This is a genomic window from Dyadobacter sp. CY326 (genome assembly GCF_021390515.1).
Taxonomy (GTDB): Bacteria; Bacteroidota; Bacteroidia; order Cytophagales; family Spirosomataceae; genus Dyadobacter.
Window position 1 is genome coordinate 172,830 of the sequence record NZ_JAJUXI010000013.1, and the last position, 56,958, is coordinate 229,787.

The following is a 56,958-nucleotide window of genomic DNA, read 5'->3' on the forward strand; positions in this document are numbered from 1 at the left end:
TTGTCCGTTGCCGTCACCGCCTGGTTAATGAGCGTTCCCGCCTCCACGCATATGTCCGGGATCGGTTGAGCGAGCGGCCTGTCATTGCGTGCATCCTCGACAATGATCTGCATATCACGCACAATTTCACCGATAAGCACGCCATCACGCCATTCTTCCACCACAAACGCAACATTATAATAGCCTTTTGTCACCGGCGCATCCCAGGTCAAATCGCCCGTGAGCCTGTTCATGCCGAATGTCGCAGGAGATCCGCCCGTTTCCGTGCGTCCCGGTGCGCCAATTTGGTTTGGGTTAACATATTGTAAATTAACTCCTCCGCCATTTGAAGTTCCTCTTTGCGGCGTATACAAGCGATAAGCAAGGCTGTCGCCGTCCGCGTCAAATGCATTGGGATTGTGAATGTAACGCTGACCAACGGCCGCCAGATCAATGGGGGCATTCAAGAGGACAGGAGTTTGGTTCAAGCCGAAATTGGCATTGATTTCCAGCGTGGTGCTTACGTAAAAGTTTAGGTTTTGCGTTGGGGGAGGGCCAATGTTCAAAATGCCGTTATTCCGGTTGTCTTCCTCAAACGAGATCCTGAATTTACCTGCCGAAGGGAATGTGTAACGGACAATGTAAATGTTCTGAGTCGTGTTGTTGCCGATGTTAATGATCGGCAAAATTCTGGGCGCTTCGATAGGGCCATTGTTCCCGACAAAAAACTGCACAAAGTTCTGCGCATTCGCAGCACCCTCGCCGTTTTGCATATCAAAGTAGGCGGTAAGCTTGATTTCGTAAGTCAGAGAAGTTGCAGAAACACGCTTGGCTGTAATCTCACCCGCGCGAATGTGCGTGGCCATCGCCTCAGAGCCGAGCAAAGTCAGGAAAAGTGAAAACAATAAAAGTCGTAAAGCAGATCGCATAAATATATAAAAGTCGAGCTTTTTAGATAGAGGTTCGGGCAGAAAGAAGAATCTGTCAAACTACATAAATCAACGAAAAACTGCACAAAAATGTGTGCCCTATTAATGAATATAATAGGTGTTCTTGTAAACTTACAAAACAAGTTTATAATTAATGAATGTATTGCCAGATTGCTTTTTCTTATCTGATGATCTGCACCCAGCCTTTGAGCGTTGTGGGCGTGCTTTCTCTTTTTGAGGACTCGAAATAGATGGTTACTTCGTAATAATACTGCCCTGCCGCCAAGTCTTTTCCACCGTTTGTCTTGCCGTTCCAGTTGATGTTGACGTCGTTGGTTTTAAACACCTGCGCGCCCCACCTGTTGAATGCTTTGAATTCAAGTGACTGAACAAATGCCGGGCATTCAAATGGCTCAAAAACATCGTTTTTTGCATCGCCGTTGGGTGTAAAAACATTGGGCAAAACATACATCGGGCAGTTGTCTTTACAAACTAAGTTGCTAGGCGCACTTTCTGCACCAAAACGGTTCACGGCCGTCACATAATAACAGCCTGCAAAAGAAGTAAGGCCTTCGTGGTCAAATGTGGTTGCCAGCGGCGATGGCGGCGTTGTCACGGTTGCGATCAAAACAGGTGTTTCGCCTTCATAACGCGCATAATAAATCCGGTAAGCCGACACATTCGGGTCACAATCTTTGCCGCCAACGGACTGCGGATAAGTCCATGAAAGATGATTGGTCAAGCCTGTGGGTCCGCAGAATGCTTCCGGGTGCGCTTGCAAGGAATCGCAATTCAGCAAATCAATGGCCAGAACAGGCGGGCAAGGCTTGGTTGTATCCGAGGAGGAAACGCACAGGATCTGCGAGAAGTTATAAAGGATCGATGGCTTGATCTGGCTGTTGTTGTAAGAGCCTAGGGTTTCTACTTTGTAACAATAAGTCGAGTCGCTGACAATGGTTGTGTTGACCGTTCCATCGGCAGCATATTTATCAGATCCATCATCAACAAAGTTGAATGTCTGCGGTCCCTGAACGGCCACCTCTGCAATGCGGTTGAATGTGCCTGGCCGTGTTTTATCTTCGCGGTAAACCCGGTGCGTGCGGTTACCATTGTCCCAGGGCACGAGTGCCGACCAGTTCAAGCGAATACGGTTTGGTTCAGCAGCGCCTTGTTCCAATCTGACTGAGCTGGCCGTTTTAATGTCATCCATTTTCACCAATGTTCCGCCCTGCGTCGCGTAATATTCTAGCTTGTAGTTGTAAGGATTGGCCAATGTGTTCAGACCGCGATCCACAAATATTGTGTCCGCAGCGCCTGGGACAAGGTTTGTGTTAATGGTCGCAATCTGCGTGAAAGCTGTTCCATTCTGCCCCACAGCCCTGAAAAGCCGATATTGAGCAGGCAAGCCCGATGAAGCAGCAGGTCTGGTCCATTTAACGGTGATAACGCCTCTTGTTTCGCTTGTAGAATCAACGGTAACATTGGTAATGACAGGCGCAAGCGTAGGCAGGTTCAAGCAAAACTCATCCGACGCAATGCTTTCGCTCCCACCGATCAAACTTCCGGGCTCATTGACATTGGTGCCTGGACGAGGGAATTCAACAACGATCCTATAACTGTAAGAGATGCCGGCACGCAGTCCATCGCCAGCATTGTTGTCCAGAAATGTGGTTTGATTCACAGCAACCCTTCCAATCTCTTCATAACCAGAACCCGCTGGAATGCCTGTCAAACAAACATCCTCAGGAATGTTGGCACAACCTTCTCTGCGGTAAACGACAATCTGGGCACCACCAACCTGACACTTGTAAGCAGTCCAGTTGAGCCGGTAGGCTACGCCCGCAGGATCAGTTGCTTCCACTGCACGCAAGCCAAGCGGTTTGGGTCCATACACTTTAATGCTCAATGTGGTCATATCGACCAGTTTTCTAAATAAATTGGGATTCGTGCCCGGCGAAGGCGCGTCCTCAACCTTGAAAAGCACATCATAGGGCTCCAAACGAATGTGCTCACAGCCCGTTTGCCATACAAATTGTCCGGTTGCCTGGCCTTGCTGACTTTGAGAAGGAACCGTAAAAACGGCCAATGCGGGTTTGATTAGCGAGCCCTGGTAAACACCGCCCGTGCTGGTCAATATGAGTGGATTGCCATCTTTGTCCACCGCTTTGATCTGTTGGTTGATGCGCGTTCCGGCTTCGACGCAGATCTGAGGCAGCGGCTCAATCGTTGGTCTGTCATTGCGGGCATCTTCCACCAAGATTTGCATATCCCGCACAATTTGGCCTATAAGCACGCCATCACGCCATTCTTCGACGACGAATGCAACATTATACTGTCCCTTCCGGGCAGGTGCATCCCAGATAAGGTCGCCGGTTACGGCATCCATCCGAAACGTCGCGGGCGAGGCGCCCGCTTCTGTATTTCCCGGTCCACCGATCAGGTTCGGATCTTTGTAAGGAATATTGATCCCATTGCCTTTGCCGTCACTGCTTTGCGGGGTAAAAAGTTTGAAGGACAAGCTGTCTCCATCCGCATCAAATGCATTGGGATTGTGAATGTAGCGCTGGCCCACAGCCGCGAGATCGATTGGGGCATTTAAAAGCACGGGCGTTTGATTGGGCCCAATGGCTGTATTTATTTCTAATATCGTGTGGACGAAAAAGTTGATGCGATCTGTTTGAAGTCCGTCATTCAGGTTAAGCGTGTTTGCATTCCGGTTCTCCATTTCCACAGATATTTCATAAGTGCCTGCGGCTGGAAAGGTAAATGTTGTCACATATTCATTGAATGTGGTGTTGTTACCAATGTCGCGAACAGTGGATTCTATTCTTTTGACATTCCTCGGACCTTCGCTTCCAAAGTAGAAATTGATGGAACTGGCTGCCTTTGCGGCTTCAATGCCGTTTGGACCAACATCAAAATAGGCCGATAAACGAACTTCGTAGGTCAGGGAAGAGATTCTTCTCGCAGTAATTTCCCCTGCCCGAAAGTGCGTCGCATGGGCCTCAAACGCGGAAAACAGAACAAAAAGTAATGAGAATATTAGAGGAAGTCGTAAAGAAGGACGCATACGAATAAATTAATTGATCGCCGATGTAAAACTTCAACGAAAAATTTTGTTAAAAGTGTGTATGTTTTTGACATAGAACCGCCGGTTTGGGGCTAAATATTTTTAGGCATATCGGCTTGTTATAGGTCTGATGTAGTTAACACTAACCATTTCTTCATAATGATTATAAATAAAAGACGCCACTACAAAAATGGAAGCGTTTCTTTGCCTTGCACGGGTTTGTGATATACCTTTGAAACGTTCTAAATATACCTAATTTTTTTGCACTATAACGATTCGTTTTTGATATGTCGTGGTTTTCACAAACGTTAACGAGCTCCATTGGTAAGAAACTTCTGATGGCTCTTACCGGATTATTTTTGATAAGTTTCCTGGTGATTCATGCTTCCATCAATGCCATGATTTTTTACAATGACGGCGGAGAAACATTCACGCATTGGGGCCATTTCATGGGTACAAATCCCATCGTGCGAACGCTTGAAATTGGACTGATCGCCGGGTTCCTGCTGCACATTGCCGATGGACTGATTTTATGGAAAAACAACACGGAAGCGAGACCGGTGAACTATGCGGTGAATAATCCTTCTGCAAACAGCACCTGGTATTCGCGCAGCATGGGGTTGCTGGGGACTTTGTTGTTGATCTTTTTGGTCATTCATACAGCACATTTCTGGATTCCTAACCGTTCCAATCAGTTCTCAACAGGGGAAGAGCTCAATTTATATCAAATGATGCTGGACATTTTCCAGAATCCTTGGGTTGTGCTGATTTACATTGCGGGATGCATTTCACTTTTCTGGCACTTGCTGCACGGGTTTAAGAGTGCTTTCCAAACATTGGGATGGAACCACGTGAAATACAATGGTTTTATCAATTTTATTGGAACGGCTTTTTCTATCGTCGTGCCGCTTCTTTTTGCTTTAATGCCCATTTCAATCTATTTGGGTTGGGTAGACTAAGCGCTGCAATCAGCGCTAAATTTCAATTAACTTTTTGATTTAAATAACATTCAATATATGGCAACTTCATCTCGTCTGGATGCCAAAGTACCGCAAGGACCGCTTGAAACTAAATGGAGTAAATACCGTTCTTCTGTTCCACTTGTAAACCCTGCCAACAAACGTAATCTTGAAATCATCGTAATTGGCACTGGACTTGCGGGAGCTTCGGCTGCTGCCACGCTTGCAGAGCTTGGTTATAAAGTGAAAGCGTTTTGTTTTCAGGATTCCCCTCGTCGCGCGCACTCCATTGCTGCACAAGGAGGAATTAATGCTGCTAAAAATTACCAGAATGACGGTGACTCTATTTACCGTCTTTTTTATGATACAATTAAAGGAGGCGATTATCGCGCGAGAGAAGGCAATGTGCACCGTCTCGCCGAAGTTTCCGGAAGCATTATAGATCAATGCGTTGCCGCTGGTGTGCCGTTTGCACGTGAATATGGCGGTTTGCTTTCCAACAGATCTTTTGGCGGAACGCAGGTTCAGCGGACGTTTTATGCAGCTGGACAAACGGGTCAACAATTGCTTTTAGGCGCTTATTCAGGTTTGCAGCGTCAGGTTGGTATGGGTACGGTAAAAATGTACAACCGCCACGAAATGCTTGACATTGTGAACATTGACGGCAAATGCCGTGGAATCATTGCGAGAGACCTGGTTACAGGGCAATTGGAAAGACACGCTGCTCATGCTGTTTTGCTTTGCTCGGGAGGATACGGAAACGTATTTTACTTGTCTACCAATGCAATGGGAAGCAATGTGACTGCGGCCTGGAAAGCCCACAAACGCGGCGCATTCTTTGGCAACCCTTGTTTTACACAAATTCACCCAACCTGTATTCCGGTTTCAGGCGAACATCAATCCAAGTTGACGCTGATGTCAGAGTCGCTTCGTAATGATGGTCGTATCTGGGTGCCAAAAGCGAAAAACGATACGCGTCCTGGAAATGAAATTCCTGAGGAAGAGCGTGATTATTACCTGGAACGCCGCTATCCAGCATTTGGTAACCTTGTTCCGCGTGACATTGCATCCCGTGCCGCCAAGGAGCGTTGCGATGCAGGTTATGGTGTGGGAGCTTCTAAATTGGCTGTCTTCCTTGATTTTGCAGCAGCAGTTGAGCGTTACGGACGCGGAGAAGCCAATAAAAACAACATTCATAATCCGTCTGACGCCGATATTATCATTTGGGGAAAGGCAGTTGTGAAAGAAAAATATGGTAACCTGTTTGACATGTACAAGCAGATTACGGGTGAAGATCCATATGAAGTTCCAATGCGGATTTACCCCGCAGTTCACTACACAATGGGCGGACTTTGGGTTGATTACAATTTGATGACAACCGTTCCTGGTTTGTATGCCTTGGGAGAAGCTAACTTCTCAGACCACGGAGCAAACCGTTTGGGAGCTTCGGCATTAATGCAGGGATTGGCTGATGGATATTTTGTCATTCCTTACACAATCGGAGCATATCTTGCCAATGAGATCAGAACTGGAAAGATCTCTACTGATCATGAAGCCTTTGTAAGCACTGAAAAAGAAGTAAAAGATAGAATTGAAAAGCTGATAACCATTCAGGGCAAAACATCTCCCGAAGTGTATCACCGCCGCTTGGGCAAGATCATGTGGGATAAATGTGGAATGGCGCGCAACGAGCAGGGATTGAAAGAGGCCATTACAGAAATTCGCGCGTTGCGGAAGGATTTTTGGAGTGATGTCAAAGTTATGGGCAAGATCAACGAATTTAACCCTGAACTTGACAAAGCCAACCGCGTTGCTGACTTTATCGAATTGGGTGAATTAATGTGTCTGGATGCATTGGATCGCAATGAATCGTGCGGCGGCCATTTCCGTGAGGAATTCCAAACGGAAGAAGGCGAAGCAATGCGTGATGATGAAAATTATATGTATGTCTCGGCCTGGGAACACAAGGGTCCCGAGGAGTGGGAGTTGCACAAAGAAGATTTAGTGTACGAAAACATCAAAATTGCTCAGAGAAGTTATAAGTAATTGTAATACAAGAAGTAAGCTTAGTTACACACACCTTAAATAATCGTTATGTTAATCTCTGGTTCTAATCAGACAAGGATCTCTTGGTTTGTTTTTGCGCTTGGCGCAGTGTCGGCGTTATTTTTTGCCATCTATACGGACCATCGATGGGAAGACTGGTACATAACTTTCAGAGCTTCCAAAAATTTGTCAGAGGGCCTGGGATTTACATTTAATCTGAATGAAAGAGTGCATTCGTTTACGTCTCCGATCGGGACGTTAATTCCTGCATTTTTGAACGCGATCTTTCATGACGATGAGGCGGTAATTTGGTCGTTTCGATTCATAAATATTGGATTGGTTGGGCTGATTGTCAAACTGGTCTTTGATTTTTTCTCAAAGACGATTAAAGCTCCGCTCTGGCTTGCATTGCTGGTTGCATTCGTTCTTGTTTTTGATGAAAAGAGCATTGATTACAGCATAAATGGCATGGAAACGGCCTTTATGCTTTTGGGAATTGTGCTACTGATCAGAGAGTTGTTCAGATCGGAAGTTCCTGACCCGCTCAGATTAGGATTAATTTTCGCCTATTTGATGTGGAGCCGTCCGGATGCATTCATTCACATCGGATCGCTGTTATTGAGTTATTTGATATTTAAAGGACGATCCTGGAAGCACATTAATGTGTTTTTTAGGGGCGGATTAATAGGAATCTTGTTTTACGCACCTTGGATTTTATTTGCATGGTGGTATTACGGAAGTCCAGTCCCGAATACGATCCTCGCGAAAGGATTTACATTAACGCTGGAAAGCATTCTTAATCGGGGAGTGCATTACTTTCAGTCGATTTTTATGGGTCTGGTGTCTTCTGAGGCGCCGTATCTATGGATATTCGCTCCGGCATATTACTATTTTGAAAGTTGGCCGGTCGTGTTATTGTTTGTGTTGAAAGTTGTTACTTATGCTTCGGTTTTTCTTTGGGCCATACCAAAGATCAATTCGAGTGCCAGATTTCTGTCATTTGCGGCATTTTTGGTGGCATCTTATCTGAACATATTTTCACCAACCATTTATCCGTGGTATATCCCGGCAGTGATGGTGATTTGTTTGACAAGCATTGGTTGCGCTTTGGCTCAACCTGACAGGATCATGACTGCAAGTAGAAACTGGATTCCAGCAGGCGTGTTGAGTGTAATTTTGATAGCGCAGATTTGGGTTTACGCCGGAGGCTTGGTCCAAATGCGCTCGCAGCAGGATTTGATCGAGAATGGATTGAGAAAACAAATAGGACTTTGGCTGAAAGATGAGTCTAAGACGCCGGATGAAACTGTTTTTCTTGAACCGTTGGGTTACATTGGATTTTATTCAGGATTGACAATGTATGATTATCCCGGACTTTGCAATAAGAAAGTGATTGAGGCCAGGAAACAATTGAAGACGGAGTCGTATGTACAATTGATCAATTATCTCCAGCCGAACTGGGTTGTTTTTCGACCTTGGGATTTAGGTCACGCATCAAAAGAGGAAGTAAAGGTTTTCGACGATAAATATTTGCTAGCAAGGACTTTTAGTCAAAAGGATATTGTTAAAAGTTTGAGTGTGTACGGCAGAAACTATCTTGATTACGACAGTGAATTTTTAGTTTATAAGAAAAAGTAATTTCAGGAAATAAAGAATATATCGGTATGGAAGGAAATATGAGTTTGTCACTGAAAGTTTGGAGACAAAGTGATAAAAATACAGCAGGAGCTTTTGAGAACTATAAACTGGATGGCGTTTCTCCGGACATGTCCTTCCTTGAAATGTTCGATGTGCTGAATGAGCAGTTGATCGAAGAGGGGAAAGTGCCGATTGCATTTGACCATGATTGTCGTGAAGGGATTTGCGGGTCGTGTGCAATGTTCATCAATGGCCGTCCGCACGGACCGTTGAAAGGCGTTACGACTTGCCAGCTGCACATGCGATCATTCAATGATGGCGATACGATTGTGGTAGAGCCTTGGCGTGCAAAAGCATTTCCTGTAATTAAGGACTTGGTTGTTGACCGCGATGCATTTGACAGGATTATGTCTGCGGGTGGTTTTGTTTCTGTTAACACGGGGAATGCACAGGATGCGAACAGTCTGCCAATTCCTAAGGAAGCGGCTGACGAAGCATTTTCAGCAGCGGCTTGTATCGCTTGCGGTGCTTGTGTAGCAGCTTGTAAAAATGCATCAGCGATGCTTTTTGTTTCTGCAAAAGTATCACAACTGGCTTTGTTGCCACAAGGACAGGCAGAACGCAACATTCGCGCTGAAAAAATGGTTGCTCAAATGGATTCCGAAGGATTTGGGGCCTGCACAAATACAGGAGCATGCTCAGCAGAGTGTCCTAAGGAAATCAGCATGGTGAACATCGCCCGCCTCAACCGCGAATACATTGGCGCTAAGTTTTCGTCGACAGCTGTTTAAGTAAATCTAATTTGCACGAATACAAAAAAAAAGCAGGCCGCTAATCATTAGCGGCCTGCTTTCGTTATATCAAGTAAGTTTAGTTTTTTTTGGTCGAGTCAGCTTTTGCTGGGGTCTTGCTTTTGTATTCTTTGTTCAAACCGTCAAGAATCTTTTGCGTTACGTCCAAAGATGGATTGGCAAATAAAATGCCGCCTCCGAGCGAGTAACCTAAAACATATTCGAAACCGTTTTCCTTGTTGTATTTCTCAATGTAGGCGCGGATATTTTTGTAAAGCTCTTCGTTTTTCTTAGCCTCTTCCTGTCCCAATGCCTGCGCCGATTGATCACGGTAAGCAACCAGATCCTGTTGTTTTTTCATCAATTGAGCCTCCGTCGAGCGAGCCTGATCGGGCGTCATTGTTTGTGCTCTTTGTTGGAAAAACTGGACTTCATTTTGCAATGAGCGGCCTTTTGTAGTCAATTCATTTTCAAGTTGGAAGTTTTTATTTTCCAACTCTTTTCTTGTATCCTTAAAGAATTCGTAGTTTTTCAACAAAGAATCAACCTGAACATAAACGGTTTTTCGGCCTGCCACCACACCACCATCTGTTGCTGCACCCGCATCTGCCGAAGGCTTGCCTGAAAAATGTAAAAAGAATAACACCGCCACAGCCAGCGAAAGCACGATGTTCCAAATTAACGAAGTATTGTTATTCACGTTTTTTGAGTTTTGTTTTTTGAACGAGCCGCAAAGATAATAATTTGTGTTTAAGTACAATGAATATCGATGCCTCTCTGAAAATTACGTTAGCGGGACAAACTCCCCGCCGGCTCACTCACGAAGATCCTGCGGGTAAGGCATCCCGAAAGTGCAGCCAATCCGCCCGTTAACCCGCCGACAATTGCAGCAACCACAAGCAAAAGCAGCCCATCAGGCAGTGAGAATATGCCGGCAATGCGATCCGACATGGCGCCGTCTGATGTAAAATGCAGATAAAATCCATAAGCAAGCCAAACTATGGCAATGGAAGCAAAGCCAGTCCAGAAAGCCGCTGAGGCAGTCGCGGGACGAGCCAGAAAAACTATAAAAGGAACGACTGCCACAATCCACCACGGGAGCAAAATTTGCAGCAAGGCTGACGCAATGATAATGATGATCACATTCATTCTGTTCGTGTTAAGGCTTTTGTAGCAAAATTGTTGAAGTCATTCGCGCGTTTTGCTGATCGGGACTCAATAGATAAACGAGCTCATTCAACTCGCCGTTTTCCCACTTTTTCAACAAGTTGAGATAATAAGGACTGCCCGGATTTCCCGACTGGCCGCCCGGATAAATGCCATATGCTCTCGGGACGGGCCCAAGTTCTACAACCATCCGCCACGATGGGCCATTACGCTTCGTAATTGCATTCACAATGCTGCGACCTCCGCCTACGTGCAACGCGGGCGCATTGAATGGTTTCAGGCTTCTGCTCAAATGTCTAATTTCGGTGCCTTTTACATTCGACCATTGCCACGATTTGCTCATAGCGCCATGCCGCGCATGCAATGTGTCCAATGAGGCTTTGAAACTATTCTCTGCCAGACTTTGCAACGTTTCTTTTTCGGGCGTCTTAATGTTGTCAAACCATTTTGCATTTGGCTGTTTCAAAATCATAAACAATGTCCTGTCGCGGGTCGGATATTCCAGGTTTTCGCCAAATTCATCATTCCAAATCTGCCCCATCAGCATGGGAGCCCATTCTTCAAAAATGGAAGTTGCAATGGATTCGGGTGAGTTTTGATAATTCCAGTTCGCAAGTGTGATCGCGGCTGCTTTTTGGGCCGGGGTTAGCGTTGCAGATTTGAGTGTGCTCAGTAATTTGGGTAAAATGTTTCTTGCCAAAACACTGAAATTATCATTTTGTAACATTCTCAAACTGTCTGCATTGGCTTGCGACATTGCATTAAGCCGCTCGTTGATGCGTACGCCGCGTTCCGTGGGAGCGAAAACCCAGTTGATATAATATGGATAAGAAGGGTCGGTGGACGACTGGTTTGCACTGCTGACAAAGCCTCTTTTCGGATTTTTTACAAATGGATTTTGCTCTGCGGGAATCCAGCCTTGCCAATCGTCCGCAGCATTTGAGCCGTCAAGCAGGAATTTTCCTTGCTCCTTATATTTCAAAGGCAGTTTTCCATTAACCGTAATAGCGATATTTTTACTGTTATCGGCAAAGACAAAATTCTGAGCAGGCCCGACGTAGAATGTCAGCGCTTTGCGATAATCATCGTAATTTTTGGCTTTGTTTAATTCATAAAAAGTCAGAAAGCTATTCCCCGCTTCGTGCCCAATCCATTTAATAGCCAGCTCCGGATATTTCCCTGAGCTGCTGTCCGTTTCAGTAACGGGTCCGTGGTGCGTGTAAATGATCTCTTCTCGTAAAGGTTCTTTTTGTCCTTTTATATAAATGTTTTCAATGCGCTTTTTGGTCGGTTTCCATTGGTTATTATGCCAATATTCGTTGCGGGAATCGTCTTTGAATTTAATTTTATATAAATCATAAACATCTGCATCCGTGTTGGTTACGCCCCATGCGACCTGCTGATTGAACCCGATGATGACACTTGGAATGCCCGGTAAAGAAACGCCGTAAACATTCATGGACGGCGAATGCAGCTGGACTTGATACCAAATCGATGGAAGTGTGAGTTCAAGATGCGGATCATTGGCCAGGATCGGATAGCCGGTGATCGACTTTTCGGCGCTTACGGCCCAGTTGTTGCTGCCAACGCCTTCCTCCTTTGGTGTCCTTTTCGAAAGCGCCGCGATTGTTTGTTTCGCAGGACTAATGCTGTCGTTATACTGAAAAATCTTGTTGCTTTTTTGAACTTTCAGCGGCTTAAAATCCCATTTCGTTCCCGCTGGAATGATCGGACTTTCCTGGAACATTGGATAATCCGGGAAAAGATCATCCACGACGGCTTTCCCATATTTTTTAAGCAAATTGCTCATATTGAGCTCATTAGACCGACCAGCCAATGTCAGCGTCATCTGTTCCAACATATACATGGTGTTGATCGGCTTCCATGCTTCTGGTTGATAACCAAGCAGTTTGAACTCAATAGGATAATTTTTCGGGGCGAGTTGATTGATGTATGCATTGACGCCCGCTGTGTAACCGAGCAACGCTTCGCGCGAATGCGGGTTCTGCATCGCAATTTTCAGGTTCGCTTCTGCACCATAGCCCATTCCCAACCTCCGACTTTGCTGATCGAGCTGCAATGTGGCCTTGCCCAGCACTTCCGAAAGTCGCCCAGAGGCAGCCCTAATCTGCAAATCCATTTGCCATAACCGGTCTTTGGCCGTTACAAATCCCTGCGCGTAAAAAAGGTCAAAATCATTTTTTGCAAAAATGTGGGCGACGCCGGCATCATCGTATCGGATCATCACCTCATCCTTTAATCCATTGAGTTTTAGAAGCGTTTCATTATCGCTTGTAACAAGCCCTTCGCCATTTTGGGAAAAACCAGTGAAAGGACTAAGAAATGGCCCTAATGCGGGGGCGGGGCCGAGGGGTCTGCTCAGGACATAAACCAGGCCTAATGTTGCAGCAAGTGAAACAAAAGCTTTTAAATACTTCATGGAGGAGGGGGGGAACGGCGCTAATTTTAAAAGCCGGCATTCACTAGGAAACTACTTGCACGATGGCTTCCACGAGCGCCAAATCGCTATACATGACGGAACGCTCGTCGGGCGATTCTCCCGCCATGGAAATGTCTGCGGGGAAATATTTTTGTCTGCCCGGGCGAAATGATTTAGCTGTCAAATGCAATGAATGGACGCCAGCTGCTGCCAGTTGTGCTGCGTTGTTGTGGTTAACTCCTCCGCCCGCCATGATTTCAATAGAATTTCCGGCCTCTTTCGCAAGTTGTTCCAGCAAGCCAATTCCTTCAATCGCAGCAGGTTTTTGTCCCGAAGTCAGTATGCGTTCAGCGCCTGTTTCTATCACGGCCTTAAGAGCTTTCATGGGTTCGGGCGTAAGGTCAAATGCGCGGTGAAATGTCACTTTCATGGGTTTGGCATATTCCACGAGGGCTTTTGTTCGTGCAATGTCCACTTGGCCATCCGCTAAAAGGACCCCGAGCACGACGCCATTTGCACCCAGCTTTTTCGCAAGATCTATATCTTTTCGCATGATTTCTTCCTCGAAAACATCATACACGAAGTCACCACCTCTCGGACGGATCATTACAAAAACGTCGATATCTATATGTTGTCTCACAACCTCGATCAATCCCGCGCTGGGAGTCGTTCCGCCTTCGCCCAATCCGCCGCATAATTCAATCCGTCCAGCGCCGCCGGCCTGCGCGTTAATACAAGATTCAAGAGAATAGGCACAAACCTCAATGGTCATACTAATTGTTTTTAATGATCGGGAAAATTACAAAAAGGTTTTCAGGATTGGAGAGGGTGTTGGGGATTTGTATTGTACAGTAAAAATTACCATTTTTGTATACTTTTTACCATTATGGGAATATTTGTTGTCTGTCTGTGAGAATTATTACAAAAGGAACATTGAGGGAGTTTTGGGAAAAATATCCGGATGCGGAGCAGGAGCTGAAATATTGGCACGATAAGATGAAAAATGCCACTTATGCATCACCGAATGAAGTAATTGCTGACAATCCCAGAACTGACACTGTGGGGAATAATCGAGTTGTGTTCAACATATGCCGAAATAAATACAGACTGATCGTTGTGTTTAGATATAATTTACAGCGCGTATATGTCCGGTTTTTGGGCACACATAAGGAATATGACCAAATTAAAGACATCAAAAATACTTAACGTTATGAAAACAGTGCAGCAGATCAAGTCTGAGTTGAAAGCAATCCATTCGGATTCTGATTATAAGCAATATCTAGGAGTGATTGACTCGCTCATTGATTGTAAAGAGAACAGTCCAGAGGAAGAATTGCTGGAATTGATCTCCATTATTGTGGAAGATTATGAAGCGGTTCATTTCACAATTGAGCCACCAGACCCGGTTGAAGCCATTAAATTGAAGATGGAAGAGAATGGATTGAAGCGAAAAGATTTGGTTGACTATTTTGGAAGTCCGAGTCGCGTCTCGGAAGTGCTGAACCGGAAAAGACCGCTGACGCTTGAAATGATTCGCAAAATACACAAAGGTTTGGGGATATCGGCTGCGACTTTATTGGCTTCTTAAATATTGTAAAAAGCTGGGTTTTAGTTGGTTGAATATTCTGTTGAAATTTAAATTTGCTGTTAGCAATTATTTTTCTTTTTTTTCGCTTTAAGCTTTTAAAAGATGTCAAATTTTTTACTTTTGCAGAAAAGTAAGTAACTATTAATAGGCGAAAATATTATGTACTGGACTCTCGAACTCGCGTCATATCTTGAAGATGCTCCTTGGCCAGCTACCAAAGACGAGCTAATTGACTTTGCAATCAGAACAGGCGCTCCGTTAGAAGTAGTTGAGAATTTACAGGAGCTCGAAGATGATGGCCAGCCTTATGAAAGCATTGAAGAGATTTGGCCTGATTACCCCACCAAAGACGATTTCTTTTTCAACGAAGATGAATACTAAATAAAGAAGACGGCACCTCATCAGTGCCGTTTTTTTTTGTTATAATAAGTGAAATACGGCGCTCAATATTTTTTTAATCTGGTAAAAGGAATGTAAATTGTTAGCGTTATAAAGTGGAATGACAAGGAAGTTACCGAAAGTGATTTTGTCATAATTCAGATATTATCCATTCCAAAAGATGGAGCTTCGATTGTTGAGAGAGTTGGTAAAGAAGGGTGAGGGTGAACATGTGGAATTCAAACTGAAATCCAATCACCCCGAAAAAATTGTCCGTGAAGTTGTCGCTTTTGCCAACTCCGGTGGTGGAAAGCTCTTCGTTGGTGTTGGTGACGACAAAACGATAAAGGGCCTCAAAGATGCCGAAGAAGATGAGTACACACTCACAAAGGCCATCGACAAATACATTTATCCCAAAATAAGCTACAAAAAAGAACGGATTCCTGTTAGTTCAGACAGGGACGTGCTGGTGCTAACCATTCACCGAAGCATTGATAAGCCACATTATGTTGTGGATGACACCGGAAATCGCCAGGCATACATTCGTGTAGAGGACAAATCCATCCAAGCGAGCAGGGAAATGAAGGAAATTATGCGCCGCGGACGCGGTGAGCGCGATATCCGTTTTCAATATGGCGACAAGGAGGAAAAGCTGATGAAACTTTTGGACGAAAAGGAATCGGTGACAGTTGACTTGTTTGCAGCTTTTGCCGGGATTCCGCGAAAAATCGCTTCCAATACGCTTGTAGTTATGGTGCTTGCACGAATCCTGGAAGTGCACCCCCATGAAATGATCGACAAGTTTACAATGTCGATCGCTTATCAATCCAATTAACAGCAATTCATACAAATTCCCGGCTCGGCGCTTCAATGAAGCAATGCTAAGCCGGGAATTTATATTTTTTATCAGAATGGAAGATCGTCCGATTCGTCTTCGCTGAATGTGGTAACCGGAGGCAATGGGTTGCTGCCGGAATTTGAAGCAGAACCTCCGCCGCTTCCGGCTTTGTCTACTTTCCATGCCTTCACTTCTGTGTACCAGCGCGAGTTGTATTCGCGGCTTTCCACGTCGATAGAAGCCGTTACTGAATCATTTATCTGCAAATTAGCCTGGTCGATTTTATCTCCCCAAAGCGAAATGCATACTTTTTTAGGATATTGAGAAGGTATTTCAAGAATAAATTCCTGCTTGCGCCAAGCTCCGTTTTTTCCCTGCCCTGTAACCTCTGGGAGCAAAGCGATAACCGTTCCTGTTAATTCCATTACAATGTATTTTTAGTGCCTGAAAAAATGTAGTTTCAAAAGTAAGGTTTTTGAACTTTGATTGCAATGCTCGTCTCAAACCTAACCGATTGCTTGTTCCAGATCTGCGATCAGATCTTCTACATCTTCAATTCCGACGCTTAACCTGATCAATGTGTCTTTCAGACCGGTTTTGAGGCGTTCTTCCTTGGGAATGCTCGCGTGCGTCATGCTTGCCGGATGCGTACAAAGCGATTCAACGCCACCCAAAGACTCTCCTAGTGAAAAAACTTTCAGGTTTTCCATCGTCTTCACGGCTTCATCATAAACGTCTCCTTTCAACTCAAACGACAGCATTCCGCCATATCCGCGCATTTGGCGGCTGGCCAGTTCATGACCTGGATGCGCGGGCAGTCCGGGGTAATAAACTTTGCTCACTTTTGGATGCGCTTCGAGCCATTTCGCGACCTCCATCGCGTTTTCACAATGTCGCTGCATGCGGATATGCAAAGTTTTTAATCCTCTCAAAACCAGAAAACAATCCTGCGGACCTGGAACCGCGCCGCTTGCATTCTGGATAAATGCCAGCTCTTTGGCCAATGCGTCATCATTCGTGACAAGTGCACCCATCACCGTGTCGGAGTGTCCTCCAAGATATTTGGTGACCGAATGCATGACAATGTCTGCCTCCATATCCAATGGATTTTGCAAGTAAGGCGATGCAAATGTGTTATCAACGACACTATGAATCCCTCTTTTTCGGCAAATGCTTGTAATGGCCTTAATATCAACGATTTTCAGCAAAGGATTGGTCGGCGTTTCAATCCAGATCATTTTCGTTTTTTCTGAAACTGCGGCTTCAATGTTAGCCATGTTGCTCATATCCACAAATTTGAATGTGAGGCAGAATGGCTCGTAAATCCGCTTCATAATGCGATAAGTGCCGCCGTAAATGTCATTGGTCGCAATGATTTCGTCGCCGGGGCGATACAGTTTCAAAACGGCGTCTGTCGCAGCGAGGCCGGAAGCATAGCAAATTCCGTGTTTGCCGTTTTCCAATGCTGCCAGTGCGTTTTGAAGCGCAGTCCGTGTCGGATTGTGGGTCCGTGAATATTCGTAACCCTTGTGCTTGCCGGGGCTTTCCTGCACGTAAGTGGAAGTTTGATAAATGGGCGTCATAATGGCGCCGGTGGTCGGGTCCGGCTCCACGCCGGCGTGTATGGCTTTTGTTGCGAATTTCATGTTTGGGATTTTATGTAATGCCACGGATGCACCAATGTTCACTAATAGCAATACTATTCGTGAACATTTACGGTCCGCCGCGCGGGGCATCCGTGGCAAGAAGAACAAGGCATAAAGTCAAGATTAGAAAAAACCTTTTAACCAAACAAGTGGTTATCACTATACGGGAACAAAGTAAGTTATTTAAACAAAAAGCTGTGGAGACTTCCTCCCCCAAAAAGTTATCATTACCCGTAGTCGTAAGCATTTTACTGACTATTGTTCCGCTTGTCACCACCTCCATTGTAACGGCCTGGGCGGTGGGTCATGAAAGTCAGCTACGCAGCTGGCCTTTTGAATGGTGGATTATTGCGACACTGATTTTGACGCTTGCTTCGTCCGTTGCACTTACTCCGCCTACTTTTCTGGCATTGGTTTATGGCTATTTTCTCGGCTGGACAGCCGTTCCGCTTCTTTTTGGACTTAATTTGGGTGCGATTGCAATCATTTATGCTTCTGCCAATTTCCTGCACGCGTCGTCTATCAGAGGTTATCTTGTTCAGGTTTACCCGCAAATCAATGGGCTCTTGCGGCGTTTTTATCAAAATGAATTGCGGCTCATTTTCTTTGCCAAACTTTCGCCCGTTTTGCCATTTGCCATTACAAACTTATTTTTTGCCATGGCAGGCGCGCGTTTCAAGCAAGTGCTGGCAGGTGGCACATTGGGAATGATTCCGCGCACGTTGCTCGCAGTCTGGGCTGGACGCGAAGCCCGGGACATTCGTTATCTTCTGGAACACCCGAATGAAGGCTTGGCAACCAAAATAGTCCTGATTCTGCTGATTGTCGTTTCAACCGTCGGAATCGGATATTTCTTCAAAGACAAAAAGATAGTAGAATAATTACAGGATATTTTTTGAGGCAAAGCTTTCTTTGCTAATATCGTACAATAAAAGGATACGAAACCATACAAATTAGGCAATTGTATCCTGTTTATTTGTGGTAAAGTTATACTTATCCAACTAGTTTAGTGAAATCCTTGCCGCTCATCGATCTGGTTATTGTGATTGCCTATCTGGTGGGGATGGTTGGCGTTGGCGTTTATTTTTCCAGAAAAAATACCAATGCCGAGCAGTTCACAAAAGCATCCGGAACCATTCCGGGCTGGGCCATTGGAATTTCAATTTATGCCACTTTTCTGAGCAGCAACACATTTCTCGGCGTTCCCGGAAAAGCATATGGAAGCAACTGGAATTCATTTGTTTTCAGCCTTTCAATGCCATTCGCAGCATGGGTCGCGACGCGGTTTTTCATTCCATTTTATAGAAATACAGGCGCAGTTTCAGCTTACACGCATCTGGAAGAGCGATTCGGTCCCTGGGCCAGAACATATGCGGTCGTTTGCTTCCTGCTTACCCAACTCGCCCGAATGGGCTCCATATTTTTTGGCATTGCATTAAGTCTGCAAGCGCTGACTGGTTATCCCATGTCGACCATCATGATCGTTGTCGGCATTTGCATTGTCCTTTACACTGTGATGGGCGGAATGGAGGCCGTTATCTGGACAGAAGTTGTGCAAGGCGTGATCAAAACCATTGGCGCGCTGGTCATTCTTTATCTGGTTGTAACCGGAATGGATGGCGGTTTTTCGCGGATTATGGACATTGGTGAGGCGGATAACAAGTTCAGTCTCGGCACTTTCGCTCCCGATTTTACGCAGTCATCGTTCTGGGTCGTTCTTTTGTATGGGTTTTTTATGAACCTGAATAATTTTGGGATGGATCAAAATTATGTGCAGCGTTATCACACAACGTCGTCCATTAAGGAAGCCGCCAGCTCGGTTTGGCTTTGCGTTTATTTGTATTTGCCCGTCTCCCTGATATTTTTCCTGCTAGGCTCTTGTCTTTACGCATATTACCAAAGCAATCCGGAATTGCTTAATATCATCCGCATGCAAGTGGCCACCGAAAGAATGCCTAACGGAACCGCAGAATCGATCGCTCAACTTGCTTCAACATTGACTCCCGCTGATTATGGCGATAAAGTAATGCCACATTTCATGGTTACCAAGGTTCCGGTTGGTTTGCTGGGGCTGATCATAGCCGCGATCATGTCAGCGGCGATGAGCACGATCAGCTCCGGAATGAATGCTTCTGCGACCGTTTTTTCAGTGGACATTTACCAAAAATATATCAAGTCAAATCTCGCTCCGAAAGAGTCTTTGAGGCTTTTATACATTGCTACAACGGTTTTTGGACTGCTTGGAATGGTTACTGGGATTGCAATGATCGGTGTGAAAAGTGTGCTGGATGTCTGGTGGATGCTTTCAGGGATCTTTGCAGGCGGCATGCTCGGATTGTTTCTGCTGGGAATTATTTCAAGAGCAACAAAAAACGCAGAGGCGCTTACGGCAACGCTTATTGGGATTGTGGTGATTATTTGGATGACATTCTCTGCGCAGCTTCCGGATGAATACGCCTATCTGCGCAATCCGCTGCATCAGAATATGATTATGGTCGTGGGCACGCTTTCCATTTTTTTAAGCGGTGTGTTATTGACCCGGCTTAAAAGAAAAGTGCAGCCCAGGCAGGAAGTGCTGATTAACGAAGAATAGACACAATACACAATCTGACAAGCGATATGATGCATGCATTCAAACCCTCCTCTACAACATTGCCGCAAGGATTCATTCCCGTTATGCTCACTCCGTTTCTGGATTCCGGAGCGGTGGACTATGCCGGCCTAAGCGCGCTGACAGAACTTTATCTGGAAGCGGGCGCCACCGGCCTTTTTGCCAATTGCTTGTCGAGTGAAATGTATGAATTGTCGGAGCAAGAGCGGCTGGATGTCACGCAAACCGTTGTGGATCAGGTTGCAGGAAGGGTGCCAGTTGTTGCCACAGGAACATTTCCGGGGACTGTTACAGAGCAAGCGGATTTTGTAAAACGTATATACGAAACCGGTGTGCAGGCTGTCATCGTCATTACTAGCTTAATTGCCGCAGAATCAGAATCAGACGAGGTTTTTATGGATAGAATGCTCCAACTGATTGCGCTTACTGATGATGTTCCGCTCGGTTTGTACGAATGTCCTGTTCCTTATAAGCGCCTCATTAACAGCGATATATTAGAAAATCTTGTTGCAACGGGCCGAATCATTTATCACAAAGACACTTGCCTGGACCTCGATGAAGTAAAACGCCGCATTGCGGTCGGGAAAGGCCACAAATTCGGACTTTATGATGCTTATATGGTCAATGCGGTGCCTTCGTTGCAGGCAGGCGCAGCTGGACTTTCCTGCATTCAGGGCAACATTTTTCCTGAACTGGTTGTCTGGATTTGTGATCATTTCAATGATCCTGAACAGCACGCGGCCATTTCAAAAGTGCAGCGATTTTTAGAGGATTCGATGGATCTCGTTCACGCAGCTTATCCGATTATTGCCAAATATAGTTTGCAGCGACGAGGCTTTCCCATCTCCTTATACACGCGGAGAGAAGTGGAAGAATTGACGCCGGGTTTACAGCAACAGATGGATCATTTACTGGAAGAGATTGACGAAATCCAGTCGGAATTAGGCATTACGAGCGTTTTTAAAAGGAATCTGGTAAAGTAAGAACCATTTCTACCCTATATTCTTAAAGCTATGAATTTTCCAAATCAACAAATTCTTTATCAAATCAAGGAAGGGGACGAGGCTGCTTTCACACAACTTTGCTCATACTTTTATTTTCCTGCTGTGAAATTTTGCACCGTGATCTTGAAAGATGAGAAAGAGGCGAAAAGCATCACAGAACGCGTTTTCGAAAAGATATGGGATGAGCGCTGTAACATTGAAACCGAACGGAGTTTTCAAACCTATCTTTTTCTCAACTTAAAAAATCAGATTTTTGGTCAGATGAATGGCTATAACGATCCGGTTTTCAAAGAGCGGTTTTTACACAAAATTCAAACGTTTCAAGAAAGTCAGCTGCATTGAATGACAAGTTTGCGCTTATAGTAACCCTCGGAGACTTAGACGATTACTGGAATTCATATAACTATTTCAAACTTTTAAAGAAAATAGTGAATAGAATTTGAAAGAAGTTTCTTTTGAATAAAGTGTTGGCGGCAAATGTGTCGCCAGGAAAGAGATTAAAAATGAAACCGCATTTCCATAAGGTCCCGATCGCGTCCCGGACATCCTTTAGCATCCGCCATGATAAAGGTTCAGGATTCGGCACAGTGTGGCACTATCACCCGGAACTGGAACTGCATTACTTAATTAAGGGCACCGGAGTGCGGTTTATTGGCGATAATATCAGCAATTTTTCGGACGGCGAGCTCATTCTTTTAGGTGAAAATCTGCCCCACACCTGGCGCGTGGAAGAGGGAACCAGCAACTCGTCTGTGGAAGTAATTATCATTCATTTCTTGCCCAATTGCCTTGGGAGCGAATTGCTGCTTTTGCCAGAAGCTTACCAAATTCCCAAACTTTACGAAAAGGCAAAAAGAGGACTTTTGATCAAAGGAAAGGCCAGGGAAGGAATTATTCCCTTGATGCAGGCCGCCGTTAACGCACAAAATCTGGACCGACTTATTGCATTGCTTTCGATTTTGAAGATCCTGGCTGAGGCCAGCGATATGGAGACGATTGCGTCCGCACATGCGTTTTATAAATCAAATGACTCGGAAACGCTGCGACTCAATAAAATTTACGCCTACACGCTCTCAAATTACCGAAGCGACATTTCACTGCATGACGTGGCCTCCATTGCCAATCTGGGCATAACTTCCTTTTGTCGCTATTTCAAGCTGATGACCAAGAAAACATACAATGACTTCCTGGTGGAAATCCGGATTAGTCAGGCTTGTCGTTTTTTGATTGAAGATAAGCTGGCAACGGAAGTGATTTGCTTTGAGTGCGGCTTCAACAATGTTTCCAATTTTTACCGGCATTTCAAGAAAGTGACCGATATGACGCCATTGGAATACAAAAGAAAATATTTGTATAAAACCGCACCTGAGCTGATCTGAGCATTAGCGGTCGTGATTCTTCATCCATTCATCCATAGAATATCGCCCAGAACCCACAATGGCGAATGCGATGACGAGAATCAGGATTATCATGGATAACCAAAGTTCGGAATTGAGATACGAAAATCCCTGGCTGATATTAACAAAGAAAACGGCGGTAAGCAGGATTGGAATCTGAATGATTGCCATGATGCGCGTAAGTAATCCCATCGCGATTAGTAAACCACCAAAAATGTGCGCAAAAGCGACATAATGGACTGCAGTGACGGTGTAAAGATGGAAATCCAACCCGGTAACCAGTCTGGACAAATGGGTGGTGTCGCTGATAAAGCTGATCCCTTTCGCAAACAAAAAAACTCCCAATGCAATACGAACCATATCCAGCCATGCCGGATGATGTGTATCGCCCCAATGCTCGATTTTATCCATCATGTTCATAACTTTTGAAACGTTTGGTTTCCAGAAAGTTATCAATTAGAATGGATTATGTCAAGAGATAATTTATCTTTTCCAAGGCACTAATCAATAAGCGATGTGTGCTTTGTATCCTTCATTTTGACATAAATAATGAGGGAAATAAATATGCAGATCGTTACATACCAATAGTAATAACTTTCGTGACCAACGTTTTTGGCCCAAAGCGCAAAATACTCGGCCGTGCCGCCAAAAATCGCCACGGTTAACGAATAGGGGAGTCCAACGCCTAATGCACGAACTTCGACGGGGAACAGCTCCGCCTTTACAACGGCATTGATGGACGTGTAACCGCTCACAATAATGAGCGCTGCCATCAGCAAGCCGAATGCAGACCACATATTGGTTGTATGGCTCAATGTGCTTAGTAAAGGATAAGTGAAAATGGTCCCTAGCACGCCGAATGAAATTAGCAACGGCCGGCGGCCGACTTTATCGCTGAGCGCGCCAAACACAGGTTGCAACAATGCGAAGATGAGTAAAGAGCAAAATGTCAGAATTGTAGATTGATATTTGGTCAGCCCTACGGTGTTGACCAGGAACTTTTGCATGTAAGTCGTGTAAGTGTAAAATGCCAGCGTCCCGCCCAATGTAAGTCCCACAACGACGAGTAAGGCCTTTGGATGCTTCAAAAGCTCTTTTATGGAGCCTTCCTTTTTAACTTTCGCATGCACATCTTTGGCGATGAATGCCTCCGTTTCGTTTAAATGCGTTCTCAAATAAAGCGCGACAAATGACAAGATGGCCCCGAAAACAAATGGAATGCGCCAACCCCAATCGTGCATTTGCTGTTCATTGAGGAAGATGTTTTGGAGGATGAGCTGCAAACCCAATGCTAAAAGCTGGCCGCCGATTAATGTTACATATTGAAAGCTGGAATAAAATCCACGCCTTTCCTTGGTGGCAACTTCGCTGAGGTAAGTTGCAGAGGTTCCATATTCGCCGCCGACGCTCAATCCTTGCAAAAGTCGGGCGAGAAGCAGAAAAATGGGCGCCGCAATGCCGATGCTGTTGTATCCCGGTAAAAAAGCGATCATTAACGAGCCAAAAGACATTAGCAAAACAGACAATGTCATGGCTTCCTTCCGCCCTTTTGTGTCGGCCAGTTTTCCAAAAATATAGCCGCCAATCGGCCGCATTAAAAATCCCACTGCAAAAATCCCGGCTGTGTTGATAAGCTGAACAGTCGGGTTGGAATCGGGGAAGAAAGTGTTGGCAAAATAGAGTGAAAATGCAGAGTAAGCATACCAATCATACCATTCAACCAAATTTCCGGCGGAACCACCCATGATTGCTTTGAGGCGCCAGTTGGTGTCGTTTTTGGGTAAAAGTTGCTGCATATAAAAGGTTTAGTTGATCAATTTACTTAAATAAAGCACAAATCCACGCCGCAGCCTGGTCAACCAGTTGCGTATGGCCGGTTTTTAAGACAATGTATTGATCTAGGGGAAGCAATGCGGCCAGCTTTCGCACGGCGGCCGGTTTTAACAATTTGTCATATTGGCCCACAAATAAGTAGATAGAGACATTATTGGTCGATGCCTTTTGATAAAGAGCAGAAATGTCAAAACGCAATGCTCGAAAGTTGACCCAGGAATTATAAATCGTTTGTCGTTTTTCCGGCGTATCAAGGACTTGCTGGACGAAGCGATACAAGCTTGCATGAATCAAACCTGCTTTTTGCAAAAAACCGGAAATGCCCAAAAATGCATTCGGATGCTGCATCGACCATCGAAATATGCTCCGCGCAGGCGAAAATCGACTGGCTAATGCATAGATCGGATGCTCGGAAATGCCATCCGGAGCCATTAAATAGACATTGTCAATCCGGTCAGCGAATGCTTCCAACGTCGCCAATGCGAAGCGCCCGCCCATGCTGAATCCAGCAATGTCGAATCTTTCAATATTATTTATTGCTAGGAAATCGTGGAGAATGCTTTGCCAAAATTGCTTCGTTATCAACTCACTTTTCATAGAAACACCCTTTCCATGAAAAAATAAATCAAAAGCATAAATGGTGTAATGCTTTCCCAACTGCGCTTCAAACGGCTGAAAGCAAGTCACTCCATCCTGACCAATGCCATGAAAAGCAAGCAGAATTCGCTGGCCGTGGCCTAATTTGTGGAAAGGGAGAGTTGTTCGCGAAGGATTACTCATACGCTTCCCGGCGATGCTTCACCGCAGCGATTTCCACAATTCGAATCTGGTCTTCAATCGCATAAAGAACTCTGTAATCGCCTATTCGGATTCGAAACGTATTTTGAGAGCCAACCAGTTTCTTGCATCCTGATGGACGAGGATCTGAGGAGAGGGATTTTATTGCAGTTAAAATTCTAGGAAGCTCTGGTTTTTGAAGTTTTTGTATCTCCTTCTGAGCGGATTTGGCAATGATGATTTTGTAAATATCATTCATCTAATTTTCCCTCAGCTTTTAGGCTATTGACAAACTCGTCAAATGGCATCGTTTCTTCATTTCTTCTTTCCTCGACTAACAATGCATCAAGCAAGTCCTCAACAATCTGACCATGCTCCTTTAAATTAATAATCAAGTCTGTTTTCTGACCTCTGTCGTCTGTAATGTATCGAATGCCTGTCATGGAAGTCATCGTTTTTTAAGTAAGTTATCAAAAATAAAAAAAACCTCCAAGCATATCCATAATGCGGATGCTGCAAGGAGGTTTTAGCATTTTAAATATTAAGATTCCATCAAATAAGCCTTGATAAAATCATTGATCTCACCATTTAAAACAGCATCCGTATTAGATGTCTGGTGATCCGTCCTGTGGTCTTTGACGCGGCGGTCGTCGAGCACGTAACTGCGGATCTGCGAACCCCATTCAATTTTTCGTTTGGAAGCTTCCACTTCCGCACGAGCCGAGTTTCGTTTTTCCAATTCAATTTGATAAAGTCGTGACTTCAAAAGTCTGATCGCCACTTCTTTATTCATTAATTGCGAACGCTCCTGCTGACAGGCAATGACAATGCCGGAAGGTTTGTGATGCAGACGCACCGCCGTTTCCACTTTGTTGACATTCTGTCCACCCGCACCACCAGAACGATATGTGTCCCAGGTGATATCCGCAAGATTAACATCGATTTCAATGTTGTCATCCGCCAAAGGATATACATAAACCGAAGTAAATGATGTATGCCTTCTCGCATTGGAATCAAACGGCGAAATACGGACCAGACGATGAACACCATTTTCCGATTTCAAATTTCCATAAGCATATTCGCCGTCAATTTCCAATGTAACTGACTTAACACCAGCCACATCGCCATCTTGCAAATCCACTTCCCGAACTTTGTAACCGTTCTTTTCAGCCCACATAATGTACATGCGCATGAGCATAGACGCCCAGTCTTGCGACTCGGTTCCGCCGGCTCCCGCATTGATTTCGATAACGGCGGGAAGTTCATCGCCTTCTTCACCCATCATTTTGCGGAATTCGACTTCTTCAAGCTTGTTGGATAGTTTCAAGCCCTCTTCATCGACTTCTTCTTCTGTTGCTTCGTCGGCTTCATAAAACTCCCAAATCGTGTCCAAATCGTCACGCAGGCGCGATAACTCTTCATATCCATTGGTCCAGAATTTCAATCCGCGGATTTCCCGCATTGTTTTTTCGGCACGTTCTGAATCGGTCCAGAACTCCGGTTGAACGGTCTGCTGTTCAAGATCTTCTAGCTGTTTTTTTCGGTTATCGTAGTCAAAGATACCTCCCCAAAGCCTCTACGCGGGCTTTCAAGTCTTTCAATTGCTCTGCAGTCATTTGAATTTCAAGTTTTGTGAAAAAATTATTTAGTTGTTTTGGATTGTTCGATATAATTCGAAGTCGTTCGGGTTAGTTTTGGTGTTGTCCGACATTGTTCGACCTGCTTCTGGTTTGTTATTTGTTTACTGTAAAATTTGGGACTCGTAGGGTTTTGATGTAGTTGTTTAGTTTTATTGAAAGTGTGTTGCAAAGTTGGGTTAATTCCTCGAATTTTTCTTTCGAAAGTAGATTCCTGTTACAAGCTTTTGTTAGCCAGGAAATTGTTTCTTTCAGTGAACCTCTTGAATAATAACAAAAGTTTAGGCTGTCTTTTAAATGATAACGTCCAAAGCCTTCCGCCAGGTTCGCGGCGATGGAATCTGCCGCTCTTATTAGCTGTTTTCCGAAAGCTTCTTTGTCCCAGTAACTCCACTCACTTATAATCTGCCAAACATCTTCACCAAGTTTCATGGCCATTTGGTAAATCTGTAAATCTTCAAGTCTCATAAACGAATCAGGGTTTGATTTAAATAGTTAGACGTCGGAGATTGATTAAAGTAACAAAACAAACTTTTCTAAAAACCCAACAACTCCGAACAACGTCAAACAATCCCAAACCACCGCGAACAAATCCTGACAACTTTCTCGCAACAAACCCCAACAAAACGCTCATCCCTGACAATATTTATTAACTTTGCGAGAAATTTTTGTCAACCCATTTCGTACAACAAAAATACCAGAAAATGGCTCAAACATATGATGTGATTGTAATTGGTAGCGGCCCCGGAGGTTATCCCGCAGCCATTCGTGCTTCCCAATTAGGACTAAAAGTAGCAATAGTTGAAAAAGAGAGTTTGGGTGGAATTTGCCTTAACTGGGGCTGTATTCCGACAAAAGCCCTGTTGAAAAGTGCCCAGGTTTTTGAGTACATTAAGCATGCAAAGGATTACGGAATCAATGTTGGGGACTCTTCGGCAGACTTTGGCGCAGTAATTCAGCGCAGCCGCGGCGTGGCCGACACCATGAGCAAAGGAGTGTCGTTTTTGATGAAAAAGAATAAAATCGACGTCATCATGGGCACGGGCAAAGTGAAAGGACAAAAGACAGTTGAGGTTACAGATAAAGAGGGAAAAAAAGCGGATTATACGGCCAATAAAGGCGTAATCATTGCAACAGGCGCACGCGCACGCGAATTGCCCAACATTAAAATCGACGGTCAGAAAGTAATCGAATACCGTAAAGCAATGAGCCTTGAAAAACAACCTGCTTCCATGCTGGTGGTTGGTTCTGGTGCAATCGGGATGGAATTTGCTTACGTATATGCATCCATGGGTACGAAAGTGACGGTTGTTGAGTTCTTGCCAAATCTGGTTCCGGTTGAGGATGAAGACATTTCAAAAGAAATCGCAAAACAATATAAGAAACTTGGCATCGAGACTTATGTGAACTCGACGGTTGAAAAAGTTGACACTTCCGGAAATGGTTGCGTGGTTTCTGTGAAAACTGCGGATGGTCAGAAAACTTTTGAGGTTGACATTGTGCTTTCAGCGGCTGGTATCGTTTCCAATTTGGAAAACATTGGTTTGGAAGAAACCGGCATTAAAACGGATAAAGGCAAAATCACGGTTAACGAATGGTATGAAACCAGCGTTCCAGGATTTTATGCAATCGGTGACTGTACGCCTGGCCCTGCATTGGCACACGTTGCTACGGCGGAAGGAATTATCTGCGCAGAGAAAATCGCAGGACACAAAACAGAAGCTTTGGACTACGGAAACATTCCGGGATGTACATATTGCCAGCCTGAAATTGCATCTGTTGGATTTACAGAAAAGAAAGCAAGAGAAGCTGGTTACGAAGTTAAAGTCGGCAAGTTTCCTTTCAAAGCGTCTGGTAAAGCTGTTGCTGGCGGTGTAACGGACGGCTTTATAAAAGTCGTTTTTGATGCCAAATATGGCGAGTTCCTGGGCGCTCACATGATCGGAACCAATGTTACCGAAATGATCGCTGAGGTTGTTGTTGCTCGTCAGTTGGAAACAACTTCGCATGAAATCCTGCGCTCGATCCACCCACACCCAACGATGTCAGAAGCATTGAAAGGTGCTACGGAAGCGGCTTACGGCGAGGCGATTGATTTATAGAATAACAAACTAATTATATAGAAAATAGGATATTCATTCAGTTGGATGTCCTATTTTTTTGTGATTTATGTAAATTTGGAAATACGGGCCGTTCAGCGGTTTACTCAACGAAAATTTAAGCGTTTAAAAAATACCCTCCTTGCATAAATCTACTTATACAAAGGATTTCAACGACTTGTGGGAAAAAGAGAGGGAGTTGAAATCCCGCTGGGGCAACATTCTGTTCTGTGTCGCCTATCTGGTCGGTTATCCAGCGACGGCGCTGCTTTATTTGATACAAAATGATCCTGCTTTTAAGCAGATCTTAGCCGCGGAACTCATCCTTAGCGGCATCATTATCATTTTACTAATTCTGCATTTCCGGGGGAAAATCAAGGCGCAAACTGCGTCGTTCCTTGCAAATATGACGTTGGTGCCGGTTCATGCCTACATTCTTGCCGAAGTGCCGCATGCATCTTACGACCGCGCAAGTCTTAATATGACGCTGGGATTAATGTTTGCGTATTTTGTGCTCCGTTGGCCGCTGAATTATAGCATAATTCTGACAACTTCGATTTTCATCATATTTCCGCCCGCGCTATATTATGGCCATCCCAGTTATTTTTACCAGTTTTTCAGCCAGGGAGGTTTGTTCTTTTTCTTGGGTCAAATGTTGTTTCCTTTCATCATGTATTTCCATGAAAGCAGAAAGAAACACGAGTTTTTTTACCAATATAGTCTCGGGAAACAAAATGAGCTGCTCGAAAAACAGAAACTAATCGCTGAGAATGCAACATTGGCAAAGTCAGAATTCTTGTCCACAATGAGCCATGAAATCAGGACGCCGTTGAATGGGATCGTTGGGATTGTGCATCTTTTGGAAGAAAATAAATCGAGGGATGAGGAGGAAAAGGAGCTGATCCAGACGCTGAAATTCTCCGCGACGCATTTGATGGCAGTTGTAAATGAAATTCTCGATTTCAATAAAATCAATTCCAATCATGTAAAATTGCATCCGGTCAACTTCAATCTGGATGAATTATCAAGAAACCTCTACAACAGTTTCCTCCCGCGGGCCAGTGAAAAAGAGCTGGAATTAATCTTTGAATCGTCGCCCGAGCTTCCTGAACTTTATGGCGACCAGGTCAGGCTGAGCCAGATCATTACAAATCTGGTGCACAATGCAATTAAGTTTACGGACAAAGGATTCGTCAGGTTTTCGGTAAATGAGGTTAGCCGGAAAGCAGATTTTATTAAGCTGGAATTTGTAGTTGCGGACAGCGGAATTGGCATTTCGAAGGATCAGCAGTCGAATGTTTTTGAGATTTTTACGCAGGTTAAAAGCCTTGTCAAGCGACAGGATGGAGGCACAGGCCTTGGATTAGCGATTTCAAAGGAGCTCGTTCGGCTCTTCGGCGGCGAGCTCGAACTGAAAAGTGAGCTTGGCAAAGGATCTGCTTTTTCATTTCAGATTGAATTACAATATGCGGCAAAAATCAGCCCTGCTCCCAAATCAGAAAAAATCGCAATGCCAGCATTGAATGCGGCCATTAAAGTCTTGCTTGTGGACGACAATGCGACGAATTTAATCTTTGCCACAACGCTGCTGAAACGAAAAGACATTCTGTTTGATCTCGCTTCGGATGGAAAGCAAGCTTTTGAAAAATATTTAACCGGCGGCTACGACCTGATTTTTATGGATTTGCGAATGCCCGTTATGGATGGTTTTGAAGCGACGAAATTGATCCGGGAAAAAGACCAGGACATTCCAATTATCGCTTTAACCGCCTCGGCGTTTGAAGATGAGCGGGAACGGGCATTGGCAAATGGTTTCAGCGATTATCTCGTAAAACCATTCTTGCCACCTGACTTTTACAAAATCATTTACACCCACATTAAAACCGACACCAATTAACTCAATTCCATCACTTCACTTTTTGACGCCGTTGCATTGCTTCCCGCCATGTTGTGAGGATAATTCCCTCTTTCTCAATGTATTTCTTTAATTCCGGATCGATCATTGCCAAGTAATCGCCTTCCCGCGTAGGCCATGAATCGGACACGTGGGGGAACACTTCTGTGTGGATTGTGCAATGCATGATGACCATTGTAAGGCCAGGTTTCAGGTTTTTTATCGCATTAATGTATTTCTCAGTCTTATATTTTTGGAGCGCTTTCTCTGATTTATCCCCGTTCTCAGGCCCTTTCCAGCCGTAACTTGTGTTTTCAAGGTCATCCAGCACAGGCAAGCCTGCATTCCATAACTGCTTTCCGATCGTTTGAGTCATTTCAAATTGATCCGCGATCATCTTTTCCTCAGCCTTGATCGACGTGTTATGGCCTCCGGGAAACATCACGGGAATCTTTTCTTGCATTCCCACTTTGAGATATCGCTCCATAAATTCGGGCGTCGCGAAAAGCGTTCCCATATGCGAATCCATGTGCGTGGGCTCAAAGCCCATTGTGCGTGCGCGTTCCAGCTGAGCACGGATTTCCGTTTCAACTTCATCCGCAGATGCATTTTTGACAACATCGGCAACACTGCGCCACATTGCACCTTCCGGATCGACGAGCCCTTTCACCTTCGGCTTTCCGGCAAGCGGTGCCCAGCGATAATCTTTCCATTCCGAGGTCATTGTAAGGTGAAGTCCCGCGTCCAGGTCTTTATTTTCTTTCCAATAATTTACAAAACCCGGCACCCAGCCACACGGCATCATCACGCTCAGCGAATTGGCAACCCCATTCCGGATCGCCTTAATAGCGCCCTGATTAGATTCATAGGACATGCCGACGTCATCAACGTGAATGATCAGCACTTTTTTTCCTTTCGGATAACCGAGCTTTTCAGCGTAAGTTTCAGCAGTTTGCGCCATTAATGCAGAGGATAACAAAATGAGTGAGAATGCGAAAAGTTGTTTCATATGGACCTTCATAGCCAGGGTTTTTAAGTTAAGGCAAATTGCATTATTAATTACCCGTTTTGCCTTTAATCAGACTATCGCGCCCAATCCGCTTCTCCGGTCTGATACAATAGCCCCCCGATTTTCACGTTATTTGCCAAATCTCACCCACCCCGACTTTTTCGCATGAGCCATTTTCGCAGCCTGCTAACCTGTTTGTTTTTGTTATCAATGCATGCAGTCAATGCCCAACATTTCTCATTAAGCCGACTTTTTTATCCAAACCTGACATTAAAAGCAGATTACACAGTGCCATCCAGCATGAATGGAACGCAGGATTATGGCTTGTCAAGAACGGGTTTTTTAGGAATCATTCCCATTCACAGCGAAGTGCAATTGGGTTATAGTCTGCGAAAAAAGTTTGATTTGCGGGCTGTTCACACAGTTATGCTAGCTCAATACAACCAGATCCAGCCCACCGTAGACGGCAAGAACAACCCTGAAAATGGTTATAAAACACTTTCACTTGGCGTAATTCGTCTGCAAGCAAGCATTAAGGATCGACTTTGGGTGTATGGCGGCGGGTTGGGAATGACAGAAACCAATGAGACGTTTTTCAGTCCGCAGCCATTTTTTTGGGGAGGCGCGGCGCGGATGCACATTCTTGGGTTAAGGACGCAAATTCTTTATGGTTCCGTGTTGGCTTATAATCAAAAGCTACGTTTCGTGCCTGTTTTTGGGGTAAACAAAGGTTTGGGAAGACATTGGCGCGTATCTGCATTGCTGCCTTTTATGGCCAATGCAAATTACAAAGCAACAAAATGGTTTAATGTGGATTTTCTGGCGGGCTTAAATGGATACAGCGGCGGTTTCCAAGTTCAAACACCTGAGGAAAAGACGCTTAGGAGAGAAAATTATCGCCAGATTAAAACGGGGATTTCTGCCAATGCGCATTTGTTTACAGCAATCAATGTCTCCGTGGAAGCCGGCGTAAGCACTTTTCGCCAGATCAAAACATTCAACAGCGCAAGGCAAACGCTTACGTCAGCCACGCCTGCCACGACGCCTTACATTGGCGCAAGCGTGCGTTACATTACAAGCAGATCCAAGCTTTCATCCAAATTCACCAAAAGAATGGGCCTGGGCCAGTCCGGGGTGAATTGGTAATTGGGTTAGGTTAATGTCCCGTTAGGCGAATGCTGGCGGAATAATCAGATTCAACGCTTCCGTTTTCAACAATTCCTTATCGATAGGCACCACGCCAACCAATTCGCAAACAAGGCCTCCGCCCAGGTTAGAAATTGCAGCAATGGTTTTGGGAGGCAAGCCCAGCGCAACGCAACAGGCGGCAATGCTAATCACCGTGTCACCCGCGCCAGAAACGTCCGCAATCTGGCGGATATGCGCAGGCAATTTGTGCACTTCGTCCTGAAAATCGATGATCACTCCTCGCTCGGAAAGCGTAATTAAAGCGCCCGCAACATTCAGCGTTTCTTTCAAATGCTGAACAGCACTGCGAAGTTCTTCCGGATTATCCACATTAAAGTCAATTTTCAAGCCCTCGCGCAGTTCTTTCAGGTTGGGTTTGAATAATGTGATGTGATTGTAAGCTAAAAAGTTTCGTTTCTTTGGATCAACGACCGTCGGGACATTGTGTTCGTTGGCGAATGCAGTGATCTCGGCAATGGACTCAGCAGTAAGGACGCCTTTGTCATAATCCTCAAAAATAATCACATTGCTGCTCGGAATCAGTTCTTTGGCCTTTGCAATCAGTTTTTCAGTTTCAGTTTTCGAAACAGGTTTATCCGTTTCTGTATCAATGCGGACGACTTGTTGGGAACCGGCGATAATGCGTTCTTTGATTGTTGTTATCCTGTTTTCGCTGCGAATAAGTCCTTCGCAGTTCAAACCCTTGTCCTTCAAACTGTTTTGGAGCAAATCCCCTGAACTGTCTGTTCCAATAACCGAACAAATAATAGCCTCAGCGCCTAGCGATTGAACATTAAGCAACACATTTCCAGCTCCGCCCAGACGATATTCGCGTTTCTGAACATTAACAACAGGAACGGGAGCTTCTGGCGAAATCCTTTCTACTTTTCCCCAAACATATGAGTCGAGCATTACATCTCCGATAACCAGTACACGCAATTGGTTGAATGCTTCAAAAACCTGATTGATATCCATTAAAATTCTAGCGCTGTTTTATTTACAATATAAATTAAGAGGTCAAACGTTTGCAACAAAATGAAGGCTTGTCACCTGAAAACGTTTGTTTAAATAGAGCCTGTGCGCATCCGTTCGCGCCTCACTTACGCCAGAATCCAGGTGCACTTGGGCGTAATTTTCATTTTTGGCATAAGCCAGAATCCAATCGACGAGCATTCCTGCAAAACCCTTACCGCGATGTTCCGGGATTGTCGAAAGGTCATCTATATAAATGTAATCGCCGCGGAAAAGGTTGTAACCGGTTTCAAAAACAGCAATTGCTGCTGCTTCACCATTTTCCTCAACAAAAATAATCTGCCGGTTATCTGCAAGCGTCTTTTTTACCGCTTCAAAATAAATATCATCCGTTAATGAAGGCCGCAATGCCTGAATTGCCCTGCGGCATTTCCGAATGTCTTCATCTGTTTTTACAGTTTGAATGGGCATCATCCTTTGTTCACCGGGATTGAGAGGTTGCTCAGGTTGTGGCCCATTTTATCTCTTTTTGTAAGGAGATATTTTTCGTTATGCGGATTAGCAGGGATTTCAACATTGACAGAATCAACGATTTCAAGGCCATAACCGATTAATCCAGCCCGTTTTTTTGGATTATTGGTGATCAAACGCAATTTGGTAACGTCAAGATCGCGAAGGATTTGTGCACCAACGCCATAATCCCGGTCGTCCATTGGAAAGCCAAGTTCAAGGTTAGCTTCAACCGTGTCGCGACCCATTTCCTGCAATTTATAGGCTCTTAATTTGTTCAGAAGCCCAATTCCGCGACCTTCCTGGTTCATGTATACGATCACGCCTTTGCCTGCCTTATCAACCATCTCCATTGCAGCATGCAACTGCGGACCACAATCGCAACGGCACGAACCGAAAATATCGCCTGTAACGCACGATGAATGTACACGAACGAGGACAGGCTCGTCTTTTTCCCAAGTTCCTTTTACCAAAGCCAAATGCAGATCGCCGGTGTTGATCTGGCGATAGGCGATCAGGTCGAAGTGTCCCCATTTGGTGGGCATATCCACGCCAATCTCGCGTTTGATCAAAGACTCTTGCTGCAATCTGTATTCAATCAAGTCCTTAATGCTGACCAGTTTAAGGTTGAATCGATTGGCAATTTCCCGAAGCTGCGGAAGTCTGGCCATGGAGCCATCTTCATTTAAGATCTCAACCAAAACGCCAGCGGGAGCCAATCCGGCAAGTCTCGGAAAGTCAATTGCAGCTTCTGTATGGCCCGTTCTTCTCAAAACGCCGCCTTTTTTTGCTCTTAATGGAAAAATATGGCCCGGGCGACCGAGGTCTTCCGGAGCGGTCTGCGGGTCCACGAGTGCCTTGATGGTTTTGGAGCGGTCGCTGGCGGAAATTCCCGTTGTGCAGCCGTGTCCCAGCAAGTCAACAGAAACGGTAAATGCGGTTTCGTGAAGGGCAGTATTATTACCAACCATCATTTCGAGGTTCAGCTCAGCACAACGCTCTTCGGTGATCGGAACGCAGATGAGACCTCGTCCTTCGCGCGCCATAAAGTTGACGATTTCCGGGGTTATCAGCTCAGCTGCGCAAATAAAGTCACCCTCATTTTCACGATCTTCGTCATCCACAACGATGATCATTTCTCCTCTTTTTATAGCCGCTATGGCCTCATCTATGGAATCCAGAACTATTGGAATGCTATTATTATTCATTAATCAAGTTGACGAAAAATAGTTTTAGACAAAAACTCGTTTTTACTCAGCAAAGGTACATTGTTAATGTTGAAAAGTTCTATTTTTGAACCTCCATTGCATCTTAACAAAGCTTTTGGCTTATCCGTTTCAATGATCAGCAGGAACTAACCAGCCCGTCATTTTGAGATAATTTTACTCATCTATGAAGATTAACCTACTGATATTGTTTTTGTTAAGTGCATTTTTGTTTTTTGATAAAGATGCTCAGGGACAAAGCTTCTGTGGGACGACAGGTAAATTTCTGGTAACGCCAGCCGAAGGTTGCGCACCGTTGACTGTGAGTCTGACCAGTCAAATGACCAATGCGGAAAGCGTCACTTACGCTTATAATTTCAACAAAAACAGCCCCGCTCCTCCGGAAAAAAAGGATCAGTCGTACGACCTTTCTCACGTGTATGATTTGCCCGGCACTTACACGATCCTCCAATATGGCAGCTTCAAAGACGTCGGTGGATTCAGCCTTTGCAAGGACGTTATCGTGAAAGAAAGCCGTGCCCCAAAGGCCGAGTTAATGACCTGCAACAACGGGCGTGTCCGACTCACATTGATTACCGACAGCATTACATTGGCTTATGACGCCATTGAAATCAACTGGGGCGACGGGTCAAATCAAACGGTGAATGTTAAAAACGGCGCGAAAAGTTTTTTTGACCATAATTATGCAAGTTCTGCAAGACCTGCGATAACAGTTCAGGGAAAATATACGGCTGGCACGTGTCTGGAAGGGCTTAAAACAACATTGTCAGGACAAGGCAGCCCGGCGTCTCTGGCAAAAATCAGGATCAGAAGCATAGAAATGTTGCCATCCGGCGAGGCAAAAGTGCTTTATGATGGCATGGAAGGCGTTGCAACAGAAATCTGGATTGATAGGGGTGATGGACAATTTGTCGCAACCGGAAAGGGCGGGCAGTCAGCCGGTGCGCAGTCTGCCACAATAAGCGGTCTTAATCCGGAGCAATTATATCGGTTTAAGCTTTCTTCCAAAAACTTTTGCGATAACCTCGTTGACAGTCCGATTGTAAGCAGCTTGGTTTTGAAAGAGGGTTCCGAATCGTTGGATGAGATCATTTCAGTTGCCTGGGACCATTATCCAAACACTGAAAACATTTTGCAATATCAACTAAAACGCGACGGTTCAGTCATCTTCACCGCTGCCGATCAGCTTTTTTATTTGGATAAAGATGTAAAGTGCGGCAATGAATACAAATATGAGATTGTAGCCATTATTGCAAATGACGTCCGGTCTTATTCGGCGCCACTCAGCCTTTCGCCAAAAAGCTCGGCCCCGGAGATTATCACAACTGCCAGTGTTTCTGTAAAAGATGCCAACATAATTACCACGCAAGTTGCGCTAAGCGGGGAGGGGCTCACGAGCAGCTATGACCTAATTGTAGAAAGGGCAGCATTGGGGAGTCAGGATTTTCAGCAAATTTCCGCGCCGGAGAATCAGAGTCTTTTGTTTGAGGATGTCCAAGTTAACACGTCAGAAACTTCTTATTGCTATCGCTTCAATTACCAAAATGCTTGCAAATTGAGAGCTCCATCATTTAGCGCACCGGTTTGCTCAATTCTTTTACAAAATAATGTAACGGACGTAAGCTGGAATGCTGATTCGCCGTTTTCTTCCGGCGTTAATGCTTACGATTTAATTCAGATGGACGAGCGGCACACCGTCCAGGATGAAATTCCGAAGCAATTGGGAACAAGCCACGCGCTTAACATTGCATCACAATCCGCATTTTCATTTCAGGTAAAAGCGCAATCCACTGATGAAAATCTGGTCAGTTATTCCAACATTTTAGACTTGCGAAGAGACCCGATCGTGCTCATTCCGGATGCGTTTACACCTAACGGGGATGCATATAACGAGCGGTTTGAAGTGAAAGCCTATTTCATTTCTGATTTCAATATGTCGGTTTTCACGCGTTGGGGCGAGGTTGTGTATCAGACCAATAACAGTGCCGAAGGTTGGGATGGAAACATAAAAAGTGAAAAGGCACCAGGCGGTTATTATTTGTATAAAATAGAAATGACAGATGCATTGGGGCACACTATTGCAAAAAATGGCAGTTTTTTACTGATAAGATAGGACTTTTCCAATGCGTTGTTGATCGGAATAATACTTTTATCACAAACCCGTTTAGTAGTTAAGGGTATATTTCATTTCGAAATACATTATTTTCGTTGGACCCTTTACAAAGACCGCCATCAGTTATCGCCTAATGTTATCGGAGTTTCTTAAAAAAGTCATGTCTAATAGTACACACATATGAGATTAACACTACTATCACTCTTCTTTATTTTAATTTTCTTCAATAAGGCATTACAAGCGCAGGGCCTGTGTAATAACGGGAGCGGCGCTTTTAGGGTGGACCCATCCGAGGGCTGTGCACCGCTGGTCGTAAAGCTAACCAATGAAACTGCCAATGCCGTAGATATATCATATGATCTCTCATATCGAGGCCAAGCCAATCCAGGCGTAACACCGTTGTCCACCTATCAATACAGTGTAGCAGGCACTTTTACCATTTTACAAAAAGCATTTCTCAATAATGGAACGGTTGTATACAAATGCAATCAGGTAAAAGTTTTTGAGACTTTGCCTGTCACTGCGCAATACACTTCTTGCGGTGGTGGAAACATTAATCTTGTTATTTCAGATAATGCTGTTTCTAAGGCTTATGATTCTTTTGAGGTCGACTGGGGAGATGGTGAGAAAACGGTAATTAACAAGGGTTCAGCGCTTGCAACAGAGCATCAATATGCGAACACGTCAACTACTCCAATTGTAAAAGTTACAGGATTATATGCTCCGGGCACAAAATGTGAGAGAGGACGGGTTTTTTCAGACACGATACAATTTCAACAAGCTCAACTTAACAATATCGAGATCAAATCTGTGGAAATGCGTGGAGACGGAACGATTCGATTAAATTATCAGGGCATAGTCGCCATTCCAACCGAAATTAAGTACGCGTCCAACGGGAACAATTATGTTACCGACGGTAAGCGCTCTTCAGGCGGTGTGCAACCCTATGACATTAAGAATTTAAATGTGAAGCAGGTTTACCAGGTAAAACTATCTTCCCAAGATTTGTGCTCCGGTGAAAGAGACAGCAAGGTTTACAGCAGCATGACACTCTCAGGCAGATCAGAAGACGGGCAGAACATTCTTACATGGAGCAAATATCCGGATGCAGCTGATTTTACATCTTACGACCTTTTGCGTGATGGTACGGTTATCAAAAGCTTTACATCCATAGACGACATTACTTACACAGATGAGGATGTTCAATGCGGCAGTTATTCAGAATATCAGGTGGTTGCGAAAATCAAGGATGTGTCATCGACATCGGCTCCGGTGGGCGTAAAGGCAGAGATAACTTCTCTAAAGCCAATTAAAGAAGCCGCTGTTACTGTCGCAGGTGACAACATTGTTACAATCAAAGCGAATGTTCCAGGCGCCGGACCAAACAGCACTTACGATATGACGATTGAGAAGGCCGAAGCTGGGGCCACGGTTTTCAAGAAAATAATTACACTGTTCAATCAAAGCGAATATTCTGATCCCGACGTTAAAACAAATGAGCTTTCCTATTGTTACCGTATAAGTTATACCAACTCCTGCGGGCAAAAGCTTCCTGCCTCTGCGCCTATTTGCACAATCTTATTAAAGAAAAATTTGACAACATTAAACTGGACAACAGAGTTGCCTATTTTGGCAGGTGTTTCAGGTTACGATGTTATTCAGACGGGTTCTAGCACAGCGGAGGAGGTCATTCCCGTGCAAATGAACTCCAATTATACGATCAAACTGAGTGCACAGAGCGACTTGGAATATGGTTTCCAAGTCCGGGCGAACTCCACACCTGGCGGCTTTGAGAGCTTGTCCAATATCGTTAACTACAAACGAAGTGCAGGTGTTTTTATTCCGCAGGCTTTTACTCCGAATGGTGACGGCTATAATGATGTTTTGGAAGCTAAATCAACTCAGCTTCAATCATTTAAATTTTCTGTGATGAATAGGTGGGGACAGGTTGTGTTCCATTCAGAAGACATTGCAAGCGGCTGGGATGGAACCATTAATGGCGCCAATGCACCGGTTGGATCGTATGTTTACAAGATGACTTTCGTGGACGATATCAATCAAACTGTTGAAAAAAGTGGTACATTTATGCTTTTACGGTAGGAACCATTTCCAGCGATTTGGTTTTATAAAAGCATAAACTTAATCAACGCAGATATGTTTGGTAATATGGCAGATATGATGGGCCTCATGGGCAAAATGAAGGACCTTCAGTCTCGCATGAAAGAAGCGCAGGATCAATTGGTTACGATTACACAAGTTGCCGAGTCTGGTGGCGGAATGGTGAAAGCCACTGTCAACGGTCAGAAAACACTAATCGGATTGGACATTGATAACGACCTTGTTAATCCCAATGACAAAGAAATGTTGCAAGATCTCATCGTTGCAGCTGTGAACAAGGCTTTGGATGATATTGAACCAAAAATCAAAGAGCATTTGCAAAAGGCAACGGATGGAGTGCTGCCAAACATTCCGGGGCTTGATTTAGGGAGCTTTATGAAATAATCGCTTATTGAATGGCTCCTTCTGTTGCGATTGTCATCCTGAATTATAACGGCAGACACCACCTAGAAAAATTTCTTCCCAACGTTCTCAAATACTCAGAAGGCTACCCGGTTTGGATAGCCGATAATGCTTCTACAGACCAGTCGCTCAGTTGGTTAAATACGGAATATTCCTCCATTAACATTCTCACAAGTCCGGAAAACAAAGGTTATGCGGGTGGATATAATGATGCCTTAAAGCGCATAACGGCAGATTATTACATCTTACTGAACTCCGACATTGAGGTTACCGAGCATTGGATCGCACCAGTGTTGTCATTCATGGAAACGGATGACAAAATCGCTGCATGCCAGCCAAAAATACGGGCATACGACCTGCCAACGCACTTTGAATATGCGGGAGCGGCAGGAGGTTATATGGATTATCTCGGTTACCCCTTTTGCCGAGGCCGGATTTTCGATACCCGGGAAGAAGATTTGGGCCAATTTGATGATGAAAAAGATGTTTTTTGGGCAACTGGCGCTTGTTTGTTCGTTCGTGCCAATGCTTTCCACCGCGCAGGTGGCTTTGATGAAACATTCTTCGCACACATGGAAGAGATTGACCTTTGCTGGCGGCTGCTTAATTTGCAGTATCGTATCACCTATTGCGGAAAATCAGTCGTTTATCATGTCGGTGGTGGCACATTACACAAGTCCAATCCGCGGAAAACCTTCCTTAATTACCGAAATAACCTGATCATGCTGTTCAAAAACCTTCCAAAGGGAAGACGGTGGAAGACAGTGTTTATCAGATTAATCCTTGACGGTATTTCAAGCGTCAGGTTCATGGCCACTGGAGCGTGGCCCGATGTAATTGCCATTCTAAGAGCGCATTTCGCATTTTACAGAATGATCCCGTCTTTAATGAAAACGACCAAACGGACGTCTAATCGCGCACCGTTATATTACAGGAGCATTGTGTGGGAATATTTTGTGCTTGGCAAGCATAGGTTCAATCAGCTGACTGGGATTGAATTTGAAAAAACTACAGTTCCCAAATCGTAGGACTGTTATGACGGCGCCAGTGCTTTTGCAACTCCATCCAAAAAGCAAGCACCAAATAGAGAATAATAGGCGACCCGAAGGTCATAAAAGTGGCATAAATAAAGTACAGCCGGACGCTGCTAGCTGGGAAATTAAGCTTCTCGCCTAATTTTGCGCATACACCAAATATTTGGTCCTCAACGAAATACCGAAGCTTGCTCATACTTTTTTACGATAATAACTTCATAATTAAGGATTTTTAATCGCATAACCAATTCGGGCACATTAAATTTCGCTCAGGTGAAGTCGAAATGGCAAAATACCGCTAACTCGTAAAATTTCAAATTCTTTAACCAAATAAATTGTTTTACAAACAATTTTTGTTTCTTTGTGATTAAAGATTTTGTAAGTTGTTCATTATAATCGAGATGTCTTGACCGAAAAATCCAAAGTTTCTTTTACCAATGCTTTGAGCCTCCCTCAATTATTTGGTTAGAGGTTTTGGGTTTTTGAATGAAACGCTTATAATTCTTTTGTATTTTCACCTTATTTCAATTTTTTTATTCAACCATTATGCCAACAGGTACTGTAAAATTTTTCAATGAAGCTAAGGGATACGGCTTCATCGTTGAAGACGACACAAACAGAGACATCTTTGTCCATGTGACAGGATTGGGAGGACTTACTATCCGTGAAAATGACCAAGTAGAATACGAAGTCGTTGAAGGTAAAAAAGGACTAAACGCTGTGCAGGTAAAAAAGATCTAATCGTATTTTTTTTGCAGGACATTAAAAATGCCGCTCTTTTAAGGGTGGCATTTTTAATGTAACATTATGCTATCCAGGCTTTTACATCGTCTAAAAGCGGCATTTTTTCATCAATTTTCAGCTTCTTTCGCATTCCACCCAGATCATTGAAAATCTTGTTTGGGTTAGCAGCTTTCAATTGTTCTATTGTCAAAATATTCATTTTTTGTAAAGCCGGAATCCATGCGGCAGGCACGCCAGCATTGATATAATCCATCTCCTGTGCAACTTCCTGCCTTCTTTCAGGTCGCATTTGCGGAAAGAAAATTACTTCCTGAATGCTCGAATTGTTCGTTAGCAACATGGTCAGACGGTCAATTCCGATTCCAATTCCTGACGTTGGTGGCATGCCGTATTCCAATGAGCGAAGAAAATCATCATCCATTTCCATGGCCTCATCGTCTCCGCGCTCTTTCAGTTTCAGCTGATCCTCAAACCTTTCGCGTTGTTCCAATGGGTCATTTAACTCTGAATAAGCATTGGCAATTTCTCGTCCATTTACGAAAAGCTCAAATCGCTCCACCATGCCTTCCTTTGTGCGGTGCTTTTTTGTCAAAGGAGACATTTCAACCGGATGGTCAGTGATGAATGTGGGCTGAATGATGTGCTCTTCCACTTTTTCACCAAAAATCTCATCGATCAACTTTCCTTTGCCCATGCTATCGCTCACTTCCATTCCCCACGCCCGGCATTGCTCACGGATTGCATTTTCATCCAAAGCGTCAACATTCAGTCCCGTATATTGGTGGATTGCATCCGTAATGCTTAATCGTCTGTAAGGTCCCGCAAAGTCCAGTTCAACGTCTCCAAATTTTGCAAGGGTTGTACCGTTAACGGCGACCGCAACTTGTTCAAGCACAGTCTCCGTCATTTGCATCATCCACAGATAATCTTTGTAAGCCACATATAACTCAACGGTCGTAAATTCCGGGTTATGCGTGCGGTCCATTCCTTCATTGCGGAACAGTTTTCCAAATTCATATACACCTTCAAAACCGCCGACAATCAAGCGTTTAAGATGCAGCTCGGTGGCAATTCTAAGAAAAAGATCCGTATCCAATGCATTATGATGCGTCTGGAATGGCCTCGCCGCCGCGCCGCCGTGAATGCTTTGCAGCACAGGTGTTTCAACTTCGAGCCAACCGTTGGAATCAAAATACGATCGCATGGTTGTGATGATGCGCGCCCTTTTTATAAAAATTTCACGCACATCCGGATTAACGATCAGGTCCACATAACGCTGGCGATAACGCAGCTCAGGGTCTGTAAATCCGTCGTAAATATTTCCTTCTTCATCGCGTTTCACAACCGGAAGCGGGCGAAGTGATTTGTTTAAAATCTTGAATTCCTGAACATGGACTGATATTTCGCCCGTTTGCGTGGTAAAAACGAAGCCCGTCACGCCAATGATATCGCCAATGTCCAGCAGTTTTTTAAACACTGTGTTGTAAAGCGTTTTGTCCTCGCCCGGGCAAAGGTCGTCGCGGCGGAAATACAATTGCACACGTCCCGTGCTGTCCTGGAACTCGGCAAAGGCTGCGCTTCCCATAATGCGGAAACCCATCAGCCGGCCGGCCATTGTGACGTGTTTATAGTCGATCTTATTGTTCTCGTAATTCTTGACAATGTCAGCAGCGTAAGTATTCACGGGGAATTCCTCAGCCGGGTAAGGTTCTATGCCTAACCGCATTAATTCTTCGCGCTTTTGCCTGCGCAATATTTCCTGTTCGCTTAATAGCATTTTGACAGCAATGGTTTGAAAAAGAACAACCTCAACACTCGAAAAGAGTGCGCAAAAGTACTATTTTTTGACGTGAATAACGAGGGTGAACCATTAAGTTGCAATCGTTCGTTGTAAAGTCATTGTTTCTGGCACGTTATTAATGAATTACATGTCTTACCGTATATAGGTGCCGTTTTTAAACCTTAATTGCGTTAAACCCCTCATTTCATGTTTGCAAGAATCTTAAAAATCTTTGGAATCGTTGCCTTATGTGCGTTTTTTCTTTTCGGAGCAGTCGAAATTTGGGTTTACAGAAACAAGGAGAATATATTCAGGAAAGCGCAGGAATTTGCAAATGAAAATTTGAATGGAAACCTTGAAGTGGAAGATTTTAAATTTCGTCCCTTTAACGGATCATTCGGGTTAAATTTCACATTGACCAACGTCAAACTCACTGACAGTCTTTTTCAAATCCATAAAAAGCCGTTTCTGGAAGCAGAGCACATGCATGTCGCATTGGATCTCAAAGGGTTTTACACCGGAGATATCTCTGTAAAAAACCTGATTTTAGAAAATGGTCAAATGCGGTTATTCGTCCAGAAAGACGGATATTCTAACCTTTCTATTTTCAAAAAGAATGCATCGGATAAGAAAGACAAGAAAGATAAATCCAAGAATAGCGTGCTCAAAAAGCTGGGAAACATGCGTTTTGTCAACTTTTCGATCAGTTATGCCGATTCGGTAAAACAAAAATATTACGGTGCGTTGTTACGCGATTTTACCAACATTGTAACGACAACCGATTCCACCACAAATGCGAGCCTGAATGGTTCGGTTTTGGTAAACCAGCTGACTTTCAAACCTAACAAAGGTGGTTTTTTGATTAATCAGGAAACCAGACTGGGACTTGCGCTTGCTTATGACGAGGAAAAACAGCAGTTAAAAATTTATCCTTCTGTTCTGGAAAGTGCAACCAATGATCAAATCGGCATCAATGGATTTTTCGACTTTTCTGATTCAGTAAAGCGTTTTAACCTCAATTTTGAAGCAAAAAAAATCGCTATAAAAAATGCGCTTCCATTGTTGAACAGACGGATTCGCGAGCAAATCGACTCCATTGGCATTCAAACGGCACTAAATGCGAAGGTAAAAGTCAATGGCGAAATTGCCAGCCTGGAACAGCCTAAGGTTGACGTTTTTTTCAAAACAGACACATTTCAATACAACTTGCCGGTCGGTGTTTTGAGGGATATGCGGGCCGAAGGGAGTTTTACAAATCAGGCTGACACAACCAAGGTGGCAGGTCCGCTCAACTCCCGCGTGACGGCGCAAGGGGTCACAGGTAAGTTCGAGACGATTCCATTTCGATTAAGCATTGCGGTTACTAATTTCGTGACGCCAGTGGCACGAATCAGCGGAAACATTGACGCCGACTCAACAAACCTCGACCCGTTGCTAGACCCCACGCGATATCGTTTCAAAAACGGGAGCGCGAAAATTGAGTTTCACTTTGACGGCAATTTGAAAAACTTTTACGACCCGGTCCGCGATCGCTTCAATGGCAAATTGAATGGCAAAGTCTCGATCAACAACATTTCAATGGATTATTTGCCCCGGCAGGTTCATTTGAAAAAAATTAAGGGCGACTTTACATTCAATGAAAAAGCATTCGTTTTTCCTGATCTGAGCTTTTCGGATGGGCCTAATATGCTGTATATCAGGGGCCAGGTGATAGATTTGATTCCCTATCTTTTTGGTTCGCCAAAACCACTGCGGGCCAACGTTGACATTAACATTCCAACCTGGCAACTCAACTGGCTCGAAACACTGCTTGCGCCCAGACAAGTTGTTTCCAGAAAGAAGAAAAAGGTAAAACTTGCTGAACTGCTCGACGATGCGATTGATAAGATGCAGATTGTGGCCAAACTGGATGCGAAAAAACTGAATTACAAAAATTTCTCGGCAAAAGATGTGAAGGGCCAGTTTACGATCAAAAATAACGCAGTCAGCATTGAGTATTTCGTTATGAAGGCTTTTGGCGGAGGCAATGTGCGTGTGTCCGGCGAGATGGACAATTCGGGAGCAAGCCAGTTGCCACATTTGTCGGTTAGAGGGAAAATTGCCAATGCCGACGTGCATTCTGTGTTCCATTCTTTCGATAATTTTGGCCAAAAAACGATCACACATCAGAATTTGAAAGGCATTCTCAGCACAGATTTCAATTTTGAGTCGAGGCTGAATAACAATGTAAGGCTCGTTCCTTCCACGATGAAAGGACTTCTGCGGATTGACCTTTCCAATGGCTACATTCTCAACTTCGAGCCATTTTTGAAAATGAAAAAGCTTATTTTCAAGAAGAGGAATTTTGAGGAAGTGAAATTCGCGCCCATTCGCACAGACTTCAAACTGAGCGGGCAGGAGATTGAAATTTCGCCTATGGAAATCGAATCCAATGTGGTGACGTTATACATTGATGGCATTTACAGTTTTGGCAACAAAACCGATATTAACATTGAAATTCCGCTCAGCAACCTCAGAAAGCGTGATTCAACGTATGTTCTAGACCCTCACAACACAGAAAAACGCGATGGCTCGAAGATTTTCCTGAGAGCCATTGACGAAAATGGAGAAGTCAACATTAAACTTGCTTTCAGGAAGAAGAAAGACAAGGATAAGGACAAAAAAGATGAGGTGATTAAAGAGGAGCTGATTGAAAAATAAGTTAGTTCTCCTCATTGCTGAACATGTAACCGACTCCTTTTAAAGTCTTTATATAACGTTCGCCAAGCTTTTCACGCAATTTGCGAATGTGAACGTCAACGGTCCTTTCAAGCACATAAATGTCGGCGCCCCAGATTTTTTGCAACAACTCGTCACGGTTAAAAACCTTGTTCGGAGTTTGTGCAAGAAAGAATAAGAGTTCAAATTCTTTCTTAGGAAGCACAATCGACTTTTCTGATCCTTGCGTAACCGTGTAATTTTTCCGGTTAATGGTCAGGTCAAGAATGTCAATCTGATCGCCCGATTCAGCTTTTTGCGCTTCTCTGCGGAAAAGCGCATTGATGCGGCTCATCAGCGCGCGCGGCTTGATAGGTTTTGTAATGTAATCGTCCGCGCCCACATCAAATGCAGCAACTTCTGAATATTCCTCCGAGCGGGCCGTTAAAAACAGGATATATGTATTTTTGATCTCCGGATTAGCACGTAAAATACGACCCGTTTCAATGCCGTCAAGCTGGGGCATCATGATGTCGAGTAGGATCAGATCGGGGATAAATGTCTTTGCAATTTCAATGGCTTTCTTGCCATTGGAAGCCGTTACAACCGAATATCCTTCCTTAATTAAATTATATTCCAGAAGTTCAACGATATCGGAGTCGTCGTCAACAACTAAAACTTTTGGGGCTGACGCGGCAGATTTTGCGGTGCTCATGTATTTGTAATTAAAACGCGATTCGAAATTAGCAGATGTGACGTTCACATTACATGCTGAACGCCAATATTAACACAAACATAATATCACTTATAAGTAATTCGGAAAATGTCGCCTTGCTCGTTGGTAACCAGCATATCTGTATTGTTCAAAAAGATAAGTGCTTCATTTTGTTTGCTTACGAACCTAAAACAGCCTAACGGCTTCTTGAAATCAATGCCGTTGTCAGTGATCCCGAACATTAGGATTTTCCCATAAGTAAGCAGCGCAAAAGTCTTCCCATCCGGACTCACATCCGCTGCCGTAACCTGAGAATTGATCTGAATGCTGTCCTTTGCGGTAAGCGTGTAATTTCCAGGTTCGGCAGGCATTGCATAGAGCTTTACAAATTTGTTTTTACCCCAGTTCTTTGAAAATATATAAAGATTCTTCTGGTAATAAAACAGCGATTCCGAATCAAAAGTGGGCCTCCCGTCGGGACGGTCAACAGAATGCTGAGCGGCGTATTGGAAGGAGATTTTTTGAGTGCGCGCCGTGCTATCTGCATATTTATAAATTTGAAAATCTTTCCGCGCAATGCCATTGTTGCCAAAATCTCCGATGTAATAATTGCCTTCCGCATCACTGGTCATATCCTCCCAATCCACATTTACAGCATCAGGAACAGTTTTTGTTAAAGCGAGTTTCCCGGATAAGTCAAATTCGTAAAGCGCCGCCTTGCCGCCACTGTCGTTATGGGTGAGAAACAAACCTGGTTTGGTGCTTTTTGCCAATCCGGAGCTTTCGGAGGCAATCGTGGGAAGCTTTCCTATTTTGCTAATTTTATAATGAGCGCGTACTTTCTTGAAATCGTTGATCTTATGATCAGGCTGGCAAGTACAAAATACAGTTTTGACAGCAAACCACAGATACATTAATTTATTCATGAATTCAACGTTACGTCCGCACCCAAACAAAGATAAAGATACGCCTCTTTACCTGAAATTGGCCAGCATATTAGTCGCGCTCATCGCAATTGTTTATATCCTGTTTTCATTGCGTGAAACCATTATTCCGCTCGCGTTTTCTGTTTTGCTTGCCATTCTGCTCCATCCGGTTTGTGTCTGGCTCGAAAGGCATCGCGTTCCGCGCATCGGGGCGATTTTGCTGAGCATACTTTCTCTTTTTGTCGTGCTTGTCGTGCTTGGTTATGTGGTGTCGCTTCAAATCGGCAGCTTCGCGGAGGAGCTTCCACGAATCACTGAAAAGGCGGAAGCGATTCTGGACCAGACATTTACGATGGGCGAGCGCTATTTCAACATCAGTCGCACACAGCAGGTTAGCGAAGCCAAAAAATATTTAATCAATGCGTTAAGTGAAGGAAGGGCTGTTTTGTTGAGCACATTGGTTACGACCACCGGCGCCCTCTCGACTTCTATCTTAATCCCGCTTTACATTTTCTTTTTCCTGCTTTACCGGGATTTCTTCCGAAGGTTTGTTCATAAGGCAATAACCAATGTGCCTGATGAATCGCTTAACATCCTTTTGAAAAAAATATATGATGTAATCCAAAGCTATCTTTCCGGACTTTTTCTCGTAATCCTGATCGTAGGCGTCTTGAACAGCATTGGATTGCTGATCCTGGGAATCCCCCACGCAATTTTCTTCGGTTTTCTGGCTGGATTTCTGATTCTGATCCCCTATATCGGTATTTTAATTGGATCGGTGCTTCCCGCCCTTTTGGCGATCGTGACCATGGATTCGCCCTGGTATGCGGTGGGCGTGGTTGGGGTGATGGGCTTTGTGCAGTTTCTTGAAGGCAATTTCATTACGCCCAACATTGTCGGGTCCAAGGTCAGTGTAAATCCGCTGGCCGCAATCATCGCATTGTTTTTAGGCGGTCAGCTGTGGGGACTTTCGGGATTGATCCTTGCATTGCCAGTAACAGCGATTTTGAAAGTTGTTTTTGACACAATTCCAAGCATGGAGCCTTATGGATTTTTGCTTGGAGAGCCTGTGCATGAGGTTATTGCGGACAAAGCCTCCGCAGTAAAAGAAGAAATTCCAGAAAAAGAGTTTAAGAAAAAGCCTTATCGCAGATATCGCAACAAGCCCCGAAATCGGCCAGATGGACCTCGCGTTCCGCCGCAGTCTAATCCGGATTGATACCTTATTTCACACCAACTTTCTCCACACTTATTCCCACGCTCATCACAAATGGAAGCGGGTTTTGGCGCATCGATTGGCTCAATGTAAAGGTGTAAGTTCCGGATCTTGGAAATTTGTAATTTTTAAGAAAAGGGATTTTGTGGTCAAATAAATCGCCCAAACCGTGGCCATAAGGCTTGCCTGTTTCCTCATTAGACAAAAACACTTCTTCCAATGTATTGGAAATTACTCTCTGATCGGGCGCGGTGAAGCTTCTTGACAAATAAAGATTGTAGTAAGGATATTGAAGCGTGTTGCGGAGCAGATAATACAGATTATAAGTCGCAGTTGTGTCCTTTATTTCGACTTTGAACGACGGCTTATTTTTGATGTACCAAAGTCCGTCATCAATGTCTTCATGCGCTTTATAAACTACATTCTCATCGCAACCTGACAAGATCAGGCCAAAGAAGAAAACGGAAGCCAACAAAAAAAACTTCATCCGAACGCCTTTTAGTATAGTGACAAAACTAACATTAAAACCTACACGCTGGATTTTTGGCCGAAATAACGGCTAAGCCATGATGCCCCAGCTTCGGTTTTCCAATGCGTCATCCATTGCGCCTTGGTTAAAACCTGGTTATCAAAAATGATGGTCTCAGGCGACAGAATGTCCTCAGCAACAGCGCGTTTAATGTTCGGAACCAGCACGGTGTGGATCTCGTGATCAGCGCCAACGTAAGCAATCGAACGATCCATGAAGTTGATTTGCATGCTATGCCCAATGGCCTGAATCCAATGCACCGACTTGTCAATGGAGCAGCCACTTGGCAGTTCATCGTTTTCATCCACAGCAATTACCACAAACCGATGCTCAAACACTTTTCCCGAGGCAGTTAGCGGCTTGCCATGCGCCTCCCAGCCATCCAATGAAGCCTTTAATGTCTGTGTAATAATGCCAACTTCGTCGTCGGTCAACTTGCGGTCAGCCTGATAAATCCAGACGCGGGATTGAAGGTTTATATCACTAAAAGGAATATACATATATAGTAAGCTAAATGTAACAGGGACTGGCTTTACAACCCGTCCGCCTGCGCGATCAGTTCCGCCAGGTCGTAAACTTTAACGGAATGTTCCTTCTCTTTATTTTTGACGCCGTCGGTCATCATCACCATACAAAACGGACAAGCGACTGCAATTGTATCCGCGCCCGTCGCTATGGCCTCTTCAATTCTTTCAATGTTAATGTCTTTTTTGCCTGGCTCCGGCTCTTTGAACATTTGACCGCCGCCTGCGCCGCAACATAGTCCCTTTGTTTTGCAACGTTTCATTTCAACCAGGTCAGCATCCAATGCTTCCAAAACATGCCTGGGCGCTTCATAAATGTTGTTGGCACGGCCCAAATAACAGGAATCGTGAAAAGTGATTTTTTTTCCTTTAAACGCCTGGCCACCTTCCGGTCGAACGCGACCTTCATCAATCAGTTGCTGTAAAAAAGTAGAATGGTGAATCACTTCATAATTGCCGCCCAGCTCCGGATATTCGTTTTTCAATGTGTTGAAACAATGCGGACAAGCGGTCACGATTTTTCTAATTCCATACATATCCAACACCTGAATGTTGGACATGGCCAGCATTTGAAATGTAAATTCATTGCCCGCCCGCCGCGCCGGATCACCCGTGCAGCTCTCTTCCGTGCCCAGAACAGCAAATTTGACTCCCGCTTTATTTAATATTTTGACAAATGCGACGGTTACTTTCTTGTAACGGTCATCAAACGAACCCGCGCATCCCACCCAGAACAAAACCTCAGGAGTTTCGTTGTTCGCTGCCATTTCGGCCATCGTCGGAACCTTATATGCTAAGTCGCTCATTATTTTTTCGGTTCAAGGTCGGCGGCCCAGTTAAAACGATCGCCAGGGGAAAATTTCCAGGGAGCCTGGTTCGTATCCAGATTTTGGAACATCACATTCCAGCTCGCAGGAGCTTGTGACTCGTCCATAATCTTGTATCGGCGAAGCTGCAAAATAATATCCAGCGGATTAATCCGCACGGGACATTCGTGTACGCAAGCATTGCAGGTTGTGCAAGCATTGATTTCTTCCTCCAATATATAATCGCCAATCAGACTTTTCCCATCCTCCACAAACTTGCCACCATTGGCCTGCATAATCTTGCCTACATCTTCGAGCCGATCACGTGTGTCCATCATGATCTTGCGTGGAGAAAGTTTTTTGCCCGTAATGTTAGCCGGACAAGCAGCCGTGCAGCGTCCGCATTCCGTGCAGGAATAAGCGTCCATGAGGTTTTTCCAGGAAAGGTCTTGCACATCTTTCGCGCCAAAACGGTCAGGAATTGCCGGAGCATCACCCGTTTGAGCCGTTTCGATTCCCAGCATTGTTTTGACCTCCGTTGTGATTTCCGGCATGTTATTCATCTTTCCTTTCGGAATCAGCCTTGCGAAATAGGTGTTGGGGAAAGCCAAAACAATGTGCAAATGCTTGGAATAAGTCAGGTAAATTGCAAAAACGAAGATGCCGATAATGTGAAACCACCAGGCAAACCGCTCGTAAATGACAAGCGTGTTTTCGTTCCAACCCGCAAATATGGGTTTGAGGAATTGACTAAAAAAGAAATTGCCGGTTTGAGGATAATGTTCATTTCCAAGATCTTGCAGCGCTAAGTCCACAGCATTCATGGTCAAAATGGCGATCATCAACACGATCTCAAAAATCAGGATCACCTTGCCGTCCAAAGCCGGCCAGCCATTCATTTCGCGGTGGCGAACAGGCTGCAACCGCGCTACTTTCACAACACTCCTGCGCAAAAGAAAAATAACGCAAGCCAGCAAAACTCCAACCGCCAGCAACTCAAAAAAACCGATCAAAACTGGATAAAAGCTCCCAATCAAAGGCGCAAAAACACGATGCTTTCCCAAAATCCCGTCAAGGACAATTTCTAGGATTTCAATATTGATCAATATAAAACCAATGTAAACCGCAAAATGCAGCAGTCCGACAAGTGGTTTGTCAAACATTTTTTTCTGACCAAAAGCGATGCGCAGCATGGTCGAAAGTCTTTCACCCGGATTATCTGAACGATCTTCCGGCTTGCCCAGCAAGATCGTCGACCGGATCAAAGCGATTCGACGATAAGCCAGCCAGGCGACTAATCCCAAAACAGCTATGAATATGACTTGCTGCGCTATCGCCATGTTTGAAGAAATCGTTTATAAATCGCCATTAGTATGCAAGCATACCACTAACAAATATGGCAAAAATGTGCATTGCGGCAAATATTTTTTGGATAAAATATAAAACGGCAAACTTAACGATAACGCAATCAGCGTGATAGACCATTGAAAGAAACAAATTCACAAATATTTTCGCAAATAATTTGTAAACCCAAATCAGCTTTCTATTTTTGCAGTCCCAAACGGGGCCAACTGAAAGCGGTGATGTAGCTCAGTCGGTAGAGCAAAGGACTGAAAATCCTTGTGTCGGCGGTTCGATTCCGTCCATCACCACAACCAAAAAGCCGCTAAGAGCAATCGCAGCGGCTTTTTGCGTTTATTATTGAAGCTTTTGCTTCTATTGATGTGCAAGACCGAAGGACGAATTTATAGCTTGTACTGACAATTGACCCATTCTGATCTTAGAAAAGGAACACCGGCCGGGGAAGCGTTTACTTTTCAGTTAGGAAGTAATCTACATCTATTCTTCTTTGGTTAAAAAACCTCGGTGATCTCCCGCAATGGGACGCTCAGTCCAATCGCGATTTCGTGAAGATAAAAGAAGGACGGATTTATTTTTCCTGCTTCCAATCTTTGAATAGATTGCTGATCCTTACCTATGTTATGAGCTAATTCAGCTTGCGTAATATTTTTCATTTTCCGCAATTCTCTTATCCTAAGACCAAGCTGAATTAAAAGAGCATCCTTTTCCACTTCTTTACTTTGCTCATTAATGAATGTGATATTACTAATCCGAAATGTCTGCAAAGCATTTTTTGGAGCAAACATTGAGGCATGAACGGATTTGGGTTGATAGCTAACCCCCAAACACCCGCAAGTCGGTTATCTCGCCTCGATGTGTTTCCAGAAACGCACAAAATTCCCTGATCTGCCGAAATTGATGATCAAAATCCAGGGTATGATCATATTCTTCCTGATATACATTTTTGAAATCTGTAATGACGTAACGCAGGCTGCGAATGCCTTTGGTGCGCAATGCGGGGAGATAAAAGTTTTGGTGGCTGATTGCGTAACAGCCTGGCACATAATTGCTTGTCGTTTTAATATCGACGGCAACCATTTTCCCGAGCACGTCAACGTAACCATATAATAGCACATCGTCCAATTGATATTCGCAATAAACTTGCGTTTTTAGCATGGGGCGTGGCAGGAGGGCGCGCACGCGTGAAAGGATTTCCGGGTCGAATTCCTCTTCGTCAATGCCCTTGATCACCGCGTCTTCAAATGACACGCCTTTGCGCTGTGCTTCGGTTTGCGGCACAGGCACCCGGTTAATGCTGTTAATGAGGTCATTTTCATTAATATAACCTTTTTCGTATCGGTCAAAACGATTCAGCAGGGTGGGATATAGTCGGTATTTTACGGTGTTGAAAGTCATTTTTTGTTGATGAGTTTGTGTCAGAAATGCATTTCAATGAAAGCGATACGCCAATGAAATTGCAATAAAACTGAATTTATCGTTCGGTGTGTCGCTATATGACTCACTTTCTTCGGGGTTAATCAGCCTCCTTCCCGATGTAGCATCCAGTTTGTCGGTCCGCACGAAATGAAAGCGATAATCGAGGCCAATCTGCCAATGTTTCAACAGCCGATAATCCAGAGAAGTGCCCAGCGGCAGCATTCCTTCGCGCGTTTTTTTGATTTTATCCAAATTGCGCGGCTTGCCCCAGCGCAGAAAAAGCGGGTTCCGTGCGCTAAGCTGACTATTTGTAAAACGCAGAATTTTATTGTTGTCCATATCAAACGCATTGGCACTAAAATGAATAAGCCCCAGACCACCATAAATGCTTAAATGTGCATTCCCTGGTTCCCGACTGCTAAATTGCTCGGTCAAATTCCATTTTGCAATAAGCTCAAACGTATTATATTCATTTTCAAACCAGGAATTGAAGAAATTCACCTGCTCTCCTCCAAGTTTTCCCGAAGAAAAGTCGAGCTGCATTGACACATTTTTATTAAAGGCTCGCCCAATATGAATGCCCAAAACGCCATGCATGTCCTGCTCATTGAGCTCACCGAAAAACTGCGTCAATCCGCCATTTAGCTGGATGGAAAATGGCAGATATTCATGTCGGTCGTAACTCTTTTTCTTGCTTATGCCATTCATGGAGGCCGATTTTCGCATTTGGGCGCAGGTATTGGACATTGCAAGATAAAGGAGCATTACAAGTAAGCATTTTCGCATGAGCAGTAACCGGTTAACTGTTAGTCCTAATTTGATTCCGGGTTTGGACGCAGATTTTTGATTTTGGTCACCGTGTTGCCGCAATTACATTTAGCGGTAATCAGAATAACAACTATTATCTGTTAGTTTTGTTTATTGTTGTATTAACAATAAAGCAAAATGAGTGTAGTTCCATATAAAGACAGAGAGGGCAGCAAAAGGGAGCAGGTTGCGGAAATGTTTGACAACATTTCACCTAAATATGACTTGTTAAACCACCTTCTGAGCGCGGGTGTTGACATTTACTGGCGCAAACGCGCAATCAAGCTGTTGCGCAAACAAGCTCCCAAAGTTATCCTCGATATTGCTACGGGCACGGGCGACTTCGCCATAGAAGCACTTGCATTGAAGCCCGAAAAGGTCATTGGCGTGGACATTTCGGAAGGAATGCTGGCCGTTGGGCGCGAAAAAATAGCCAAACTCGGCAAGCAGGATATCATTACGCTGCAAAGCGGCGATTCGGAAAACTTGTCTTTTAATAACAATTATTTTGATGCGATCATCGTTTCGTTTGGAGTACGCAATTTTCAGAATTTGCTGGCCGGGCTGACCGAAATGAACCGCGTGATGAAGCCAAATGGAACTTGTGTGGTGGTAGAATTTTCCAAACCGCGAAGCTTTCCTTTTAAGCAGTTTTACAATTTTTATTTCAAATATATTTTACCGTTGATCGGTAAGACGGTTTCAAAAGACAGCTCAGCGTACACCTACCTTCCCGAATCGGTCCAGGCGTTTCCGGATGGAGAGGCTTTTCTTGAAATCTATAAAAAAGCAGGTTTTATCAATACCAAATGCATACCACTTACCTTCGGGATTTGTTCGATTTACATAGGGCAAAAATAATATTAGGCATTCTTGTGCTGTTGCTGACGGTTCAGGAAGTTAACGCACAGGGCATTGGTTACAGGCGACGTCATTTGGAATTTTATGATGACAAGCCCATTCATTACGGGATCTTGTTTGCCGTGCCTTTCACCCGTTTCAATATCAAGCACAACAACGATTTTATATCGCCAGACTCAGCATATGTGATCCAGTCGCCCACAGGTGCTGCTTTTCGCATGGGTTTTATTGTTAATGCCTTTCTCACAGATCATTTCGATTTGCGGACCACGCCTTCGGTTTCGCTTTACGATCGCAATGTGAAATTCAGCTATCCAAACGGCACAGAAAAATCGGAAAAGCGCGAGTCGACCTGGATAGAAGTGCCGCTTTTGCTGAAATACAAATCGCTCAGGCGGGTTAATTCCAGAATGTACATGCTTGCTGGCTTCACGTTCGGGATGGAAACCAATGTGAAACGCAATCGTGGCGGCGGCGGCGGACAATTGAACACTAAATCCACCGATTTAACAATCGATTACGGCATTGGTTACGAGCAGTTTTTTGAGTTTTTCAAATTCGCCCCTGAATTGCGCTTCTCGCATGGCTTAACGAATGCTTTTCAGCCAGCTAAAAATTCATTGGGCAAGGGGATCAACCGCTTGTCGACACACACGGTGACATTGTATTTGAACTTTGAGTAAAAATGTGCCCTGATCGTCAAGGGATTGTAATTTTTTTAAATATTTTTTGCTAAAAAAGTTGCAGAGAAGATTTCAGTCCTACATATTTGCACTCCCAAACGACGGGAAAAAGGGAGTTTAGCTCAGTTGGTTCAGAGCATCTGCCTTACAAGCAGAGGGTCGGGGGTTCGAATCCCTCAACTCCCACAAGACAAAAAGCATCGAGAAATCGATGCTTTTTTGCGTTATATGGTCTGCCGCGAAGCACCTGCCTTACAAGCAGAGGGTCGGGGCGGTCGGCCGTTGCCGCGGTCCGCCGCGCGGTTCGAATCCCTCAACTCCCACAAGACAAAAAGCATCGAGAAATCGATGCTTTTTTGCGTTATATGGTCTGCCGCGCAGTGTGCACATTACTTGTAACTATCCAGCGCCGCCTTATCTCCGAGTTTTTCCAAAACTCCCCTAAGACCCTCGATATTCATCATCAACCCTACTTCTGCGTCAGGAGCGGTGTCTTCGTTGATAATGCCGATTGGGCCTTTGTAACGGCTGTTTTTAACAATTTTAATCATGTCAAGTTCCACGTCGCCTTGGCCGATCGGAAGGACTTTAACCGGATT

At 44.4% G+C, this 56,958-nt stretch carries 56 protein-coding genes and 2 tRNA genes (2 of these 58 running past the window's edge); 27 read left to right on the forward strand and 31 right to left on the reverse strand.

All coding sequences use genetic code 11. From position 1 onward, the window contains the following. Window positions 1–908: the start of a gliding motility-associated C-terminal domain-containing protein gene (locus tag LZG73_RS23860; RefSeq protein ID WP_233855166.1), read on the reverse strand. The gene continues 1,972 nt to the left of window position 1, outside the view; only the first 908 of its 2,880 coding nucleotides appear in the window; its start codon is at window positions 906–908; its stop codon lies beyond the left edge, outside the window. Between the two features lie 181 nt (window positions 909–1,089). After that, window positions 1,090–3,978 (reverse strand): gliding motility-associated C-terminal domain-containing protein, encoded by a 2,889-nt coding sequence (locus tag LZG73_RS23865; protein WP_233855168.1) that lies wholly within the window; start codon window positions 3,976–3,978, stop codon window positions 1,090–1,092. Between the two features lie 287 nt (window positions 3,979–4,265). Between LZG73_RS23865 and LZG73_RS23870 the strand changes: the two genes are divergently transcribed. Genes LZG73_RS23870 through LZG73_RS23885 form a run of 4 tightly spaced genes read left to right on the forward strand, consistent with a single transcriptional unit; the run spans window position 4,266 to window position 9,412 of the window. Beyond that, the gene (locus LZG73_RS23870) at window positions 4,266–4,937 is read left to right on the forward strand and encodes a succinate dehydrogenase cytochrome b subunit (RefSeq protein WP_233855170.1); all 672 of its coding nucleotides are present in this window, start codon (window positions 4,266–4,268) and stop codon (window positions 4,935–4,937) included. 57 nt (window positions 4,938–4,994) lie between these two features. Further along, window positions 4,995–6,983 (forward strand): fumarate reductase/succinate dehydrogenase flavoprotein subunit, encoded by a 1,989-nt coding sequence (locus LZG73_RS23875; RefSeq protein WP_233855172.1) that lies wholly within the window; start codon window positions 4,995–4,997, stop codon window positions 6,981–6,983. 48 nt (window positions 6,984–7,031) lie between these two features. Beyond that, the gene (locus LZG73_RS23880; protein WP_233855174.1) at window positions 7,032–8,621 is read left to right on the forward strand and encodes a glycosyltransferase family 39 protein; all 1,590 of its coding nucleotides are present in this window, start codon (window positions 7,032–7,034) and stop codon (window positions 8,619–8,621) included. A gap of 26 nt (window positions 8,622–8,647) precedes the next feature. Beyond that, complete coding sequence (locus LZG73_RS23885) at window positions 8,648–9,412, forward strand: succinate dehydrogenase/fumarate reductase iron-sulfur subunit (RefSeq protein WP_233855176.1); 765 nt, start codon at window positions 8,648–8,650, stop codon at window positions 9,410–9,412. 79 nt (window positions 9,413–9,491) lie between these two features. On the opposite strand, the gene LZG73_RS23890 is transcribed toward LZG73_RS23885, so the two are convergent. The 4 genes from LZG73_RS23890 to LZG73_RS23905 all read right to left on the reverse strand — a co-directional run bounded on the left by LZG73_RS23890 (window position 9,492) and on the right by LZG73_RS23905 (window position 13,791). Further along, a complete protein-coding gene (locus tag LZG73_RS23890) occupies window positions 9,492–10,112 on the reverse strand; it encodes an OmpH family outer membrane protein (RefSeq protein WP_233855178.1) in 621 nt (206 codons plus the stop codon). Between the two features lie 89 nt (window positions 10,113–10,201). Continuing rightward, window positions 10,202–10,561: a hypothetical protein gene (locus LZG73_RS23895; protein WP_233855180.1), complete on the reverse strand. Its 360-nt coding sequence runs from the start codon at window positions 10,559–10,561 to the stop codon at window positions 10,202–10,204. 10 nt (window positions 10,562–10,571) lie between these two features. Next, a complete protein-coding gene (locus LZG73_RS23900) occupies window positions 10,572–13,019 on the reverse strand; it encodes a penicillin acylase family protein (protein WP_233855181.1) in 2,448 nt (815 codons plus the stop codon). Between the two features lie 43 nt (window positions 13,020–13,062). Then, on the reverse strand, window positions 13,063–13,791 hold the full coding sequence (locus LZG73_RS23905; RefSeq protein WP_233855182.1) for a copper homeostasis protein CutC: 729 nt from the start codon (window positions 13,789–13,791) through the stop codon (window positions 13,063–13,065). Between the two features lie 137 nt (window positions 13,792–13,928). On the opposite strand from LZG73_RS23905, the gene LZG73_RS23910 reads away from it, so the two are divergent. The 4 genes from LZG73_RS23910 (at window position 13,929) to LZG73_RS23925 (ending at window position 15,820) form a co-directional block, all read left to right on the forward strand. Then, window positions 13,929–14,225, forward strand: coding sequence for a type II toxin-antitoxin system HigB family toxin (locus LZG73_RS23910; RefSeq protein WP_233855183.1), 297 nt, complete (start codon window positions 13,929–13,931; stop codon window positions 14,223–14,225). A gap of 4 nt (window positions 14,226–14,229) precedes the next feature. Next, on the forward strand, window positions 14,230–14,607 hold the full coding sequence (locus tag LZG73_RS23915; RefSeq protein WP_233855184.1) for a type II toxin-antitoxin system HigA family antitoxin: 378 nt from the start codon (window positions 14,230–14,232) through the stop codon (window positions 14,605–14,607). 159 nt (window positions 14,608–14,766) lie between these two features. After that, window positions 14,767–14,988: a DUF2795 domain-containing protein gene (locus LZG73_RS23920; RefSeq protein ID WP_013927448.1), complete on the forward strand. Its 222-nt coding sequence runs from the start codon at window positions 14,767–14,769 to the stop codon at window positions 14,986–14,988. Window positions 14,989–15,166: 178 nt separating this feature from the next. Then, entirely contained in the window at window positions 15,167–15,820 is a 654-nt protein-coding gene (locus LZG73_RS23925; RefSeq protein ID WP_233855185.1) for a helix-turn-helix domain-containing protein, read from the forward strand. A 71-nt stretch (window positions 15,821–15,891) separates the two neighbouring features. On the opposite strand, the gene LZG73_RS23930 is transcribed toward LZG73_RS23925, so the two are convergent. Together LZG73_RS23930 and LZG73_RS23935 are read right to left on the reverse strand one after the other, a co-directional pair. After that, complete coding sequence (locus LZG73_RS23930) at window positions 15,892–16,248, reverse strand: DUF3127 domain-containing protein (protein WP_233855186.1); 357 nt, start codon at window positions 16,246–16,248, stop codon at window positions 15,892–15,894. An 81-nt stretch (window positions 16,249–16,329) separates the two neighbouring features. Beyond that, window positions 16,330–17,469 (reverse strand): cystathionine gamma-synthase, encoded by a 1,140-nt coding sequence (locus tag LZG73_RS23935; RefSeq protein WP_233855187.1) that lies wholly within the window; start codon window positions 17,467–17,469, stop codon window positions 16,330–16,332. A 197-nt stretch (window positions 17,470–17,666) separates the two neighbouring features. Between LZG73_RS23935 and LZG73_RS23940 the strand changes: the two genes are divergently transcribed. From LZG73_RS23940 to LZG73_RS23960, 5 genes are all read left to right on the forward strand, one after another. Beyond that, entirely contained in the window at window positions 17,667–18,350 is a 684-nt protein-coding gene (locus LZG73_RS23940) for a TVP38/TMEM64 family protein (RefSeq protein ID WP_233855189.1), read from the forward strand. A 128-nt stretch (window positions 18,351–18,478) separates the two neighbouring features. Further along, window positions 18,479–20,062, forward strand: a complete 1,584-nt coding sequence (locus tag LZG73_RS23945) for a sodium:solute symporter (RefSeq protein ID WP_233855191.1) — start codon at window positions 18,479–18,481, stop codon at window positions 20,060–20,062. A gap of 26 nt (window positions 20,063–20,088) precedes the next feature. Further along, window positions 20,089–21,063: a dihydrodipicolinate synthase family protein gene (locus LZG73_RS23950; RefSeq protein WP_233855193.1), complete on the forward strand. Its 975-nt coding sequence runs from the start codon at window positions 20,089–20,091 to the stop codon at window positions 21,061–21,063. Window positions 21,064–21,093: 30 nt separating this feature from the next. Then, entirely contained in the window at window positions 21,094–21,426 is a 333-nt protein-coding gene (locus LZG73_RS23955) for an RNA polymerase sigma factor (RefSeq protein WP_233855195.1), read from the forward strand. Between the two features lie 161 nt (window positions 21,427–21,587). Continuing rightward, window positions 21,588–22,463 carry an AraC family transcriptional regulator gene (locus LZG73_RS23960; protein ID WP_233855197.1) on the forward strand — a complete coding sequence of 292 codons (876 nt, stop codon included), beginning with the start codon at window positions 21,588–21,590 and terminating at the stop codon, window positions 22,461–22,463. A 3-nt stretch (window positions 22,464–22,466) separates the two neighbouring features. Here the strand turns inward: LZG73_RS23960 and LZG73_RS23965 are convergent, their stop codons facing one another. From LZG73_RS23965 to LZG73_RS23995, 7 genes are all read right to left on the reverse strand, one after another. Beyond that, window positions 22,467–22,901, reverse strand: a complete 435-nt coding sequence (locus tag LZG73_RS23965; RefSeq protein ID WP_233855199.1) for a DoxX family protein — start codon at window positions 22,899–22,901, stop codon at window positions 22,467–22,469. An 80-nt stretch (window positions 22,902–22,981) separates the two neighbouring features. Continuing rightward, window positions 22,982–24,277 (reverse strand): MFS transporter, encoded by a 1,296-nt coding sequence (locus tag LZG73_RS23970; RefSeq protein ID WP_233855201.1) that lies wholly within the window; start codon window positions 24,275–24,277, stop codon window positions 22,982–22,984. A gap of 22 nt (window positions 24,278–24,299) precedes the next feature. Beyond that, window positions 24,300–25,094 (reverse strand): alpha/beta fold hydrolase, encoded by a 795-nt coding sequence (locus LZG73_RS23975; RefSeq protein ID WP_233855202.1) that lies wholly within the window; start codon window positions 25,092–25,094, stop codon window positions 24,300–24,302. Beyond that, entirely contained in the window at window positions 25,087–25,350 is a 264-nt protein-coding gene (locus LZG73_RS23980; RefSeq protein ID WP_233855203.1) for a type II toxin-antitoxin system RelE/ParE family toxin, read from the reverse strand. Before LZG73_RS23980 ends, LZG73_RS23975 begins: the two co-directional genes overlap by 8 nt. After that, a complete protein-coding gene (locus tag LZG73_RS23985; RefSeq protein WP_233855204.1) occupies window positions 25,343–25,534 on the reverse strand; it encodes a hypothetical protein in 192 nt (63 codons plus the stop codon). The genes LZG73_RS23980 and LZG73_RS23985 overlap by 8 nt, the downstream gene beginning before the upstream one ends. Before the next feature lie 98 nt (window positions 25,535–25,632). Then, window positions 25,633–26,707, reverse strand: a protein-coding gene (gene prfB, locus LZG73_RS23990; RefSeq protein ID WP_233855205.1) for a peptide chain release factor 2 whose coding sequence is annotated in 2 segments (ribosomal slippage) — window positions 25,633–26,646 and window positions 26,648–26,707 — 1,074 coding nt in all. Because the reading frame shifts where the segments join, the coding sequence is not laid out codon by codon here. 117 nt (window positions 26,708–26,824) lie between these two features. Further along, window positions 26,825–27,196, reverse strand: a complete 372-nt coding sequence (locus LZG73_RS23995) for a four helix bundle protein (protein WP_233855206.1) — start codon at window positions 27,194–27,196, stop codon at window positions 26,825–26,827. 236 nt (window positions 27,197–27,432) lie between these two features. On the opposite strand from LZG73_RS23995, the gene lpdA reads away from it, so the two are divergent. Together lpdA and LZG73_RS24005 are read left to right on the forward strand one after the other, a co-directional pair. Then, window positions 27,433–28,830, forward strand: a complete 1,398-nt coding sequence (gene lpdA, locus LZG73_RS24000; protein ID WP_233855207.1) for a dihydrolipoyl dehydrogenase — start codon at window positions 27,433–27,435, stop codon at window positions 28,828–28,830. Window positions 28,831–28,969: 139 nt separating this feature from the next. Further along, on the forward strand, window positions 28,970–30,724 hold the full coding sequence (locus LZG73_RS24005) for a response regulator (protein WP_233855208.1): 1,755 nt from the start codon (window positions 28,970–28,972) through the stop codon (window positions 30,722–30,724). A gap of 10 nt (window positions 30,725–30,734) precedes the next feature. Here the strand turns inward: LZG73_RS24005 and LZG73_RS24010 are convergent, their stop codons facing one another. Then, window positions 30,735–31,742: a polysaccharide deacetylase family protein gene (locus tag LZG73_RS24010; protein ID WP_409014357.1), complete on the reverse strand. Its 1,008-nt coding sequence runs from the start codon at window positions 31,740–31,742 to the stop codon at window positions 30,735–30,737. Between the two features lie 153 nt (window positions 31,743–31,895). Between LZG73_RS24010 and LZG73_RS24015 the strand changes: the two genes are divergently transcribed. Beyond that, a complete protein-coding gene (locus LZG73_RS24015; protein WP_233855210.1) occupies window positions 31,896–32,876 on the forward strand; it encodes a hypothetical protein in 981 nt (326 codons plus the stop codon). 21 nt (window positions 32,877–32,897) lie between these two features. Here the strand turns inward: LZG73_RS24015 and LZG73_RS24020 are convergent, their stop codons facing one another. Genes LZG73_RS24020 through LZG73_RS24030 form a run of 3 tightly spaced genes read right to left on the reverse strand, consistent with a single transcriptional unit; the run spans window position 32,898 to window position 35,608 of the window. Next, complete coding sequence (locus tag LZG73_RS24020; RefSeq protein WP_233855212.1) at window positions 32,898–33,893, reverse strand: bifunctional heptose 7-phosphate kinase/heptose 1-phosphate adenyltransferase; 996 nt, start codon at window positions 33,891–33,893, stop codon at window positions 32,898–32,900. A gap of 42 nt (window positions 33,894–33,935) precedes the next feature. Continuing rightward, window positions 33,936–34,364, reverse strand: a complete 429-nt coding sequence (locus LZG73_RS24025) for a GNAT family N-acetyltransferase (protein WP_233855214.1) — start codon at window positions 34,362–34,364, stop codon at window positions 33,936–33,938. Further along, window positions 34,361–35,608: a bifunctional 3,4-dihydroxy-2-butanone-4-phosphate synthase/GTP cyclohydrolase II gene (locus LZG73_RS24030; protein ID WP_233855215.1), complete on the reverse strand. Its 1,248-nt coding sequence runs from the start codon at window positions 35,606–35,608 to the stop codon at window positions 34,361–34,363. The genes LZG73_RS24025 and LZG73_RS24030 overlap by 4 nt, the downstream gene beginning before the upstream one ends. Window positions 35,609–35,792: 184 nt before the next feature. On the opposite strand from LZG73_RS24030, the gene LZG73_RS24035 reads away from it, so the two are divergent. The 4 genes from LZG73_RS24035 to LZG73_RS24050 all read left to right on the forward strand — a co-directional run bounded on the left by LZG73_RS24035 (window position 35,793) and on the right by LZG73_RS24050 (window position 41,287). Continuing rightward, window positions 35,793–37,739 carry a T9SS type B sorting domain-containing protein gene (locus LZG73_RS24035; RefSeq protein ID WP_233855216.1) on the forward strand — a complete coding sequence of 649 codons (1,947 nt, stop codon included), beginning with the start codon at window positions 35,793–35,795 and terminating at the stop codon, window positions 37,737–37,739. A gap of 180 nt (window positions 37,740–37,919) precedes the next feature. Continuing rightward, window positions 37,920–39,839: a gliding motility-associated C-terminal domain-containing protein gene (locus LZG73_RS24040; protein ID WP_233855217.1), complete on the forward strand. Its 1,920-nt coding sequence runs from the start codon at window positions 37,920–37,922 to the stop codon at window positions 39,837–39,839. Window positions 39,840–39,893: 54 nt separating this feature from the next. Beyond that, a complete protein-coding gene (locus LZG73_RS24045; RefSeq protein WP_233855218.1) occupies window positions 39,894–40,241 on the forward strand; it encodes a YbaB/EbfC family nucleoid-associated protein in 348 nt (115 codons plus the stop codon). An 11-nt stretch (window positions 40,242–40,252) separates the two neighbouring features. Then, on the forward strand, window positions 40,253–41,287 hold the full coding sequence (locus LZG73_RS24050; RefSeq protein WP_233855219.1) for a glycosyltransferase family 2 protein: 1,035 nt from the start codon (window positions 40,253–40,255) through the stop codon (window positions 41,285–41,287). On the opposite strand, the gene LZG73_RS24055 is transcribed toward LZG73_RS24050, so the two are convergent. After that, on the reverse strand, window positions 41,268–41,489 hold the full coding sequence (locus LZG73_RS24055; protein WP_233855220.1) for a PspC domain-containing protein: 222 nt from the start codon (window positions 41,487–41,489) through the stop codon (window positions 41,268–41,270). The two genes, LZG73_RS24050 and LZG73_RS24055, sit on opposite strands and share 20 nt — an antisense overlap. A 350-nt stretch (window positions 41,490–41,839) precedes the next feature. On the opposite strand from LZG73_RS24055, the gene LZG73_RS24060 reads away from it, so the two are divergent. Beyond that, window positions 41,840–42,034 (forward strand): cold-shock protein, encoded by a 195-nt coding sequence (locus LZG73_RS24060; protein ID WP_026629450.1) that lies wholly within the window; start codon window positions 41,840–41,842, stop codon window positions 42,032–42,034. A gap of 64 nt (window positions 42,035–42,098) precedes the next feature. Here the strand turns inward: LZG73_RS24060 and lysS are convergent, their stop codons facing one another. Next, window positions 42,099–43,814, reverse strand: a complete 1,716-nt coding sequence (gene lysS / locus LZG73_RS24065; RefSeq protein ID WP_233855222.1) for a lysine--tRNA ligase — start codon at window positions 43,812–43,814, stop codon at window positions 42,099–42,101. A gap of 210 nt (window positions 43,815–44,024) precedes the next feature. Between lysS and LZG73_RS24070 the strand changes: the two genes are divergently transcribed. Then, complete coding sequence (locus LZG73_RS24070) at window positions 44,025–46,517, forward strand: AsmA-like C-terminal region-containing protein (RefSeq protein ID WP_233855224.1); 2,493 nt, start codon at window positions 44,025–44,027, stop codon at window positions 46,515–46,517. A 1-nt stretch (window position 46,518) separates the two neighbouring features. Here LZG73_RS24070 and LZG73_RS24075 read toward each other — a convergent pair whose 3' ends face one another. Together LZG73_RS24075 and LZG73_RS24080 are read right to left on the reverse strand one after the other, a co-directional pair. Beyond that, a complete protein-coding gene (locus LZG73_RS24075) occupies window positions 46,519–47,229 on the reverse strand; it encodes a response regulator transcription factor (RefSeq protein ID WP_233855226.1) in 711 nt (236 codons plus the stop codon). 86 nt (window positions 47,230–47,315) lie between these two features. After that, window positions 47,316–48,155: a hypothetical protein gene (locus LZG73_RS24080; protein WP_233855228.1), complete on the reverse strand. Its 840-nt coding sequence runs from the start codon at window positions 48,153–48,155 to the stop codon at window positions 47,316–47,318. On the opposite strand from LZG73_RS24080, the gene LZG73_RS24085 reads away from it, so the two are divergent. After that, on the forward strand, window positions 48,154–49,374 hold the full coding sequence (locus LZG73_RS24085; RefSeq protein ID WP_233855230.1) for an AI-2E family transporter: 1,221 nt from the start codon (window positions 48,154–48,156) through the stop codon (window positions 49,372–49,374). The two genes, LZG73_RS24080 and LZG73_RS24085, sit on opposite strands and share 2 nt — an antisense overlap. 4 nt (window positions 49,375–49,378) lie before the next feature. Here LZG73_RS24085 and gldH read toward each other — a convergent pair whose 3' ends face one another. The 4 genes from gldH to LZG73_RS24105 are packed head-to-tail and all read right to left on the reverse strand — an operon-like array spanning window position 49,379 to window position 52,570. Then, window positions 49,379–49,858, reverse strand: a complete 480-nt coding sequence (gldH, locus tag LZG73_RS24090) for a gliding motility lipoprotein GldH (RefSeq protein ID WP_233855232.1) — start codon at window positions 49,856–49,858, stop codon at window positions 49,379–49,381. Between the two features lie 41 nt (window positions 49,859–49,899). After that, window positions 49,900–50,400, reverse strand: a complete 501-nt coding sequence (locus tag LZG73_RS24095) for a hypothetical protein (protein WP_233855234.1) — start codon at window positions 50,398–50,400, stop codon at window positions 49,900–49,902. Window positions 50,401–50,432: 32 nt separating this feature from the next. Continuing rightward, entirely contained in the window at window positions 50,433–51,230 is a 798-nt protein-coding gene (locus LZG73_RS24100) for a (Fe-S)-binding protein (protein WP_233855236.1), read from the reverse strand. After that, window positions 51,230–52,570, reverse strand: coding sequence for a (Fe-S)-binding protein (locus LZG73_RS24105; RefSeq protein WP_233855238.1), 1,341 nt, complete (start codon window positions 52,568–52,570; stop codon window positions 51,230–51,232). Before LZG73_RS24105 ends, LZG73_RS24100 begins: the two co-directional genes overlap by 1 nt. Window positions 52,571–52,809: 239 nt before the next feature. Here LZG73_RS24105 and LZG73_RS24110 point away from each other — a divergent pair. Continuing rightward, a tRNA-Phe gene (locus LZG73_RS24110) sits at window positions 52,810–52,882 on the forward strand. 201 nt (window positions 52,883–53,083) lie between these two features. Here the strand turns inward: LZG73_RS24110 and LZG73_RS24115 are convergent. Genes LZG73_RS24115 through LZG73_RS24125 form a run of 3 tightly spaced genes read right to left on the reverse strand, consistent with a single transcriptional unit; the run spans window position 53,084 to window position 54,716 of the window. Next, window positions 53,084–53,377, reverse strand: coding sequence for a helix-turn-helix domain-containing protein (locus tag LZG73_RS24115; RefSeq protein WP_233855239.1), 294 nt, complete (start codon window positions 53,375–53,377; stop codon window positions 53,084–53,086). Window positions 53,378–53,405: 28 nt separating this feature from the next. Beyond that, window positions 53,406–53,987 (reverse strand): hypothetical protein, encoded by a 582-nt coding sequence (locus LZG73_RS24120; RefSeq protein ID WP_233855241.1) that lies wholly within the window; start codon window positions 53,985–53,987, stop codon window positions 53,406–53,408. A gap of 33 nt (window positions 53,988–54,020) precedes the next feature. Further along, window positions 54,021–54,716 carry an outer membrane beta-barrel protein gene (locus LZG73_RS24125; protein WP_233855243.1) on the reverse strand — a complete coding sequence of 232 codons (696 nt, stop codon included), beginning with the start codon at window positions 54,714–54,716 and terminating at the stop codon, window positions 54,021–54,023. 237 nt (window positions 54,717–54,953) lie between these two features. On the opposite strand from LZG73_RS24125, the gene ubiE reads away from it, so the two are divergent. The 3 genes from ubiE (at window position 54,954) to LZG73_RS24140 (ending at window position 56,545) form a co-directional block, all read left to right on the forward strand. After that, window positions 54,954–55,676 carry a bifunctional demethylmenaquinone methyltransferase/2-methoxy-6-polyprenyl-1,4-benzoquinol methylase UbiE gene (gene ubiE / locus LZG73_RS24130; RefSeq protein ID WP_233855245.1) on the forward strand — a complete coding sequence of 241 codons (723 nt, stop codon included), beginning with the start codon at window positions 54,954–54,956 and terminating at the stop codon, window positions 55,674–55,676. Continuing rightward, window positions 55,625–56,359 carry a porin family protein gene (locus LZG73_RS24135; RefSeq protein WP_310588460.1) on the forward strand — a complete coding sequence of 245 codons (735 nt, stop codon included), beginning with the start codon at window positions 55,625–55,627 and terminating at the stop codon, window positions 56,357–56,359. Before ubiE ends, LZG73_RS24135 begins: the two co-directional genes overlap by 52 nt. A 111-nt stretch (window positions 56,360–56,470) precedes the next feature. Next, window positions 56,471–56,545, forward strand: a tRNA-Val gene (locus tag LZG73_RS24140). 203 nt (window positions 56,546–56,748) lie between these two features. Here the strand turns inward: LZG73_RS24140 and LZG73_RS24145 are convergent. Beyond that, window positions 56,749–56,958: the 3' portion of a sugar phosphate isomerase/epimerase gene (locus LZG73_RS24145; protein ID WP_233855247.1), read on the reverse strand. Its footprint extends 711 nt past the window's final position; the window shows 210 of its 921 coding nt (coding positions 712–921); its start codon lies off the right edge, out of view — the gene reads right to left on this strand; the stop codon is at window positions 56,749–56,751.

Excerpts from the sequence above, each read along its gene's own strand:
- LZG73_RS23965 (WP_233855199.1), bottom strand. The coding sequence starts at position 22,901 with ATGAACATGATGGATAAAATCGAGCATTGGGGCGATACACATCATCCG.
- LZG73_RS23930 (WP_233855186.1), bottom strand. The coding sequence starts at position 16,248 with ATGGAATTAACAGGAACGGTTATCGCTTTGCTCCCAGAGGTTACAGGG.
- LZG73_RS23950 (WP_233855193.1), top strand. The coding sequence starts at position 20,089 with ATGATGCATGCATTCAAACCCTCCTCTACAACATTGCCGCAAGGATTC.
- LZG73_RS24100 (WP_233855236.1), bottom strand. The coding sequence starts at position 51,230 with ATGAGCGACTTAGCATATAAGGTTCCGACGATGGCCGAAATGGCAGCG.
- LZG73_RS23900 (WP_233855181.1), bottom strand. The coding sequence starts at position 13,019 with ATGAAGTATTTAAAAGCTTTTGTTTCACTTGCTGCAACATTAGGCCTG.
- LZG73_RS23915 (WP_233855184.1), top strand. The coding sequence starts at position 14,230 with ATGAAAACAGTGCAGCAGATCAAGTCTGAGTTGAAAGCAATCCATTCG.
- LZG73_RS23985 (WP_233855204.1), bottom strand. The coding sequence starts at position 25,534 with ATGACAGGCATTCGATACATTACAGACGACAGAGGTCAGAAAACAGAC.
- lpdA (WP_233855207.1), top strand. The coding sequence starts at position 27,433 with ATGGCTCAAACATATGATGTGATTGTAATTGGTAGCGGCCCCGGAGGT.
- LZG73_RS24030 (WP_233855215.1), bottom strand. The coding sequence starts at position 35,608 with ATGAATAATAATAGCATTCCAATAGTTCTGGATTCCATAGATGAGGCC.
- LZG73_RS24025 (WP_233855214.1), bottom strand. The coding sequence starts at position 34,364 with ATGATGCCCATTCAAACTGTAAAAACAGATGAAGACATTCGGAAATGC.
- LZG73_RS24040 (WP_233855217.1), top strand. The coding sequence starts at position 37,920 with ATGAGATTAACACTACTATCACTCTTCTTTATTTTAATTTTCTTCAAT.
- LZG73_RS24060 (WP_026629450.1), top strand. The coding sequence starts at position 41,840 with ATGCCAACAGGTACTGTAAAATTTTTCAATGAAGCTAAGGGATACGGC.
- LZG73_RS24085 (WP_233855230.1), top strand. The coding sequence starts at position 48,154 with ATGAATTCAACGTTACGTCCGCACCCAAACAAAGATAAAGATACGCCT.
- LZG73_RS24010 (WP_409014357.1), bottom strand. The coding sequence starts at position 31,742 with ATGAAGGTCCATATGAAACAACTTTTCGCATTCTCACTCATTTTGTTA.
- LZG73_RS23865 (WP_233855168.1), bottom strand. The coding sequence starts at position 3,978 with ATGCGTCCTTCTTTACGACTTCCTCTAATATTCTCATTACTTTTTGTT.
- LZG73_RS24105 (WP_233855238.1), bottom strand. The coding sequence starts at position 52,570 with ATGGCGATAGCGCAGCAAGTCATATTCATAGCTGTTTTGGGATTAGTC.
- LZG73_RS23955 (WP_233855195.1), top strand. The coding sequence starts at position 21,094 with ATGAATTTTCCAAATCAACAAATTCTTTATCAAATCAAGGAAGGGGAC.
- LZG73_RS24125 (WP_233855243.1), bottom strand. The coding sequence starts at position 54,716 with ATGAATGGCATAAGCAAGAAAAAGAGTTACGACCGACATGAATATCTG.
- LZG73_RS24050 (WP_233855219.1), top strand. The coding sequence starts at position 40,253 with ATGGCTCCTTCTGTTGCGATTGTCATCCTGAATTATAACGGCAGACAC.
- LZG73_RS23875 (WP_233855172.1), top strand. The coding sequence starts at position 4,995 with ATGGCAACTTCATCTCGTCTGGATGCCAAAGTACCGCAAGGACCGCTT.
- LZG73_RS24045 (WP_233855218.1), top strand. The coding sequence starts at position 39,894 with ATGTTTGGTAATATGGCAGATATGATGGGCCTCATGGGCAAAATGAAG.
- LZG73_RS23905 (WP_233855182.1), bottom strand. The coding sequence starts at position 13,791 with ATGACCATTGAGGTTTGTGCCTATTCTCTTGAATCTTGTATTAACGCG.
- LZG73_RS24035 (WP_233855216.1), top strand. The coding sequence starts at position 35,793 with ATGAAGATTAACCTACTGATATTGTTTTTGTTAAGTGCATTTTTGTTT.
- LZG73_RS23980 (WP_233855203.1), bottom strand. The coding sequence starts at position 25,350 with ATGAATGATATTTACAAAATCATCATTGCCAAATCCGCTCAGAAGGAG.
- LZG73_RS23925 (WP_233855185.1), top strand. The coding sequence starts at position 15,167 with ATGGAGCTTCGATTGTTGAGAGAGTTGGTAAAGAAGGGTGAGGGTGAA.
- LZG73_RS24070 (WP_233855224.1), top strand. The coding sequence starts at position 44,025 with ATGTTTGCAAGAATCTTAAAAATCTTTGGAATCGTTGCCTTATGTGCG.
- LZG73_RS23975 (WP_233855202.1), bottom strand. The coding sequence starts at position 25,094 with ATGAGTAATCCTTCGCGAACAACTCTCCCTTTCCACAAATTAGGCCAC.
- LZG73_RS23960 (WP_233855197.1), top strand. The coding sequence starts at position 21,588 with ATGAAACCGCATTTCCATAAGGTCCCGATCGCGTCCCGGACATCCTTT.
- LZG73_RS23935 (WP_233855187.1), bottom strand. The coding sequence starts at position 17,469 with ATGAAATTCGCAACAAAAGCCATACACGCCGGCGTGGAGCCGGACCCG.
- LZG73_RS24080 (WP_233855228.1), bottom strand. The coding sequence starts at position 48,155 with ATGAATAAATTAATGTATCTGTGGTTTGCTGTCAAAACTGTATTTTGT.
- LZG73_RS23995 (WP_233855206.1), bottom strand. The coding sequence starts at position 27,196 with ATGAGACTTGAAGATTTACAGATTTACCAAATGGCCATGAAACTTGGT.
- LZG73_RS24015 (WP_233855210.1), top strand. The coding sequence starts at position 31,896 with ATGAGCCATTTTCGCAGCCTGCTAACCTGTTTGTTTTTGTTATCAATG.
- LZG73_RS23920 (WP_013927448.1), top strand. The coding sequence starts at position 14,767 with ATGTACTGGACTCTCGAACTCGCGTCATATCTTGAAGATGCTCCTTGG.
- LZG73_RS24095 (WP_233855234.1), bottom strand. The coding sequence starts at position 50,400 with ATGTATATTCCTTTTAGTGATATAAACCTTCAATCCCGCGTCTGGATT.
- LZG73_RS23970 (WP_233855201.1), bottom strand. The coding sequence starts at position 24,277 with ATGCAGCAACTTTTACCCAAAAACGACACCAACTGGCGCCTCAAAGCA.
- LZG73_RS24020 (WP_233855212.1), bottom strand. The coding sequence starts at position 33,893 with ATGGATATCAATCAGGTTTTTGAAGCATTCAACCAATTGCGTGTACTG.
- LZG73_RS24120 (WP_233855241.1), bottom strand. The coding sequence starts at position 53,987 with ATGACTTTCAACACCGTAAAATACCGACTATATCCCACCCTGCTGAAT.
- LZG73_RS23895 (WP_233855180.1), bottom strand. The coding sequence starts at position 10,561 with ATGAATGTGATCATCATTATCATTGCGTCAGCCTTGCTGCAAATTTTG.
- LZG73_RS23880 (WP_233855174.1), top strand. The coding sequence starts at position 7,032 with ATGTTAATCTCTGGTTCTAATCAGACAAGGATCTCTTGGTTTGTTTTT.
- LZG73_RS24055 (WP_233855220.1), bottom strand. The coding sequence starts at position 41,489 with ATGAGCAAGCTTCGGTATTTCGTTGAGGACCAAATATTTGGTGTATGC.
- gldH (WP_233855232.1), bottom strand. The coding sequence starts at position 49,858 with ATGAAGTTTTTTTTGTTGGCTTCCGTTTTCTTCTTTGGCCTGATCTTG.
- LZG73_RS24075 (WP_233855226.1), bottom strand. The coding sequence starts at position 47,229 with ATGAGCACCGCAAAATCTGCCGCGTCAGCCCCAAAAGTTTTAGTTGTT.
- LZG73_RS23885 (WP_233855176.1), top strand. The coding sequence starts at position 8,648 with ATGGAAGGAAATATGAGTTTGTCACTGAAAGTTTGGAGACAAAGTGAT.
- LZG73_RS23870 (WP_233855170.1), top strand. The coding sequence starts at position 4,266 with ATGTCGTGGTTTTCACAAACGTTAACGAGCTCCATTGGTAAGAAACTT.
- LZG73_RS24115 (WP_233855239.1), bottom strand. The coding sequence starts at position 53,377 with ATGTTTGCTCCAAAAAATGCTTTGCAGACATTTCGGATTAGTAATATC.
- lysS (WP_233855222.1), bottom strand. The coding sequence starts at position 43,814 with ATGCTATTAAGCGAACAGGAAATATTGCGCAGGCAAAAGCGCGAAGAA.
- LZG73_RS24135 (WP_310588460.1), top strand. The coding sequence starts at position 55,625 with ATGCATACCACTTACCTTCGGGATTTGTTCGATTTACATAGGGCAAAA.
- ubiE (WP_233855245.1), top strand. The coding sequence starts at position 54,954 with ATGAGTGTAGTTCCATATAAAGACAGAGAGGGCAGCAAAAGGGAGCAG.